54 protein-coding genes and 4 pseudogenes (1 of these 58 running past the window's edge) are annotated in these 56,768 nt (G+C 61.2%); 35 read left to right on the top strand and 23 right to left on the bottom strand.

Annotated elements, in window-relative coordinates:
* The coding region (gene istA / locus SxD43FB_RS06885) for an IS21 family transposase (protein ID WP_176482691.1) at positions 1–1,066 on the bottom strand (1,066 nt) is incomplete at its 3' end.
* A gap of 236 nt (positions 1,067–1,302) precedes the next feature.
* On the opposite strand from istA, the pseudogene SxD43FB_RS06890 reads away from it, so the two are divergent.
* Positions 1,303–2,262: pseudogene (locus SxD43FB_RS06890) on the top strand (strawberry notch C-terminal domain-containing protein); the annotation flags it as partial.
* Between the two features lie 18 nt (positions 2,263–2,280).
* On the opposite strand, the gene SxD43FB_RS06895 reads toward SxD43FB_RS06890, so the two are convergent.
* Both SxD43FB_RS06895 and SxD43FB_RS06900 read right to left on the bottom strand, forming a co-directional pair.
* The gene (locus SxD43FB_RS06895; protein WP_096061549.1) at positions 2,281–2,577 is read right to left on the bottom strand and encodes a HigA family addiction module antitoxin; all 297 of its coding nucleotides are present in this window, start codon (positions 2,575–2,577) and stop codon (positions 2,281–2,283) included.
* On the bottom strand, positions 2,577–2,864 hold the full coding sequence (locus SxD43FB_RS06900; protein ID WP_096061550.1) for a type II toxin-antitoxin system RelE/ParE family toxin: 288 nt from the start codon (positions 2,862–2,864) through the stop codon (positions 2,577–2,579). The genes SxD43FB_RS06895 and SxD43FB_RS06900 overlap by 1 nt, the downstream gene beginning before the upstream one ends.
* 316 nt (positions 2,865–3,180) lie before the next feature.
* On the opposite strand from SxD43FB_RS06900, the gene SxD43FB_RS06905 reads away from it, so the two are divergent.
* On the top strand, positions 3,181–5,181 hold the full coding sequence (locus SxD43FB_RS06905) for a ParB/RepB/Spo0J family partition protein (protein WP_096061551.1): 2,001 nt from the start codon (positions 3,181–3,183) through the stop codon (positions 5,179–5,181).
* A 357-nt stretch (positions 5,182–5,538) separates the two neighbouring features.
* Here the strand turns inward: SxD43FB_RS06905 and SxD43FB_RS06910 are convergent.
* From SxD43FB_RS06910 to SxD43FB_RS06930, 5 genes are all read right to left on the bottom strand, one after another.
* Positions 5,539–6,293, bottom strand: a protein-coding gene (locus SxD43FB_RS06910) for an IS5 family transposase (RefSeq protein ID WP_096061552.1) whose coding sequence is annotated in 2 segments (ribosomal slippage) — positions 5,539–5,975 and positions 5,975–6,293 — 756 coding nt in all. Because the reading frame shifts where the segments join, the coding sequence is not laid out codon by codon here.
* 73 nt (positions 6,294–6,366) lie between these two features.
* Positions 6,367–6,921 (bottom strand): toll/interleukin-1 receptor domain-containing protein, encoded by a 555-nt coding sequence (locus SxD43FB_RS06915; RefSeq protein ID WP_255245620.1) that lies wholly within the window; start codon positions 6,919–6,921, stop codon positions 6,367–6,369.
* Between the two features lie 240 nt (positions 6,922–7,161).
* Positions 7,162–7,431, bottom strand: coding sequence for a DUF3892 domain-containing protein (locus SxD43FB_RS06920; protein WP_096061554.1), 270 nt, complete (start codon positions 7,429–7,431; stop codon positions 7,162–7,164).
* A gap of 21 nt (positions 7,432–7,452) precedes the next feature.
* A complete protein-coding gene (locus SxD43FB_RS06925) occupies positions 7,453–7,641 on the bottom strand; it encodes a hypothetical protein (protein ID WP_096061555.1) in 189 nt (62 codons plus the stop codon).
* A 16-nt stretch (positions 7,642–7,657) separates the two neighbouring features.
* Positions 7,658–8,023: a hypothetical protein gene (locus SxD43FB_RS06930; RefSeq protein ID WP_255245621.1), complete on the bottom strand. Its 366-nt coding sequence runs from the start codon at positions 8,021–8,023 to the stop codon at positions 7,658–7,660.
* A 56-nt stretch (positions 8,024–8,079) separates the two neighbouring features.
* On the opposite strand from SxD43FB_RS06930, the gene SxD43FB_RS06935 reads away from it, so the two are divergent.
* The 3 genes from SxD43FB_RS06935 to SxD43FB_RS06945 are packed head-to-tail and all read left to right on the top strand — an operon-like array spanning position 8,080 to position 9,305.
* Positions 8,080–8,436, top strand: coding sequence for a helix-turn-helix domain-containing protein (locus SxD43FB_RS06935; RefSeq protein ID WP_096061556.1), 357 nt, complete (start codon positions 8,080–8,082; stop codon positions 8,434–8,436).
* Entirely contained in the window at positions 8,436–8,954 is a 519-nt protein-coding gene (locus SxD43FB_RS06940; RefSeq protein ID WP_096061557.1) for an ImmA/IrrE family metallo-endopeptidase, read from the top strand. The genes SxD43FB_RS06935 and SxD43FB_RS06940 overlap by 1 nt, the downstream gene beginning before the upstream one ends.
* 18 nt (positions 8,955–8,972) lie before the next feature.
* Positions 8,973–9,305 (top strand): exonuclease domain-containing protein, encoded by a 333-nt coding sequence (locus SxD43FB_RS06945; protein WP_217988779.1) that lies wholly within the window; start codon positions 8,973–8,975, stop codon positions 9,303–9,305.
* A gap of 135 nt (positions 9,306–9,440) precedes the next feature.
* On the opposite strand, the gene SxD43FB_RS06950 is transcribed toward SxD43FB_RS06945, so the two are convergent.
* Positions 9,441–10,609 (bottom strand): IS3 family transposase gene (locus SxD43FB_RS06950; protein ID WP_096061558.1). Its coding sequence is split into 2 segments (ribosomal slippage): positions 9,441–10,348 and positions 10,348–10,609, totalling 1,170 coding nucleotides; the frame shifts between segments, so codons are not numbered across the junction.
* Here SxD43FB_RS06950 and SxD43FB_RS06955 point away from each other — a divergent pair.
* The 7 genes and pseudogenes from SxD43FB_RS06955 to SxD43FB_RS06985 all read left to right on the top strand — a co-directional run bounded on the left by SxD43FB_RS06955 (position 10,603) and on the right by SxD43FB_RS06985 (position 16,337).
* The gene (locus SxD43FB_RS06955; protein ID WP_141249471.1) at positions 10,603–11,637 is read left to right on the top strand and encodes a hypothetical protein; all 1,035 of its coding nucleotides are present in this window, start codon (positions 10,603–10,605) and stop codon (positions 11,635–11,637) included. The genes SxD43FB_RS06950 and SxD43FB_RS06955 overlap by 7 nt on opposite strands.
* A gap of 363 nt (positions 11,638–12,000) precedes the next feature.
* A pseudogene (locus SxD43FB_RS06960) lies at positions 12,001–12,936 on the top strand (zincin-like metallopeptidase domain-containing protein).
* 11 nt (positions 12,937–12,947) lie between these two features.
* Positions 12,948–13,370, top strand: coding sequence for a hypothetical protein (locus tag SxD43FB_RS06965; RefSeq protein ID WP_096061560.1), 423 nt, complete (start codon positions 12,948–12,950; stop codon positions 13,368–13,370).
* 297 nt (positions 13,371–13,667) lie between these two features.
* On the top strand, positions 13,668–14,621 hold the full coding sequence (locus tag SxD43FB_RS06970; RefSeq protein ID WP_096061561.1) for a DUF2493 domain-containing protein: 954 nt from the start codon (positions 13,668–13,670) through the stop codon (positions 14,619–14,621).
* A 127-nt stretch (positions 14,622–14,748) separates the two neighbouring features.
* Positions 14,749–15,210, top strand: a pseudogene (locus SxD43FB_RS06975) (DUF6878 family protein).
* A gap of 11 nt (positions 15,211–15,221) precedes the next feature.
* Positions 15,222–15,653 (top strand): hypothetical protein, encoded by a 432-nt coding sequence (locus tag SxD43FB_RS06980; RefSeq protein WP_096061680.1) that lies wholly within the window; start codon positions 15,222–15,224, stop codon positions 15,651–15,653.
* 294 nt (positions 15,654–15,947) lie between these two features.
* Positions 15,948–16,337: a single-stranded DNA-binding protein gene (locus SxD43FB_RS06985; protein WP_096061562.1), complete on the top strand. Its 390-nt coding sequence runs from the start codon at positions 15,948–15,950 to the stop codon at positions 16,335–16,337.
* 114 nt (positions 16,338–16,451) lie between these two features.
* Here SxD43FB_RS06985 and SxD43FB_RS06990 read toward each other — a convergent pair whose 3' ends face one another.
* Positions 16,452–16,685 carry a DUF6437 family protein gene (locus SxD43FB_RS06990; protein WP_096061563.1) on the bottom strand — a complete coding sequence of 78 codons (234 nt, stop codon included), beginning with the start codon at positions 16,683–16,685 and terminating at the stop codon, positions 16,452–16,454.
* Positions 16,686–17,010: 325 nt separating this feature from the next.
* Between SxD43FB_RS06990 and SxD43FB_RS06995 the strand changes: the two genes are divergently transcribed.
* The gene (locus tag SxD43FB_RS06995; RefSeq protein WP_096061564.1) at positions 17,011–17,247 is read left to right on the top strand and encodes a hypothetical protein; all 237 of its coding nucleotides are present in this window, start codon (positions 17,011–17,013) and stop codon (positions 17,245–17,247) included.
* Between the two features lie 105 nt (positions 17,248–17,352).
* Here the strand turns inward: SxD43FB_RS06995 and SxD43FB_RS07000 are convergent, their stop codons facing one another.
* Positions 17,353–17,547: a hypothetical protein gene (locus SxD43FB_RS07000; RefSeq protein WP_096061565.1), complete on the bottom strand. Its 195-nt coding sequence runs from the start codon at positions 17,545–17,547 to the stop codon at positions 17,353–17,355.
* 439 nt (positions 17,548–17,986) lie between these two features.
* Between SxD43FB_RS07000 and SxD43FB_RS07005 the strand changes: the two genes are divergently transcribed.
* From SxD43FB_RS07005 to mobF, 3 genes are read left to right on the top strand one after another with little or no spacing between them, the layout of a single operon-like run.
* Positions 17,987–18,319 (top strand): hypothetical protein, encoded by a 333-nt coding sequence (locus SxD43FB_RS07005; protein ID WP_096061566.1) that lies wholly within the window; start codon positions 17,987–17,989, stop codon positions 18,317–18,319.
* Positions 18,309–20,684, top strand: coding sequence for a type IV secretion system DNA-binding domain-containing protein (locus SxD43FB_RS07010; protein ID WP_096061567.1), 2,376 nt, complete (start codon positions 18,309–18,311; stop codon positions 20,682–20,684). Before SxD43FB_RS07005 ends, SxD43FB_RS07010 begins: the two co-directional genes overlap by 11 nt.
* A gap of 35 nt (positions 20,685–20,719) precedes the next feature.
* Positions 20,720–23,656, top strand: coding sequence for a MobF family relaxase (mobF, locus tag SxD43FB_RS07015; RefSeq protein ID WP_096061568.1), 2,937 nt, complete (start codon positions 20,720–20,722; stop codon positions 23,654–23,656).
* Between the two features lie 52 nt (positions 23,657–23,708).
* On the opposite strand, the gene SxD43FB_RS25150 is transcribed toward mobF, so the two are convergent.
* The 3 genes from SxD43FB_RS25150 to SxD43FB_RS07035 form a co-directional block, all read right to left on the bottom strand.
* A complete protein-coding gene (locus tag SxD43FB_RS25150; RefSeq protein WP_176482689.1) occupies positions 23,709–24,146 on the bottom strand; it encodes a hypothetical protein in 438 nt (145 codons plus the stop codon).
* A gap of 68 nt (positions 24,147–24,214) precedes the next feature.
* Positions 24,215–24,640: a hypothetical protein gene (locus SxD43FB_RS07030; RefSeq protein ID WP_096061569.1), complete on the bottom strand. Its 426-nt coding sequence runs from the start codon at positions 24,638–24,640 to the stop codon at positions 24,215–24,217.
* A gap of 9 nt (positions 24,641–24,649) precedes the next feature.
* Entirely contained in the window at positions 24,650–25,297 is a 648-nt protein-coding gene (locus SxD43FB_RS07035; protein ID WP_096061570.1) for a S24 family peptidase, read from the bottom strand.
* Between the two features lie 354 nt (positions 25,298–25,651).
* Here SxD43FB_RS07035 and SxD43FB_RS07045 point away from each other — a divergent pair, with 354 nt between their 5' ends.
* From SxD43FB_RS07045 to SxD43FB_RS25155, 3 genes are all read left to right on the top strand, one after another.
* The gene (locus SxD43FB_RS07045) at positions 25,652–27,376 is read left to right on the top strand and encodes a methyltransferase domain-containing protein (RefSeq protein WP_176482692.1); all 1,725 of its coding nucleotides are present in this window, start codon (positions 25,652–25,654) and stop codon (positions 27,374–27,376) included.
* A 173-nt stretch (positions 27,377–27,549) separates the two neighbouring features.
* Positions 27,550–27,876 carry an excalibur calcium-binding domain-containing protein gene (locus tag SxD43FB_RS07050; RefSeq protein WP_096061573.1) on the top strand — a complete coding sequence of 109 codons (327 nt, stop codon included), beginning with the start codon at positions 27,550–27,552 and terminating at the stop codon, positions 27,874–27,876.
* Positions 27,815–27,970: a hypothetical protein gene (locus SxD43FB_RS25155; protein ID WP_176482690.1), complete on the top strand. Its 156-nt coding sequence runs from the start codon at positions 27,815–27,817 to the stop codon at positions 27,968–27,970. The genes SxD43FB_RS07050 and SxD43FB_RS25155 overlap by 62 nt, the downstream gene beginning before the upstream one ends.
* Positions 27,971–28,181: 211 nt before the next feature.
* Here SxD43FB_RS25155 and SxD43FB_RS25835 read toward each other — a convergent pair.
* A pseudogene (locus SxD43FB_RS25835) lies at positions 28,182–28,354 on the bottom strand (arsenical resistance protein ArsH); the annotation flags it as partial.
* 14 nt (positions 28,355–28,368) lie between these two features.
* On the opposite strand from SxD43FB_RS25835, the gene SxD43FB_RS07060 reads away from it, so the two are divergent.
* The 15 genes from SxD43FB_RS07060 to SxD43FB_RS07130 all read left to right on the top strand — a co-directional run bounded on the left by SxD43FB_RS07060 (position 28,369) and on the right by SxD43FB_RS07130 (position 46,252).
* Complete coding sequence (locus tag SxD43FB_RS07060; RefSeq protein WP_255245623.1) at positions 28,369–28,776, top strand: hypothetical protein; 408 nt, start codon at positions 28,369–28,371, stop codon at positions 28,774–28,776.
* A 57-nt stretch (positions 28,777–28,833) separates the two neighbouring features.
* Positions 28,834–30,123, top strand: a complete 1,290-nt coding sequence (locus SxD43FB_RS07065; protein WP_096061575.1) for a TolC family protein — start codon at positions 28,834–28,836, stop codon at positions 30,121–30,123.
* Entirely contained in the window at positions 30,120–31,298 is a 1,179-nt protein-coding gene (locus SxD43FB_RS07070) for an efflux RND transporter periplasmic adaptor subunit (protein ID WP_096061576.1), read from the top strand. The genes SxD43FB_RS07065 and SxD43FB_RS07070 overlap by 4 nt, the downstream gene beginning before the upstream one ends.
* A gap of 4 nt (positions 31,299–31,302) precedes the next feature.
* Positions 31,303–34,521: a CusA/CzcA family heavy metal efflux RND transporter gene (locus tag SxD43FB_RS07075; RefSeq protein ID WP_096061577.1), complete on the top strand. Its 3,219-nt coding sequence runs from the start codon at positions 31,303–31,305 to the stop codon at positions 34,519–34,521.
* Positions 34,522–34,579: 58 nt separating this feature from the next.
* A complete protein-coding gene (locus SxD43FB_RS07080; protein ID WP_176482693.1) occupies positions 34,580–35,077 on the top strand; it encodes an SRPBCC family protein in 498 nt (165 codons plus the stop codon).
* Positions 35,074–35,451 carry a hypothetical protein gene (locus tag SxD43FB_RS07085; RefSeq protein ID WP_096061579.1) on the top strand — a complete coding sequence of 126 codons (378 nt, stop codon included), beginning with the start codon at positions 35,074–35,076 and terminating at the stop codon, positions 35,449–35,451. Before SxD43FB_RS07080 ends, SxD43FB_RS07085 begins: the two co-directional genes overlap by 4 nt.
* A gap of 31 nt (positions 35,452–35,482) precedes the next feature.
* Entirely contained in the window at positions 35,483–36,166 is a 684-nt protein-coding gene (locus SxD43FB_RS07090; protein ID WP_096061580.1) for a transporter, read from the top strand.
* Entirely contained in the window at positions 36,163–36,768 is a 606-nt protein-coding gene (locus tag SxD43FB_RS07095) for a cation diffusion facilitator family transporter (protein WP_096061581.1), read from the top strand. Before SxD43FB_RS07090 ends, SxD43FB_RS07095 begins: the two co-directional genes overlap by 4 nt.
* Positions 36,765–39,293: a heavy metal translocating P-type ATPase gene (locus SxD43FB_RS07100; RefSeq protein ID WP_096061582.1), complete on the top strand. Its 2,529-nt coding sequence runs from the start codon at positions 36,765–36,767 to the stop codon at positions 39,291–39,293. The genes SxD43FB_RS07095 and SxD43FB_RS07100 overlap by 4 nt, the downstream gene beginning before the upstream one ends.
* A 233-nt stretch (positions 39,294–39,526) precedes the next feature.
* Positions 39,527–40,435 (top strand): tyrosine-type recombinase/integrase, encoded by a 909-nt coding sequence (locus tag SxD43FB_RS07105; RefSeq protein WP_096061583.1) that lies wholly within the window; start codon positions 39,527–39,529, stop codon positions 40,433–40,435.
* A gap of 4 nt (positions 40,436–40,439) precedes the next feature.
* Positions 40,440–41,633 carry an IS91 family transposase gene (locus SxD43FB_RS07110; RefSeq protein WP_096061584.1) on the top strand — a complete coding sequence of 398 codons (1,194 nt, stop codon included), beginning with the start codon at positions 40,440–40,442 and terminating at the stop codon, positions 41,631–41,633.
* A gap of 444 nt (positions 41,634–42,077) precedes the next feature.
* Positions 42,078–43,142, top strand: coding sequence for a DUF4917 family protein (locus tag SxD43FB_RS07115; RefSeq protein ID WP_255245624.1), 1,065 nt, complete (start codon positions 42,078–42,080; stop codon positions 43,140–43,142).
* Between the two features lie 199 nt (positions 43,143–43,341).
* Complete coding sequence (locus tag SxD43FB_RS07120; RefSeq protein ID WP_096061586.1) at positions 43,342–44,079, top strand: phage Gp37/Gp68 family protein; 738 nt, start codon at positions 43,342–43,344, stop codon at positions 44,077–44,079.
* Positions 44,079–44,993 (top strand): three-Cys-motif partner protein TcmP, encoded by a 915-nt coding sequence (locus tag SxD43FB_RS07125; RefSeq protein WP_217988780.1) that lies wholly within the window; start codon positions 44,079–44,081, stop codon positions 44,991–44,993. The genes SxD43FB_RS07120 and SxD43FB_RS07125 overlap by 1 nt, the downstream gene beginning before the upstream one ends.
* Positions 44,990–46,252, top strand: coding sequence for a three-Cys-motif partner protein TcmP (locus tag SxD43FB_RS07130; RefSeq protein ID WP_096061588.1), 1,263 nt, complete (start codon positions 44,990–44,992; stop codon positions 46,250–46,252). The genes SxD43FB_RS07125 and SxD43FB_RS07130 overlap by 4 nt, the downstream gene beginning before the upstream one ends.
* A gap of 23 nt (positions 46,253–46,275) precedes the next feature.
* On the opposite strand, the gene SxD43FB_RS07135 is transcribed toward SxD43FB_RS07130, so the two are convergent.
* On the bottom strand, positions 46,276–46,959 hold the full coding sequence (locus SxD43FB_RS07135; RefSeq protein ID WP_096061589.1) for a hypothetical protein: 684 nt from the start codon (positions 46,957–46,959) through the stop codon (positions 46,276–46,278).
* A 501-nt stretch (positions 46,960–47,460) separates the two neighbouring features.
* Between SxD43FB_RS07135 and SxD43FB_RS07140 the strand changes: the two genes are divergently transcribed.
* Complete coding sequence (locus tag SxD43FB_RS07140; protein ID WP_096061590.1) at positions 47,461–48,291, top strand: integrase; 831 nt, start codon at positions 47,461–47,463, stop codon at positions 48,289–48,291.
* Between the two features lie 41 nt (positions 48,292–48,332).
* Here SxD43FB_RS07140 and SxD43FB_RS07145 read toward each other — a convergent pair whose 3' ends face one another.
* The 7 genes from SxD43FB_RS07145 to SxD43FB_RS07175 form a co-directional block, all read right to left on the bottom strand.
* Positions 48,333–49,466 carry a hypothetical protein gene (locus SxD43FB_RS07145; RefSeq protein ID WP_096061591.1) on the bottom strand — a complete coding sequence of 378 codons (1,134 nt, stop codon included), beginning with the start codon at positions 49,464–49,466 and terminating at the stop codon, positions 48,333–48,335.
* A 512-nt stretch (positions 49,467–49,978) separates the two neighbouring features.
* Positions 49,979–50,995 carry an IS110 family transposase gene (locus SxD43FB_RS07150; RefSeq protein WP_096061592.1) on the bottom strand — a complete coding sequence of 339 codons (1,017 nt, stop codon included), beginning with the start codon at positions 50,993–50,995 and terminating at the stop codon, positions 49,979–49,981.
* Between the two features lie 3 nt (positions 50,996–50,998).
* Complete coding sequence (locus SxD43FB_RS26320) at positions 50,999–51,433, bottom strand: hypothetical protein (protein WP_176482694.1); 435 nt, start codon at positions 51,431–51,433, stop codon at positions 50,999–51,001.
* Complete coding sequence (locus SxD43FB_RS07160; RefSeq protein ID WP_096061594.1) at positions 51,434–54,136, bottom strand: conjugal transfer protein TraG N-terminal domain-containing protein; 2,703 nt, start codon at positions 54,134–54,136, stop codon at positions 51,434–51,436. It lies immediately after the preceding gene.
* A gap of 39 nt (positions 54,137–54,175) precedes the next feature.
* Positions 54,176–55,612: a conjugal transfer protein TraH gene (locus SxD43FB_RS07165; protein ID WP_096061595.1), complete on the bottom strand. Its 1,437-nt coding sequence runs from the start codon at positions 55,610–55,612 to the stop codon at positions 54,176–54,178.
* 1 nt (position 55,613) lies between these two features.
* The gene (locus SxD43FB_RS07170) at positions 55,614–56,450 is read right to left on the bottom strand and encodes a conjugal transfer protein TraF (RefSeq protein WP_096061596.1); all 837 of its coding nucleotides are present in this window, start codon (positions 56,448–56,450) and stop codon (positions 55,614–55,616) included.
* Positions 56,431–56,768 carry the final stretch of a conjugal transfer protein TraN gene (locus SxD43FB_RS07175; protein ID WP_255245633.1) on the bottom strand. The gene runs 1,348 nt beyond the window's last position, so only the last 338 of its 1,686 coding nucleotides appear in the window; its start codon lies off the right edge, out of view; its stop codon occupies positions 56,431–56,433. Before SxD43FB_RS07175 ends, SxD43FB_RS07170 begins: the two co-directional genes overlap by 20 nt.

A 56,768-nucleotide genomic window follows, 5' to 3' on the forward strand; every position in this document is an offset into this window, starting at 1 on the left:
GGGTCATGAGATAACTGCCGCCCAGGAACAGATCGAGCCGATCATCGTAGAGGCGCACACGCAGTCGATGCCCGATCAACCGTGACGGCACCGTGTAGAACACCTTGCGCAGAACGAAGGTGCTGGACGAGGTGACGGGAAGGATATGTTCCTCGTAGTCGCTGGTGCGACGATCAGGTAGCGGTTTGAGCGTTGCCCTTTCGGTGTCGATGCGGGCGGCACTGCGCCGGTTCTTTCGGGCAACGATCTCGTCGATGAACCTGCGATAGGCCGCGAGGTCCTCGAAGTCGGTCGATCCACGCATCGCCAGCGCATCCTCCACCGCCGCCTTGAGATGGCCGTGGGAGCTTTCGACGCTGCCATTCTCATGCGCGATGCCGCGGTTGTTGCGGGTCGGCGTCATGCCATAATGTTCGCACAAGGCGTCGTAGCGTGTGGTCAAGTCCGCACGGGCATCGGCATCAAGGTTGCGAAACGCGGCCGACAGACTGTCGCTGCGGTGTTCGCCCGGCGCGCCGCCCAGCATCCAAAGCGCGTTCTGCAGCCCCTCAGCCAATGCGACATAGCTCTCGCCGCCCAGGATGACATGGGCATGTTCGAAGCCTGACCACACCAGGCGGAAGTGGTAAAGCAGGTGATCGAGGGGCGCACCCGCGATCGTGACTTTGAGGCTCCTCATGTCGGTGAAGTCCGAAAGGCCCATTCGCCCCGGCTCATGGGTCTGGCGGAAGATCACTTCCTGTTCCGGGCCATGAACGGCCCGCCAGGCACGGATACGACGCTCCATCGTGCGGCGAACCCCAAAATCGAGATCGGGATGGCGACGGCGCATCTCCTCGAAGATCGCCACCGCCCGCAAGCCAGGTGCCGCCTTCAGCATTGGTACGATCTCGCTCTCGAAGATCGATTCCAACGGATCAGGTCGCCGTCGGCCGCGGGGCGCTTTACGGTTTGAAGGAAGCACCGGATCGCTCGCGATCCGGTAGCCCGTCGCGGTGCTGAACCCGGCCTTCGCCGCAGCCACCGGGACCGGGTTGGTCTGTCGCAATTTCATGAAAAGCCTCATTTGATGATCGTTGACTTGGCAACCCGGCACTCACGGCATCTCCCTCCAATCTGGATATGCCAATGAATATTGGGTCGGCCCCGACGATCTGCGGCTCCTCCATTAAAGGGCCATCGGTTGTTGGGGTCTCGGCTACGGGCTTCGGGCTACGCCCTCCGCCCTTCACCGACACCCCAACAACCGATTCTCATCTTGATTGTCGCTACGCTCGCATCCTGTCAGTCGCCGCGCAGTCGATCCAGCGCTGGCTCAATCGCATCCTGGCGCTGCCGATTGCGCTGCAAAACGCGATCTTCGACGAGTTCATCTCCCTGGTTGAGGCACGGGTCGATGCCGCACGGCAAGCTGGAACCCTCGATCTTGGCGTTGAGACGATCGCGGTCGAAAGCTTCGAAGTCATCTCCGATACGCTGCTGCGAACCGATGCTACGTCCGGAGCGACCACGCATCTGCTGGAGCTGGAGATTGCCCGGGCTCTGAAGCCGCTGACGCTCAAACGGCTCGGCGAACACTTTGGTCTCGACACCGCGCGGCATCGCCTGATGCATAACGCCCGGTCCGGCCGTGTCGCTCTGCTGGTCCCGGCGCGCAGCATGCTCTCTGACGAGGGCACACGCATCGCTCGTTTTGAGATGATCCGCCCGCTCAAGCGCACGCATATTCCCGCAGAGCAACTCGCCGAGAGCAGCTGGGAGGTGATCGAACAGCCGGAGTTCGAACGCCTGTGGCAGGCCGAGGTCGATGAAGCGACGTCAAGCTGCAAGCGTGAACGGCTTCACTTGGCTACCGGACTGCTCCTGCCTGTCTGGGACAAGCTGCCTTCGGACTACGTCCGGGTCAGCCGGATCGCGGCAAAGGATGGGAGTTCGCTCCTTGGCCGCGAAGTGCCGGTCCATAGTGTGCCCGACTTGTGCCGTTCGCTAGGCCTTGAGGAGGCCAGCGTGTTGTCCGCCGAAGATATCGTGCAGGCTGTCATGCGATCGGGTCGCCCGATGGAAGTGCGGGGCAGGGAGGCGCTGACCCTCAAGCGAAGCCTCGTCAACGGCGCGCAGCGACTTGAGCTTGCTGGTTGGTCGGCCGCTCGGCTCGACTGGTACAAGGCTCAGGGCTGCTTCACGGAAATCATCCGGTATCAGACGCGCCTGTTTGTGCCCACTGACCAGGCGAACGCGATCTTGGCCCGTCTGACCCGGTAGCTTCGCTGTGATGACGGATCAGGCGGCGATCTTTTCGACCTTGATGTCCTTTTCGTGGCGGCGCGCCTCGGCAAGGTCGTGCGCCGCCTGCATCCGCAGCAGACTGTCTGCCCTGAGGCCGAAAGCCTTTTCAAACCGGATCGCCATCTCGGCCGAGATGCCGGCCCGGCCATTGAGCAGGCTGCTCATCGCTTGGCGCGAGACACCGAGCTTCTCGGCTGCGGCCGAAACCGTCAGGCCATGCGGCTCGACGATCTCAGTGCGCAACCAGACACCGGCATGAACCGCAAAGCTGGGGTGAAGCTTGATAGCCATCAGTGATAATCCTCCAGTTCCAGATCCTCGATGGCGTTCGCCGCGTTGATCCGGAATGTCATTCGCCAGTTGCGCGTCACGGTCAGGGACCAGGTGCCAGCCCTGTCCCCGCTCAGCAGATGCGCGCCAAAATTTGGCGGCACCAGAAGTTCGTCAGCCACCTCGATTACGGACAGCCAGGCGAGCATATTGCGAAGGCGTGCCACCAGATTTCCCGGCAGTCCTTTGGCCTTGCCGGTTTCGGCAAAGCTTCGCAGCGCCTTGTGCGAGATACTCTCTATTTCCACGCCGCTTGATACGCAAATTTCTGCCAAGCGTCAAGTGTCGCTTGTCAGATTGAATTTCCCTGAAACTTCGCGATTCGGAGCGAATTGACCCCATCGTGCGTGGCCGAATCGGGATTTCGGAACGTTCGGCTTGTCCAATTACAATTCTGTAATCGCCTCCCTCAAGCGGCATTGGATCCGAAACAGGCAGCGGCCCTGGGCCGGTCATTGGCAGGTGATCCCGATACGCAAGAAGAGAGGGGAGGGGGCTTTGCCTTGATGAGCCGATTGGGCGCCGATGGTCGGTCTGCCGGGCTCGCAATCAGGAGTATGTGCCATGATCAGAACGATCCCGTTGAACAAGCTCGTCCAGTCACCCCGCAATGTTCGCAAGCATTCCGATGCCGCAGCCGATGCCGAACTCGCAGCGAGCATCGCCGCGCTCGGCCTCTTGCAGAACCTCATTGTCCGGCCCGGCGCCAAGGGCAAGTTCGAGGTCGAAGCCGGTGAACGGCGCCGCCGGGCGATGCTTGCGCTCGCCGACGACAAGGTGCTGCCGCGCGATCATCAGGTGACCTGCCTGGTCCTTGAAGACACGGCGGAAGCTGCGGTCGAGACCAGCCTTGCCGAAAACTTCCACCGCCTTGCGATGAACCCGGCCGACGAAGCCGTTGCCTTTGCCTCGCTGATCGAGGGCGGCGCTTCCATCGAAGACGTCGCTCGCCGCTTCGGGCTCACCGTGCGCTTCGTCGAGGGACGCCTGCGGCTTGCCAAACTCGCGTCGGTTGTGTTCGAGGCGCTCGCCGCTGGCGAGATCACACTCGACCTGGCCAAGGCCTATGGTGCGACCTCGGATCAGGCGATCCAGGCGCAGGTCTTCGAGCAGGTATCGTCGGCCTACTACGCCCCCAATCCGGACAGCATCCGGCGCATGGTGCTCGCGGGCACGGTCCGCGGCAACGATCCCAGGGCCCGGCTGGTCGGGCGCGACGCCTATATCGCGGCCGGTGGACGTATCGAGCGGGAGCTTTTCGACGACGATGACAGCGAGGCCTGGGCCGACGTTGCTTTGCTTGAAAATCTCGCTTCGGCGAAGATGGATGAACAGGCCAAGGCGCTCGCTGCTGAACAGGGGCTCGCCTGGGTCAAGCCGACGCTGGATCCCTATGCCAGCCACGATCTGGTCGATGGTCTGGTTCGTCTTCCGGCCGAGCCCGCGCCACTGACCGAAGCCGAACTCGCGCGGCTCGATGAACTCGACGCATCCTATGACGAGCACGCGGCGATCCTCGAAGATGAGGACAGCGCCGAAGAAGCCGTTGCTGCCGCCGAGGCCGTGATCGAAGCAATCGAGCGCGAATGCCAGGATATCCGCAGCCGCCCGCCCGTACTGTCGCCGGAACTCAAGGGCGATGCGGGCATGATCCTGACCTTGTCACGCGACGGCACGCCAGTGCTCCAGCCTGTGTTCTATGGCGAGCGCCAGTCCGAACGGCCGGGCGACGATGATGGTCTCGAGGTCATCGCCGGTAGCGGCGACAACAGTCCGCGCCGCGCAGCCCTGTCCAAGCGCCTAGTCGACGAACTTGCGATGCAACGCCGCGATGTCCTTGCCCTCCATGTCGCGTCCGATCCCGGCCTTGCGCTGGACCTGCTTGTCTTCACGCTGGCCGATGGCGATACGCTCGACTGGCGTTCGCGCTCGGCGACAACAATCCGCGGCAGCGTGCCAGCGGGACCAATTGTCGGGTTCGAAGCGAAGGATGCGCCTGCGAGTGCGGCGCTGGCTGACCTGAAGAGCGGCCTCGATGAAAGCTGGCGTTCCGGGGAAGACGTAGCCGCTCGTTTCGATCATTTCCGCAACCTTGGCGACGACGTTCGTGCCGCCTGGCTCGGGTTCGTTGTCGGTCGGACATTCGAGGCAAGTCTCAACATGGCGGGTGACCGGCACATCGCTCTGCAGGATCGCCTGGGGTGCCAGATCGGCATCGACATGGCCCAATGGTGGCGCCCGACAGCGGCCAACTACTTCGACCGCGTCTCGAAGCAGGTCATTCTCGATGCGCTTGCTGACGTCGGGGGACCGGAACTCTCTGCAAGGTTCGCATCGGTCAAGAAAACTGATCTGGCGATGAGCGCCGAGCGAGTGTTCGCCGGGACCTACATTACCGAAGCCGAGGTGCGGGACCGTGCGATAGCCTGGGTTCCGGAGGTGATGCGCTTCGCCGATCCTGCGCAGCCCTCGTCGACAGTAGAAGACGAACTCGGAGGCGAAGCCGTGACGCAAATTAGCAGTGCCAACGACGATTCCCCGGCCCCCCGCGAGATGGCTGCCTGACCTCCTCCTGACAGGTCAGTCGTCTCGACCCCTGAAGCGGTCCCTCCCATCTCGGGAGGGGCCGCTTCCTTTTTTTGAATGGGGCCGTTGGCATACAGTTCTGTCGTGGGTGCATGAACAACAGAAGCAGACATTCCGGTAATCTTGAGGAGGTGTCAGCTTCCACGTTCATCTCTGCTGTTCGTTCACCGAAAGCTGGGCACTGAAAGCCGCTGATTGTTCATCGTCTGGGTGTCCAGAAAACGACCGGGTATATACACTGGTACGCGGCCTCGTGGGTGGCTCCGCGTCGGTGCCTGGTGCGCCGCGTAACGTAGGCCAGCCGCCCCGGCAGAAGCTAGGCTCAGGACTCATTGATTATAGCCAGTAGCAGCAAGTTGCGGCGATGGAGATGGCGGACATGAAGGTGTGGGCGCAGCGATCGTAGCGGGTTGCGACCCTGCGCCAGTCCTTGATCCTGCCAAAGACGTTCTCGATTTTATGGCGCTGGCGGTAGAGTGTCTTGTCGTAGTGGTACTGGACCTTGCGATTGGAGCGCGGCGGGATGCAGGCAGTGATGCCGCGTTCGGCCAGCGCGTTACGGAACCAGTTGCTGTCGTAGCCTTTGTCCGCCAACAGTTCTTTGGCGTTGGGAAGCGCGGAAAGCAGCAGGAATGCGCCCTTGTGGTCGCTCATCTGGCCCTCGGAGAGCAACATCATGATCGGTCGACCCTGGCCATCGCAGACGGCATGAAGTTTCGAGTTCAGACCGCCTTTGGTGCGCCCGATACATCGGGAAAGAGCCCCCCTTTTAAGAGGCTGGCCGCCGTCCGATGCGCCTTCAAATGCGTGGCGTCGATCATGATCCGGTCGGGCTCGCCTGCCTTGCCTGCCAACTCGGCAAAGATGCGATTGAACACGCCCAGGCGGCTCCAACGGATGAAGCGGTTGTAGATCGTCTTGTGCGGGCCATAATCCTTGGGGGCATCGCGCCACATCAAGCCATGCTTGATGACGTAGATGATCGCCGAAACAATCCGACGGTCATCGACCCTCGGCACTCCATGTGACAGCGGGAAAAATGGCTCGATCCGGCGCATCTGCGCCTCGCTCAGCAAAAATAGATCGCTCATGGCTACACCTCCTCGGCGCTACCATTGAATCAATCCAATCCTCATCATGCAAGCAATTTAACAGGTCCTGAGCCTAGATTGTGACCAGTTCAGCGAGCTTGGCCGCAACGTCTTTCATCGGCTCTTCTGCCGTGCTCAGGCCGCTTCGCGAGCCAAGCAGGGGGCTGACGTTGCGGAGAGCCTCGTAGGTCGTGTTGTGGACGATAGGAACGAGCAAGTCACGCGCCAGGAGTGCAGAAAGCTCCTTGTCGGCGATGCCCTCTCCTTGGACGCGGCGCAGCAGGGCAGGCGTCACTAGCACGATCCCGACGCGTGACTTCGCTAGACCCTTGTCGATTTCGCGAAGCAACGACGTACCAAGGGCGACGTCCTTCTCGCTGAACCAAACCGAGACACCGCGTGACACGAGCAGATCGTGGAGTTCCTTGGCGGCCCCTCCCCGGTCGTCCCACGCATGGCAGAGAAAGACGTCCCGAGGGTCGGGCAGGGGCGCTCGCTTCTCGACGCTGTCGCGGTAGGGTGTGAGCGCGCGCACCTCGGCAGGCGTATAAACTACGGGCGAACCGACTGGCGACCATTTCGGCCTTGCGCTGCCACCGGACCCGCCGCCGCTGCTCCGGCCGCCCACGCTGCTGCCCGACGAAGTATAGTAGGACGACGGCGAAGAGTACGACCCGCTGCTGTAGCCACTGGAGCGCCCGTAGCGGTAACGGCACACAGGGCAGTTTGCCGCTGCTCTCGCCGAGCGGTGTCCCTCTCTTGGCGCTGTGCATCCAGCCATTTGAACGTCTCCTATTTTCTTTCTTAAACAAGCTCTAGCTTGGGATATCTGCTCGTGGAGCGCATTATTGCTTGGTCGACGTCGCCTTCAGCCGGAGCATTCAGGCAAAGACAGCAAGTTGTCATTCCATTTGCCGTCCGCGTAGGTGCGCAGATATTTGCCGTTTGGGCCATTGACCACGCCAATGTTGCCGCGATTGCCCGCAACGTAGGTGTAAAAGGTATTGGTCTTGGCCTCGATGGAGTCGATCACTTGCTGACGAGTCCAGCGCCAGCCGGAGCCGCCGAGGTGAGTTATCCCTTCGTGGGTGTTATCACGCGGTTGCTTGTTGATGCAGGTAACTTGAACGTCAGCCATGGGAGAGGGTTCTTTCTTGGATTAGGAATTGGGGCCGTCGCGGCCATCGGGTTCTTTGGCGACGCCCTTAAACGGCGATCCGCCATTCTTGACGCTCATAAACTCACCAGTGCGCTCGTTGCGCTTCTGATAGTTGCCATCATTGCGCTGGAACTGGGTGCGGGCGGTGACTGCGCCGCGACGAAAGTTGCTTCCGGTATTCTTGGCCATAAATGCTCCTGTGACCTTAGTTGAACGTGTAGCGCTCCCACGGGATGGCGCTGGTCGGCACCCCTGAGAGAAAATTGGCGATGTCGCGGCGACCGAAATATGTCGGAACCCCGCGAGAATCCTGAGACATCAAGACAATCGGCATTCCCGGAAAACACCGGCTAAAGCTCTGAATTGCCGACGACGCTTCATGTCGATTGTCAGTGACATGACGCTTGACCACCACGACCGCGAAGGTCTGGCCTTGTTCCTTAATGACAGCACCTTCGAGCTGCATGGCAGTTCCTTTCTGCTTGAACTCGGGCGGGACGCCCTTGCCGCGATTCGTTATATGCCGCGCATTCAAAATGCCGTCAATACAAACATACAGCATGTCAATCACACAAACATATGTTTGTGTGATTGACATTAGGACTATGTCGGTTCAAAGGCGCAGCCATGAACGAGTGGTCAATCTATTCGGCGTTGGGGGAAGCTGTGGCGATAAGGCGTAAAGCCATTGGCCTCACACAAGCACAAGTTGCTGTGAAGGTTGGCATTTCCCGCGCCTCAATTGCAAATATTGAATCCGGTCGGCAGAAGGTGTTGCTGCATCAGGTGTATCTGCTTGCGGAAGCCCTGAAGCTGCCATCGATTATGCAGCTTTTGCCCAAGTCGCTTTTGCGTGGCGAAAACGATATTGTTGTCCCCATTTCCCGCAGTGACATTTCAGAGCGTCAAAAGGCGCAAGTGAATGATGCACTGATGGGCATGTTCAGCAACGGAACGACGCTTGCCGCTTCGGACGATTCCTAGTGCTCAGCCCGGCTCAAATTGCTCGTGACCAGGCGCAGCGTATCCTTACAGAATACGCGGTGACGACGCTCCCTGTGCCAGTCGAGAAAATTGCAAAAAGCCTCGGTATTGCCGTGCGCTTCTCGCCGCTCGATCAAGAGCTTTCGGGCATGGCACTCATCAAAGATGGCGTGTCTGTGATCGGAGTGAATGCGCTCCACCATCCCAATCGCCAACGGTTCACCATCGCGCATGAACTGGGGCATCACATCATGCATCGCGAACTGATTGATGGCACAGTGCATGTAGATAAGGGCTTTACGCTCTGGCGCGGTGAGTTGGCTACACAAGGGACTGACCGGGTTGAGGTGCAGGCTAATGCGTTTGCCTCTGAACTCCTGATGCCCAAACAATTTATCAGTCAAATCGAAGGTATTGAAAGCCTAGATATTGACGATGAGGTTGGTATGAAGGCGCTCGCCAAGCGTTTTCGTGTGAGCGTGACAGCATTGCAAAATAGGCTCTCCTCATACATCTAGCTGATTGCGGAGGGGTGCATGGGGTTTGTCTTTTACGATACCGAGACGACTGGCATCGACACCTCGTTCGATCAGATTTTGCAATTCGCGGCAATCAGGACCGACGAAGACCTGAACATCCTTGAACGCTTTGAGATACGTTCTCGGCTCCTGCCGTTCATTGTGCCAGCTCCGGGCGCACTTCGTGTCACCAAAATGACCATTGACCGGCTGCACGATCCGGCCACGCCATCGCACTACGAGATGGTCAGAGCCATTCGCAGTAAGCTGGCAGAGTGGTCGCCGGCCATTTTTCTCGGCTACAACAGTCTGCGGTTTGACGAAGAACTCATTCGCCAAGCCTTCTACTAAACTCTGCACAATCCATATCTGACCAATCGCGACGGCAATTGCCGGGGTGACGTGTTGCCCCTCGTTCAAGCCTGCACGGAATTTGAACCGGATTGTGTGACTGACCGGCCCCCACTGAGTGGTCCGCGTTGATTGTTAGTGTAAAACTGCCCCCGGCGCCATGGCTGGCCGCAGGTGGAGCGTAGCGGAACCGGAGGGCGGCCATGGCGGCGTTGCTGCTTCCGGGGCTGGTGGGCGATAGCCGAGCGAGCTGTGCGGCCTGACGGTGTTGTAGTGTCTGCGCCAGATTTCGATCAGGATTTTCGCCTCGGCCAGGGTGTAGAAGATCTCCCCATTCAAGAGCTCGTCACGCATCGAGCCGTTGAAGCTCTCGCAGTAGCCATTCTCCCATGGGCTGCCTGGCCTGATGTAGAGCGTCTTCACACCGACCTTTGCCAGCCATTCCTGCACTGCATTGGCGATAAATTCGGGGCCATTATCTGACCGTATGTGCGCCGGTGGGCCTCGGGTGACGAACAGCTCGGCCAGTGCCGCAAGCACATCTTCGCTGCGCAAGCGTCGCGCTACCGGCAATGCCAGGCACTCCCGGCTGGCTTCATCGATGATCGACAGGATACGGAACTTGCGACCATCGTGGGTTCGACCTTCAACAAAGTCATAGGACCAGACGTGACCGGGATACTCGGGTCGCAGCCGGATACACGATCCGTCATTGAGCCAGAGCCGGGAGCGTTTGGGCTGCTTTTGCGGCACTTTGAGACCCTCGCGTCGCCAGATCCGTTCCACCCGCTTGCGGTTCACTTGCCAACCGGCATTGCGCAGCAAAGCGGTCACCCGGCGATAGCCATAGCGACCATACTGCCGGGCCAGGGCGACGATGTCTTCGGTGAGTGCAGCTTCGTCATCTGCCCCGCGCGGCGTCTTGCGCTGTGTCGATCGATGTTGCCCGAGCACCCGGCAGACCCGCCGCTCGGACACCGGCATCATGGCCCTGATATGATCGATACAGCGCCTGCGACGCGCAGGGCTCAGAAGTTTCCCCGGGAGGCCTCCTGCAGGATCAGCTTATCCAGCGTCAGATCCGACACCGCCCGACGCAACCGGGCATTTTCCTTCTCCAGCTCTTTCATCCGTCGGGCCTGGTCCATCTTCAGACCGCCATATTCCTTGCGCCACCGGTAGTAGCTCTGCTCGGTGACGCCGATCCGGCGACACGCATCCGCCACCGTTCCGCCCTGCGCCAGCACGATCTCGGCCTCACGCAGCTTGCCGATGATCTCCTCCGGCTTGTGCTTCCGTGCCATTCCATTCCTCCTTCGTGACCCATTCTAAAATAGAAATTGGGCCACTCAGAAGGGGGCAGATCACGACCGTTCCGTATGGTGGCAACGGCAAGCCGGTTTTTAAGCTCGACCAACTCGCACCCGCTAACGGTTTCTCTCATGACAATGCCCATGATGCATTGTCGGATGTCGAGGCTACGATTCATATGTGCCGCCTTGTTCGGGACGGCGCTGGCGATCTGTGGAATCGCTTTTTGCGGTTCACGCAAAAAGCTGCGGCGGCCGAATTTTTGGATGAAGGCGAGCCGTTTCTCCTTACCGAATTCTACTTTAACCGCCCCAAGCATATGCTGGTATTGCGGATTGGTCAGGACAGCGAACAATCCAATGTCTCGGTCTGTTTCGACTTGGCACATGATCTCGATAGGTTTCGCAATCTGACCGACGCGCAGTTGCAAAGTCTAGTGGTCAGTTCACCAAAGCCGCTCCGAAAAATCAAAGCCAACGCCGCACCGACCATGACGCCCCTTGATGATGTGCCCGACCAACTACTCGGTGATCTGACGCAAGTTGACATTGTGGCTCGGGCTGGTGAACTTCACAGCGACGACGCACTCAAAGCCCGTTTGCTAGCTGCATATGAGGCCACCAAAACGGTGTATGAGCCGAACGAACACGTTGAAAAGAATATCTATGAGGGGTTTGCAGCAAACGCCGATGAGCATCTGATGACGCAATTCCATGCGATGCCGTGGGAAAACCGGCACACGCTGGCCAGCCAATTTCAGAACCCCAAGTTTGGCTTTTTGGCCAAGCGCCTCATTTTTGCCCATGATCCAAACTGTTTGCCACTCGCCTGTCAGCAGGAAATGTCGGCGCATATCCATTCGCGGATAGCCGCTCCGGATGACAGTGGGGTCAAGTGGACGACGTTGACGAAAGCCCGATCAGAATGTGAAACGCTCATGGCGAGTGCAGCGGCCGAAGAGCTTTCGTTGCTTCAAGGTTACCACGAATATCTTACGGCCAAATTGGCTGCTTTGGGATAGTTTTTCTTGAGTAAGCGCGGCCAAGTATACTGTCCAAAAATTGTGTCATTCCTCATGAACGAACGGCGGTATCAATTCGAGCAGCGCTCGGACCAGACTAACCGGTCAGTCCAATATATTCGTGATAGCGCCAACAGAGAAAGGGTGTCCGCTTTCATGCCGATAAGTTGGCATGCCGTATGATCAATGAGAGGGCACCAAACCGTCGACTGTGTTGCCGGGCGACATAATCAGAACAAATAACCTCACCAACACTTTATCGCGAATTTCGCCCGCTTTCGAAAAGAGCGGAGAGAAGAGGCTGCGCCCTGTTCGTGGACTGATGGAGCATCGCTGCCCGTCGGCCAGATCAGGAGATCCCATATGACCAGGCACAGATTTCGTGGTGATGCCCAATCGCCCGCAACCCGTATCACGCAGGAGATCATCGCGCGCCTTGAGGCAGGTACGAAGCCATGGATAAAGCCATGGCGAGGTGTGCCCATATCGCGCCCCCTGCGCGCCTGCGGCACGCCTTATCGCGGCATGAACGTGTTCTGGCTGTGGATGGTCGCCGACATGTGCGGCTATGCGTCTTCTTACTGGATGACCTACAACCAGGCCCAGAAGCTCGGTGCGCAGGTCCGCAAGGGCGAGAAGTCGACCATCGCCATCTTCTACAAGAGCTATACCAAGGAGATCGAAGCCCCCGATACGGGAGAAACCAGCGAGGAAGCCCGCCGCGTCCTGAAGGCCTATCCGGTCTTCAACGCTGACCAGGTCGAGAATCTTCCGGAGCGCTTCCACCCTGCCGCCACGCTTGACCTGGTAGAGCCCGAAGGCCGCGAGCTGGAGCTCGACGCCTTCTTTGGAGTGCTCCCGGCAGTGCTCCGTCATCAAGGGGATGAGGCCTACTAAGAGCCGACCGCCGACCGCATTACGATGCCGCCTGCGCACCTGTTTTCCGGCTTCGATCATTACTATGCGACGCTTGCGCACGAGCTCTCGCACTGGACCGGCCATGCCAGCCGATTGGACCGGGATCTCAAGAACCGTTTCGGCACCGCTGCCTATGCGGCCGAGGAACTGATCGCAGAGCTTTCCAGCGCGATGCTGGGTGCTGAACTTGGTCTTCCGGTTGCGCATCTCGACAGCCACGCCAGCTATATTGGCCATTGGCTCAAGCTGCTGAAGGAGGACGACCGCGCCATCCTCACGGCTGCCGCCAAGGCCGAGGAGGCCTCAAGTCTGCTGCTCAAGCTTGGCGGTCGCGGCATCGCCGACATCGACGAGGCCAGCGCCGCCGCGCTGGCTGCCTGAGGGAGGGCGCTATGGGCCGCTCGGTCAGCTACCCTTCGGGCAGCATAGTCGCGTTCACCGTGCTTGAGGTCGAGGATTCCGATGACTGGGAATTCGAGTATGAGTGGTTGCGGGACGATCTCAGGGAACGCGCTGCCCGTGCCTTTCCGTCGCTGGTGGCGCACGATGGATGGCGCGGACGAGAGGATCGCATCCTCATGCGCAACGCCTATGCCGATTTCGGTGTCTCGATTTACGGGAGCCTTGTCGCCGTCTGGATCGCCGAACGTGACGATGGATCCTATTGGGATGCCGAATGGCGCACCACCCGTTCGCCCCGGGCGCAGCGCTGGCTCCAGCAGATTGCACCCCGCTTCGATACGCTATTCGGCGTCTATGACTGCCTCGGGCACATGTCGAATGGTGAAGGGGTCTATCGCAAACGGGCTGCATGATCTGCTCAAACTGTCGGCATGGCATGATCAGCAGCCGTTCCTGACGCGGGTGATCCGAATGGTGCCGCTCAATGGCCTGCTCCATGCGAGAGAGGCCCTGGGCCAGCCGGCGGTTCCCGCAACCCGGCTTTGGCAGGCCCGTGTTGGCTAGGCTTTAGGCCAAGCCTGCCCGCGCCAGCCTGCCAAAGCGGGTTCCCCTGCGGTGCGGGGCGCCGCCTGAACGCTGGCCCTGACGGGCTCTCGCTGGCGCAGCCATGGATGGCGGCGTCGGCGTCACACCAGTCAGGAGCAAACCCCATGCACACGTCATTTGTCGACCAACTCGCAGGTCTTGATCTAGCCGGTTTTTCAATCGGTCCAGCCCCCGTCACCAGTACCGATTTTCCGGTCCACGAAGCCGTCGTTCAGACGCTCGAAGGCGTCTGGTCCGATCTGTTCGCGCTGTTCTCTGGCACGGCGCTTGAAGTCGATGCCGAGGATCTCGGTTGGGCCTTCGTCAATCTGTTCCACCGTTCCGCGCAGCGCAAGTCGACGTCCCTTGATCGCGCCACCGACGAGGTCCGTGCACTCGTCGCCACCGCAGACGGATCGGAAATTCACACGCATGAACTCGAAACCCAGGTCGAACGCGCCCAGTGCGCCGAGAGCGCCATGCTGGCACTGGAAGAGATGCGCGAGGTCGCCGCCGCCCTCTACCTCAACGAGTTCGGTTCGTCCTGGAAGCCGGTTTCCAGCTCGCGGTTCAACCATGGCGCCATGCTCACTTCCGCGCTGGTCGAAGGGCGTGATTTCATGCGCGCCCGGGCCGAGGCCAAGCGCCGTGCGGCCATGCCCGAGGGCATGCCGGTCGTCTTCGCTGGTGGCCGTATCCGCCACGCGACCGAGGACGAGGCACTGACCTTCGCCAACAACGTCTGGGCAACCCTCGACAAGGTTCGCGAGCGCGTCGCGGACATGGTGCTGGTCCATGGCGGCGACACCAAGGGCGTCGACCGCCTGGCATCGTCGTGGGCTGAGCGCCGACAGGTCCCTCAGGTCACGTTCTCGCTCGATATGCGGCTTGGTGCCCGTGCGGGCTTCAAGCGCAACGAGCGCATGCTTTCGCTCGACCCGCGTTACGTCATCGCATTCCCGGGCAATGGTGTCCTTGAACGACTGGTAATCGAGGCCAAGACGCGCCGGATCACTGTCGTCGACCGCCGCGGTCCGCTGGGCACCAGCCCCAAGGCTGTTCCTCCAAGCAGCGAATGAGGGCGCAAGTCCATCCGCGCCAGCGCCTCATCGGCGCTGGCGTTGCTGCTGAAGAGGGGAGGCAAGCGCCTGTGTCAGTGGGTCATGCGGATTGATCGCATGGCCGCACAGCACAGGAGGAATATCCATGACCGACTTCAAAGTCGCCTTGGCTGAATTTTCAGCGCGCCAGGCCGAGCGCGAAGCGAAGGCTCAGATCGAGTTACAGCACCTCAAGCTGGCGGTCATTCCAGCCTTACGACAGGCTGGGATCGCGAAAGTCGAGATCCGGTTCGACGGGTCCGGAGACAGCGGCGCTGTCGAGGAGATCGTCTGCCTTGATGCCGCCGATAGCGCGCTGGCTTGTCCCGAAAAGGTGCTCGATCCGATCCCGAATGACCGACCGGATGAAGCGGATCTCGCCGATCCCGTGCTGCTGCCAGCGGCTCTGGAATCGCTCGCCTATCTTGCCCTCGAACGCCATCATCCATGATGGGAAAACAACGATGGCGCGGGCGGACATCTCGAAATCGATGTTGAGGAAGCGAGCTTCGTGCTCGAATGCAACGTGCGCTTCACCGACTACAACCAACACTACACTGAACTGTGAGGGAGGGCGTCATGGCACATTGCTACTATCACGCCCTGTCCTCGGTCCGGAAATGGGGCGGCAAGCCCGACGACTATCTGCCGCTGCACCAGTGGTTCGACCAGTCCAAGGCCATCCTCGCAGACCCCCGGCACCGCGCGCTCCGGCACCATGCCGAGGGCATCTTCATGCTGGAAGCCCTGTTCGGGGCGACGATCGTCAATGCCGACGGCCGGACTGTTCCGGTCCGCCTCATCGGCGAGCAGCACGTTCGTGAGGATCTTGGCTCTATCCCCTCCTTTGCCGATTGGGCGCGCCTCATTGCACCGCAGGCCTGGATGCTGAGGGGTCACCACTTGGACGATCCCTTGGCAGAGCTGGTGGACCAGTCTGACCTCGGCAGTGTGTCGCCGGTTGCCAGGTCTTACCCTGCTGCGGGAAGGTCGGTCAGGGTCGAAATCTGATCGTCGGTTTGCCGGGGCGGTAAGGGACAGCGAAGCAGGGCCGAAGCCACAGACTTGAGCATGGTGTCTGCCCATTCATCCAGGCGCCATACCGGCTCTTCGCGAACCTTCCTTGAATCACCCCCCTGTCGTTCGCAACCCGGATCAGGTCCGGCCGTGTTGCCGGGCTTTGCCCGGCTGCCCGCACCACCCGAACCGGATCCGGGTTCCCCTTCGGTGCGATCGCCCGGTGGCCGCTTCTTCTGTCAGTTCGCAGCCGGGATGGACCCGGATTGCTCGATCAGGAGAAAACCCATGACCAATCTTGTTATTCTCGTCGGCCGTATCGCCCGCGATCCCGAAGCCCGCACCACCACTGGCGGAACCACCATCACCTCGATCTCGGTCGTGACCGACCGGCCCGCCCGCAAGGACGGCAAGACCTACAAGGACGAGAACGGCTACACCGCCAAGGACAGCGAATTCCACCGCGTCACCTGCTTCAACGGCCTCGGCCAGAACGTCGCCAAGTATTGCGGCAAAGGCCAGATGGTGACGGTCGAGGGGCGCATCCACTACACCCAGTGGGAGGACAAGGACGGCGCCAAGCGCTACGGCTGCGAGATTATCGCCGACAAGGTCGACTTCCTCTCGAAGCCGCGCTCAGGCAACAACGAAGATGCGCCGCCGATCGACGAAGACTGAACCCGGCACCCCCCCTGCAAGATGGCCCCGATGGCGCGAGCCACCGGGGCCATTTTTGTGTTGGCTGGCGAAAGCGGCGGCACGCGGCATCGAGCCCCGTGCCGCCGCTGGTTGTCATTTGCCTGCTGTCACTCGTTCAAGCGCGGCATCGATCCCGATCGCCATCGTCGCCCGCACGAGCTGGCGCAACTTGCCCGGATCGAGCGTTTCCGCGCTGCATTCAATCAGCAGCTTGCCGAGTTCGCCTGCGGCATCCTCGCGCAGCTTGATTTCACGCTGGGCAAGTTCCTCGCGCTGTTCGCGCAGTCGTTTGAGTGCATCGAGCGCACTCGGTTTGGACCTGGCCATAGGGGTTCCTTTTCGTGGCCGTTCGTCCCCTCCGAGGTGACATTTGCCAGCCCGAAGCCCTGTAGGAAAACGGTTTGTGGGGCAGGCCCTGGAAGCACCCGCAAGCGTTGGGAGAGGTCTCTCTCGCAGATGTCCAATGGTGATGCGGGCTTTGGGGCCGCGTCAAGGACGACGGGGCCCCACCATTTTTGCCGGGCAAGCCCGGAAAAAATCGTTGCCCCCATCGCCGCTTCGCGGCCGCGTGTGCCACGCGGTCCCTGACCCGGCCCGTCGCCCACATCCTCACACTTCCTGATGCGAAGCATCAACCATCAGGAGGTTTGACATGAACGCTAACGCTGCCCTTTCGTATTCCGGTTTTCGCGCTGACCAGTCGGCCTATGTTGCCGCACTGGATCAGGCCCATGCCCGGGCCTTTCACAGTTACTTCACGCAGTACATCCTGACCGATGACGAGGCGGGTTATGTCGCTATCGACGAGGGAGATTACGGGGCATTGCCGCAGGGTATGATGGACCGGGTGATCGACACGGTTCCGGGTAAACTCAACGATGAATTCTGACGCTACCAGGAGGAGGAAGTCCAGGCATGGGCTTCCTCCTTTCTTTTTGCTCGGCTCCCTTGGCTAACCCGTAGCCAGCGTTCAGGTGAGCACGTGATGGCAGCATCAAATGTCCGCGTCGGCAGCATCGAACGCTTCGAGACGCTCGGGCATGTCGAGCAGTTTCATGGCCGCCGCCGAAATGGCTTCGGCTTTCGTTGGGTAGGACTCGGCCGAACTGATCCCGACACCATTCGCGTAGGTGATGGTTGCCTGGAAGCCATTGCCTTTGGGCGTTGCGGACAGTGTTACGTTGGACATTCGCTGCACCCCCATGCGGGTTAAAATGCTGGTCTGTCATACCATCGGATGCGAGCGCGGACCAGCGCGGCAGCCGCTGTGAATTCGCGGCCGAATGCGGCCAGGCCATCCCGCCGGAACGGCACATCTTGTCCTCCATCCATTATCTGGAACCGCACCTGGATCAGCTATCTGGAAGGGGGGAATTCAAGCACACCGTACGCGACATGTCGCCGGTCATTTAGTCCCTGATACCAATGAATTATACCTAGAAAATAGGTTCGGTCACTTCTCAATCACATTGATATAATGTCATTTATGCAATTTGAAGTGATTGGCGGGGAGGCGGAAAGGGGCGGAATTGCTGAGTCCATTCGTTCTTGACATGTTCTTCATTGTGATTTAACCGGGAAAGCACTTTCGCAGTGCGGCCAGGCTCCTCGTTTGAAGGAGTCGGTCAATGTCACGACCAATATCTCTGCAAGTCTACGTCACCTCCGAACTCGCCGGGCGGGTTCGGATTGCTGCTGCCGCCGACGGTCTGGCGGTCAGCGAATGGCTGCGTTCGATCATCTTTCGGGCCTGCGAAGATGAAATCTCCGTAGCGAGCGATCGCGGTCTCCTGCGCCGGCTCTATCGCCAGTCCCTGTTCTCCATGGTGGGGGTCGATGCCCTGCTTGCCGGGCACAAGGATCACGCTTTGCGCGAACGGGTCCACCAGGCCTTTGCCGCCAAGTGCAAGCAGGCCGGCCTCACTGCCAGCACCGACGAGGGAGGCTCCCATGAAGCGTAACCTCGTCAACTTCACGCGCGGCAGCCAGCTGCTCGGCCACTTCGGTTTCATGTTCGCTGCCGGGCTGAAGGGGCCCCTGCTCATCGCCCTTGCCGTCCTCTCCTCGATGTCGTGGTGGATGCTTTCGGGCGGGCTTACCGACCACGAAACCTACCTCGTGTGGATGAGGCTTTATGCCTCTGCCTACTGCTTCATGGAATTCGATCCCGCCAAGCAGGTGGCGCTCGAAACAGGCTTTGGCGGGACCGTCCAGTTCCCCATCGCGATGGTCGAAAATTTCCCGCCGGTGGTACGTGCATGGGGCCACATGGTGGACATTCTCCAAGGCGTCTTGTGGCGCTCGGCGCTCGCCCTCCTGCCAGCCTTCGCCCTGTTCTACTGGTTCGCTGCGCGCTTTGGTCGCAAGTCCAAGGAGCGCAAGCACGAGCGCGGCGCCATGCTGGTGACCCTGGCCGAACTGGTCGAGGAAATCCGTGTCTACAACCTTGCCGAACGGGCGAAGGAACTGGCCCAGGCGATGGGATGGCGCTGGCGGCTCTGTACGCCGGGCGAACTCGCCAAGGTCTTTCCCTACCGCCCGTCGAAGCTGGCCAAGGTCAGCTATCCCTGGCGGCTCGAGCAGAGCCACGCGATGCTCATCGGCACGACCGGCATGGGCAAGACCGTCGCCCTGTCGGATATGATCGAGGAAGCGCGCAGCCGCAGCCAGCGCGCCGTGATCTTCGACCTGACCGGCGCATTCATAGAGCATTTCTACGACAGCAGCCGGGACGTCATCCTCAACCCGCTTGATGCGCGCTGTCCGCGATGGAGCGTGTTCGACGAGTGCCGTGACGAGGCCGAGTTTACCGCGGCCGCCGAAGCACTCGTGCCGCACGATGGCGGTGGGTCGGAGCAGTTCTGGGTACTCGCCGCGCGGCTGTTGTTTGTCGAAATGTGCCTGAAGTTGCGCGCGCGCGGACAAGGGACGAACGAGGCGCTGGCGTCAGAACTGATGACGGCGGACCTGGCATCGGTGCACCGGCTGATGCGCGGTACGATCGCCGACCCGCTCACTGCCCCCGAGGCTGCACGCATGGCGGAATCGATCCGCGCCGTGTTCAATGCCAACGCCAAGGCGCTGAAGCTTTTGCCGCAAAGTGGGCGCCGCTTCTCGCTCCGGCAATGGGTTGAGCAGGACGATGGTTCGGGCTCGATGGTGTTCATCTCGGCCAGATATGTTGACATGAGCGTGTGTTCGCAGCTGCTCACTGTCTGGCTTGATCTGGCAATGAACACGCTGATGACGCTCGATCGGACCAGGGACTTGCGCGTCTGGTTCTTCGTCGATGAGCTCGGAGCATTGCACCGCCTGCCGGCCCTCGAGAAGGGCCTTCAGACCGCGCGCAATTTCGGCGGCGCGATCGTCACCGGCATCCATGCCTATGCCAAGCTCAAGGAAGTCTACGGTGAGAACATGGCGATGACGCTTTCATCGCTTGCCAGGACCAAGCTGATCCTCGGCACCGCCGACCGCGAGACCGCCACATGGTGTTCCGATTTCATCGGCCACACCCAGGTGCGCGACATGGAGGAGGGTTACACCTACGGCTACAACAACGCGCGCGATGCGGTCAGTCTGACTTCGCGCAAGCACATCGAGCCGCTGCTGCTGCCCGACCAGTTGATGAACCTCGCGCGTCTTTCGGGCTACATCAAGTTCCCCGACGGATTCCCGGCGGCACCGGTAAAGCTGACGCCCGTCACACGTCGCAGACGGGCCGAGCCGTTCATTCGCAGAGCCGGCGATGATGGCGGACCGGAAGGGGGCGGGACACCCGTGATCCCTCTGAAGCCATGGCTCCCCGACGACGGAAATTCCGCCTCCGAGCACCCATCGTCGAACGACGACGGGGCGGGCAAGCGGGTCATCCCCAAGCAGGGCGAACTGGCGCTCGAACGCTCTGCCAGGGCAAAGCCCGGCCAGGACGAGGTAGCGGCATTGCCGGCACAAGCGACCGCACCAGGCAGCGTTGCCGATCGCGACATACGGACCGCAACCGGTGTGCCCTATGCAGCCGGAGGGCCAGCGCAGGTGGAGCAGCCAGACACGGCAAAAGTCCAGGAAACCGCCCCTGCCATTCCCAAGGACAGCGTGCTCAAGGCCGGGTCGGCCGATGGTCAGGAACCGGCAAAGACCGATGGCGTGCGCAGCGATGCGCCTCGCCTTATGGCGAGGCAGTCCGGGCAGGCTCCTGAGGAGCGCCAGCGTGCACCCAATGCGGCGGCGGAAGCGCGCAAACTGATGCTTGAAGATGGCCTCACCGAGCCCGATCCATCTGCCAGAGATGATCGCGGCTTCGGCGATGTCGACATGGATATCTGACCACTGACGGCGGCGCTGCAGGAGGAGCCCACACCATGCTTTCCGCAGCCAACGTGCGCACGGCCGGCGGCGCCGCCAATTATTTTGCCTCGGACAACTACTATACCCGGGCCGATGCCGACCGGTCCGGCGAATGGTTCGGCAAGGGCGCGGAGCGTCAGGGCCTCGAGGGCCGGGTCGATGCGCGCCTATTCGAAGCTGTGCTCAAAGGAATGCTGCCCGATGGCAGCCGGGTTGGCAGCGACGGGCGCGAGCATCGTGCGGGGACAGATCTCACGTTTTCCATGCCCAAGAGCTGGTCGCTCCTCGCGCTTGTCGGCGGCGACAAGCGGATCATCGATGCCTACGCCGCAGCCGTGAAGGAGACGCTTGCCTGGGCGGAAAAGAACCTTGCTGAAACCCGCATCGAGGTGCGCGGACGTGAGAAGATCGCCCAGACCGGCAACTTGCTCGTGGCGCTATTCCAGCACGATACCAACCGCAACCAGGAGCCCAATGCCCACATCCATGCCGTCGTCGCCAACGTGACCCAGGGGTCTGATGGCAAGTGGCGAGCGCTTCGCAATGACAAGCTCTGGGAGCACAATACGCTCCTCAATGCGATGACGATGGCGCGCTTCCGGCTCTCGGTTGAAAAGCTCGGCTACGAAATCGGCGAGACCGGCAAGCATGGCAATTTTGAAGCGGCGGGGGTGCCCCGGCACGTCCGCGATGCCTTCAGTTCCCGCCGCGCCGAAATCGTTGCAGCGCTTGAAGGGATGAACGGCAAGGGGCTGGCCGCGCGCAATGCCGCCAACCTCATGACGCGCGCGGCAAAGCAGACGATCGAGGATCGCGGCGCGCTTGGCCAGCAATGGCGCGACCAGGCGGCACGGATCGGTTTCGACCCCGCCGAGGTTATCGCTAGGGCCAATGGCAGGGCTGCCATGGACATCGGCGGGGTGCCAACGCTCGGCGGGTTTGTTCGCGACGTGGTCGAGCACGGTCGCGGCATTGCCCAGGCCCTTGCCGAGCGATTGGGGCTGCGCGCCGGCGATCCGCTCGTCCCGCGCGATCTTGCCAGAAAATCGCCGCAGGAGATTGCCGCTGTCCATGCTGTTGCTTCGGCTGTGCGCCACCTTTCCGAACGCGAAGCGGCCTTTGCCCGCACCGACATTTACAAGGCCGCCCTGGGGTTCGGATTGCCGGTGGCCTTGCCGGAGATCGAGCGCAGGGTGGAGCAACTGCTGCGACAGGGCGAACTCGCGCGCGGCAAAGGGGCGGACCGGGGACTTGTCACAACGGTGGGGGCCATTGCGACCGAGCAGCGGATTGTCGCGGCCGTTGAAGCAGGGCGCGGGATGGCACCGCCCATCGTCGATCCAGCCGAGGCAGGCGCACGCCTACAGGCGCTTTCCCAGCTCAAATATGGGATGACCCTCAACCAGGGGCAGGAGGCCGCAGGAAGGCTTCTCCTTGGCTCCAGCAACCGCATTGTGGCCATCCAGGGGGTGGCGGGGGCAGGCAAGAGCACCGTGCTCCAACCCGTCGCCGACATTTTGCGGGAGGAAGGCAAATCCGTACTCGGGCTCGCCGTCCAGAACACGCTCGTGCAGATGCTGGAACGCGACACCGGGATCCCATCAATGACCGTGGCGCGGTTCCTGAAGCGCCATGCCGCGCTGCTCGAAGGCGGAGACAAAGCGGTCCTTGCGTCGGCGCGCAGCGAACTGCGCGGCACCGTAGTCCTCCTCGACGAAGCCTCGATGGTCGGCAATACCGACAAGGAAAAGCTGGTTGGCCTCGCGAACCTCCTCGAGCTTTCGCGCTTCGCCAGTATCGGCGACAGGAAGCAATTGGGTGCGGTCGATGCCGGCAAACCCTTTGAGGTCATGCAGAAGGCTGGCGTCGAGACAGCGACCATGAACATCAACTTGCGCGGTCGTGACCGGGCACTGCGGGCTGCCCAGCATGCCGCACAAGGCGGGCAGATCGAAGAAGCCTTGCGCCACCTGGGATCCAATGTCGTCGAGGTCGGGGAAGGGGCGGCTATCGAGGCCGCCGCAGCATGGCTGGCGCTTGCACCCGCCGAGCGTGAGCGGACTGCCATCTATGCGTCGGGCCGCACACTGCGCAGCGAGGTGAACCAGGCTGTTCAGACAGGTCTGAAGGCCAATGGCGAACTGGGGCAGCCTGCGCTCAAGCTCGACGTGCTTGCGCGCGTCAATACGACGCGCGAGGAGCTGCGGTATGCGGGCACCTATGTTCGCGGCATGGTTGTTGAAGTCGACCGCGACAAGCGCGCCCAGGGCCTCATGCGCGGAACCTATCGAGTGGTTGAAACCGACACCAAACGTGAGCGCGTCACCCTCGAAAACGGGCGCGGCAAGCACTTCGAATTCAGACCAGGGAAGCTCCGGCCGCAAGGCGAGCATGACCCCTTGCGGCTCTACGAGCTGAAGCCTCTTGAACTCCATGCCGGCGACCGCATCCGCTGGACGGACACGGACCACAAGCGTGGCCTGATCAATGCCGATCAAGCCCGGATTACCGGGATCGGCAGCAAGTCCGTTAAACTGACTACATCGATGGGCATCGCGCATGAGCTGGCAAGGGAGGATCCGATGTTGCGGAGGCTCGACCTCGCCTATGCACTCAATGCTCACATGGCGCAGGGATTGACTTCGGACCGGGGGATCGCGGTCATGGACAGCCGGGAGCGCAATCTGTCGAACCAGCAGACGTTCCTGGTGACAATCACCCGTTTGCGTGACGGACTCACGCTCTTCGTTGACAATGCGTCGCGGCTCGAGGCGGCGGTCGGGCGCAACACCGGCATGAAGCGCTCGGCGCTCGAAACCGTCGATCTGCTCCGCGATGCGGCGGCCCAGGGGCAAGCAAAGGGCGATCAGATGGATAAGGTACAAGCGCCCGGTCGCGAGCCACCCGAGCGTGACCGCTCGATCGTCAAACCCTTCGAAATCGGCATCTGACAGCAGTCGCAAGAGGGCTCGTCGCCTGAGTTCAATGGCATGCAGATTGACTTTAAGTTCCTAATTTGTTCTCAATGCGGCCATGCCCCGAATCGCTGACGATATTCTGCTCACCCATCTGGAAGTGGCGCTTGCGGTAGCCCCCGAGCCAGTTCTCTGCGGACTCAACGCCGATGACCCGCGCCAGCAGCGGAACGCCCGGGTAGATCTCGCGCGGCATCTGGTCGAGCGCATGCGCGGGTTCGTAATCGAAGGCGAAGGGGGCAAGCGCGGTGAAGGGCAGTCCTGTCTCTTCCCGGGCGATCTTTCGCCGATCGGTTGACCAGTACGTCAGAGCGCTGTCGATCGCATGAAGGCGTATCGGTCGGTGCCGGGACGTCGGCTTATCATTGAGGTCTGCCAGATCGGCAATTCGCCTTGCGATCGCCTGCCAGGTGCGGACACCTTCCTGATCACCGGCAAGGGCAAGGGCGCCAATCTGCTCGGTCACATGGCGCGGGGCATCATGCCCATGGACCGTGAGCACCTGGTTGGCGCAGGCCCAAAGTTCCCAGTTGCTTAGCGGCAACGGTGGTTCTTCCAGTAGCGGTCCCACCGTAGCACCGTTCCGGTGCGCACCATCGCGCAGGACAGATCGGCACCCGAGGCAAGGGTGCACCAGGCCGCGGTCCGCGAGCCGCCGGCCGAACCTTCAGAGCGGCAGTGCATAGCTGGGGCCGAAACGATCACATGCCCTGTCGGTATTGTCCCGCGTGGGCCGCCGAGGAGCGAAACGAGGCGGTCGCGCGCTTGGAGTGCGGTGGCGGGCGGGCAGGGCTGGTTGGTCCGGCAGGTGCCGTCCATCTCGCGCGCTGCAATACCCGAAATCCGGATATGCGGGCCCTCCGCGCACCAGATCGGTCCATCGCCGTCCCAGACATGGGTCGGAGTACAGGTGAAGCTTTGTCCTGCCGCGACGACGGCGGCTGCAAGTGTCAGGAACATTTTGAAACTCTACTGAAGTTTGCGGCCGAACCAGAGCACCCGGCCGACGATGTTGATGGCGCGGCGTTCGAGCCCGCGCCAGCTTGGATAAGCAGCGTTGTCGCTCACCACCGAAATCCGCCGACCTTGCGGCTCGATTGCGATCCGCTTGACGCTAAGCGCGTCATCCATGCGCAGGACATAGATCCCGTCGCGCAGCCGTGCTTGGCCATCACCTAGATCGACCATCACTTCGTCCCCATCGTTGAGCGTCGGCTCCATGGAGTCCCCGATAACGTGGATGATCGACAAGCTTGAGGCCTTGCTAGGGGTGAGCTTGCGGAGCCAACCTTCGTCGAAACCGAATTGTCCGCTTTTGCGTTCCATTTCGGCGAGCGCGCCGTGACCGGCAGATGCTTCGACATCCAGAACCGGTATCTGCACCAGTTCGACCACGGGGGAGCTGCGATGGGGCGGTGCGCCCAAAATGCGCTCATCCACGCCGAAGAATCGCGCGAGAATGTTGCGATCGCTCTCGTCGAGATACCGCGGGCTACCCTTGCGAATGTACTGCTGGATATAGGACACATTGCGGCCGAGCAGCCGCGAAATCCCTGAGTACGTGCAGCCTTTTCTTGCCAGGATGAGCTCGTCCAGAGCCCTTCGTGCTTCGTCCATCACTCGCTGTCCTGTCACGATCGCTAGGAAAAACCATCCTAGACTCTAGGACGCCTTCCTAATATGAACAAAACAAGAACGCAAGGATAAAGCGAGTCGGACGGCAATGGAGCTACTGGAGCAGATCGAGACCTATCTGGTGCGGACGAAAACACCGCCGAGCAAGTTCGGGCGCATGGCCGTCGGAGATCCGCGGTTCGTAGAGGATTTGCGGTCAGGTCGACGGCCGCGCCGTCTGACGCAAGAGCGGGTGAAACTCTACATCACTGCAAGTGATGCCAATTGGTGAAACCGTTTGAACTGGCAACACAGTTGGCCCCATCTATGGGGTCGATAGTAGGTGGGGTCGGTTTGGTGAGCGACGAAGTCATTGCAACTTATGATGCGCAAGCCGCCGAATTGGCTGAACGCTACGATCAGCCTGCCTTACTGGCATCGTATTCGCCGATCGAAGATTTGATTGCATCGACATCGGCAGATTCCTTGGCTCTCGACATCGGAGCTGGTTCTGGCCGTGATGCGGCCTGGCTCGCCTCCAAGGGGTATGAAGTGGTTGCCGTGGAGCCTTCGAGCGGAATGCGCGATGAAGCCCAGCGCAGGCATGAAGATACCCGAATCCGCTGGCTTGATGATCGGCTTCCCGGTCTCACCCGCATCCACGAACTAGCGTTGTCGTTTGATCTTATCCTTCTGTCAGCGGTCTGGCAGCACATTGCTCCTCAGGATCGGCAGCGGGCTTTCCGCAAGATGTCGTCCTTGTTGAAGCCTGGAGGCCTTCTGATCATGACTCTTCGGCAGGGACCGCCCCCTGCCGATCGCCCCATGCATGCAGTTTCACTCGGCGAAGTCGAAGCGCTGGCCCGGACGTTCGGACTTGAAGTGCTGAAAGTCGTTGATCAGGCCGACGAACTCGCACGTGCCGAGGTTTACTGGACGACGGTGATCCTACGCATGCCTGACGAAGGAGCGGGTGCCTTGCCGCTCATTCGCGGCATCATTCTGGCAGATGACAAGTCTTCCACTTACAAGCTCGCGCTATTGAGGGCGATATCTCGAATTGCCGAACACGCTCCCGCTACCGTCCGAATTGCGGCCGATGAGCCCGATGCCGTGGATGTGCCACTTGGCCTCGTGGGACTGTTCTGGATCAGAATGTATATACCTCTCGTCCGCGCAGGCTTGCCCCAGGCTCCGCGCAATTCAGGACCCGACGGCCTTGGTTTTACGCGCTCAGGCTTTCGTGCGGCGATGCAGCTTCAATGCGCGGCTGCTGATTTCCGAGTGGGTGCAGGCTTTTCTGGCGAACGCGCGGTGGCCGTGCATTCTGCGATAGGCGAGGCGGTCCGTACGATCACGACCATGCCTTCTAATTTCATCAGGTATCCAGGGTCCGATCAGCAGGTTTTCCGGGCGATTAAGCGGAGAGTTGGGAGATCGGATGGCACTATTGCGCTGGATGTAGAGACGCTCTGGTCGTGGGGAGCGATGCGGGTTCCCGGGCATGTCTGGCGAACTATGTCCCGTCTGGGCGCATGGATTGAGCCCGTTCTGGTGGCAGAGTGGTCGCGGCTGATCCGGACATATTCCGAAAGAATGGGGAAAGTCGTTCCAATTGGTCAGTCCGAAGCTGCGTTGGCCTGGGAGGAGCCAATCCGCGACACGACCGTTGGTCGTGCAGCTGTCAGAAGCATAATCGACACTGGCGGGGACATCTCGTGCTGTTGGACTGGTAAACTCTTGAAGCCTGGAGCTTTGGATATTGACCACTGCTTGCCATGGGCGGCATGGCCATGCGGCGACCTTTGGAATTTGCTTCCCAGCGACAGACAGGTTAACCAGCACCTGAAGCGTGACCGACTCCCATCCGCTGAAAGGCTGCAACAAGCCCAGACACGGATTACCAGTTGGTGGCAATCGGCGTGGCTTTCTGATGAGGCGCTGCAGGTGCGCTTTCAGCAAGAAGTCGTCGCAGCATTGCCAGTCCAAGATCCGTCGAACCTTGATGATGTATTTGACGGCTTGGCTTGGCGCCGATTGAGATTGCGGCAGGATCAGCAGGTGCCTGAATGGGTGGGCTAAATACTCTCAATGCGCGCGACTATGCTGATATGCCACAATCTTTCAGTGCTTCTGATTCGACGCTTAGCATAGCCGAATGTTTATGAATTATTTGGATAATCGAGGGTATAAGCTGCCCGTTGCATGAGGCCCATGTCGATCCCGGTGCCGTCCCGATAACAGGGGAATATGACATGCGAAGCATAGCCATACTGTCGCTGCTGTTGCTGCCGCTCGGTATCTCGGAAGTCTCTGCACATCCGGGCGGACTTAATTCCGAGGGGTGCCACAACAACCGTAAGACAGGGGAATACCACTGCCACGGTGGGGGCGCCGCTTCGGGGCAGGCAACCTCGCCTCGTCGCTTATTTCTCGCTGCTCCAAGTGTCGGTGCGTTCCGTAACTGCGCAGAAGCAAGAGCTGCGGGAGCAGCCCCTGTAAGGCGTGGTGATCCGGGCTATGGACCGCATCTGGATCGGGATAGCGACGGTATTGGTTGCGAGCCGTATCGAGACCGATAATCCTGAGCGCCAATCGCTCGGCATGAGCGACGGTAGTCGCCTTGAAGTTGGCCATTCCTGGATCAAAATCAGCTTAACGGAAGCGGTCGTATAATCACTTTCGATCCGGCAACCTGGAATGACTGGGATTGGGACAAAACCGCCGTTCACCAGTACAACCGTGAACGACAGGTTTGGGGTGTATCGGCCATTCGCAAGGTGACGGTGCTTTCATCCTCGAAGGCTTTCGCTTCGTCAGGTCGGCCCCACGGATCCAATTGCGGCCGCGGCATTGTCGTCGCCGCTCGCCCCCTCCCATCAAGCTCCTTGCGCTCGGAATAACGGTCGACAAGCCGGGCGGCGTGAGGCCGCATCAGCACGGTCGCATCCGTTCGTTGTCGTCGAACTCCTTGTAGGCCATGGCGACCGAAGACTGGTTCGGGATAGTAACCCTGCGCATCCAGCGATCCAGCAAACGCCGAGTGTTGACGCGGTTGCTGAGGCAATCTCGGCATGGCGCGACGCGCGCCCAGCGCCTCCCCAAGTTACGCGATGACACTGGCCGGGATATCGTTTAGGTCACGACACATGCTGCGCAGGCTCTGCTCCCTCTTGCTGGTCATGATCGCGTCGTCGCTTGTGCTGACGGCGACGATCCATGCACGCGAGGTTTCAGGACAGATCCTGATGGATTGCGCCGGAGTCGTGCATGAAGATGGCGATGCCGACCAGTCCCAGGGCGACGCCGACAAGGCGATGCCCCATCACCACAGCACCTGCCATGGTCCAACATTGGATATACCCGATACAAGCGATCTTTATTCGCTTGGCGAGGCAAGCGGCTTGCATCCGTTCCCTGCGCCGCAAAGCGCCCTGGCGTCTTATCGGACCGGCCCTGCACTAAGGCCTCCCGCCGCCTGACATCGCCCGCCGGTCGGCATCCGCCGATCAGACGTGTTTTGTCAGGATCACCAGATAATGAAAAAGATGTTCGTGGCCATGATGGCCGCGGCGTCCTGTGCCTCGATGGCGCAGGCGCAGCAAACGCCGATGACTGCGGCAACGCAGCCGCTTGGCGTCTATACCCTCGATCAGGCCGTATTGGCCGCAGGCGGCGCGGCGCCTGCCGCTGACGCGGCATCGGCCGCAATCGAAGCGGCGCAGGCAGAACGGACGGTCGCGGGGCTACGACCCAATCCCGTCTTTCAGGGGCAGGTCGAAAACGTCGCCGGATCTGGCCCATACAAGGGTCTGCAAAGTGCGGAGACGACCGTAGGCGTTGCGATCCCGATCGAGCTAGGCGGTAAGCGCGGTGCCCGCGTCGCCGTCGCTAGCGCACAGCTATCGCGTGCCGAACTGCAGGCGGCGATCACCGCGAGCGACATTCGTCTGCAGGTGACGCAGCTCTATATCGATGCGGTTGCGGCCGAACGCCGGCTCGCAACAGCGCGCGATCAAGCGCGCATTGCCGCCGAAGTGCTGCGCGGCGCGGGTGTGCGGGTTCAGGCGGGACGGGCCTCGCCGCTCGAACAGCAGCGCGCCGATGTCACGAGGATCAACGCCGATGCCAATGTGGAACGGCTGACACGGCTCGCCGAAGCAGCGCGCACGAACCTGGCACGGCGGATTGGACGACCTATCGACGGGATGCTCGATGCCGCGCTTCTCGATCAGCTCCCGGCGCCGACCTTTGGTCCCGTCGAGACGCCGCCGGCGGCAAACACTTTGGCACTCGCCGCCGCCGACGCCGATCTAGCCGTCGCCGATGCCGGCGTGACGCTGGCGCGGGCGAACCGGGTGCCGGACCTCAACATCGGCCCGGCTCTAAGGCGGCTCGAAGCGACCAACGACACCGCTGCGGTATTTTCGATCTCGATTCCGATCCCGCTGTTCAACAATGGCCGCGCGGCCATCGCGCAGGCGAGCGCACAGCGAAGCCAGGCGGAAGCCTTACGGCGTGTTACCGCCCTCGATGTCGAGCAAGCGATCACGAACGCGCAGGCGGAGGCCGCGAACGCGGCCACAACCGCCCGTGCTGCAGCCGGACCGGCGCTGGAAGCGGCACAGGAAGCCGCCAGGATCGCCCGGATCGGCTACCGTGAAGGCAAGTTCGGCCAGCTCGATCTGCTCGACGCCGAACGCACTCTTGCCGAGACGCGCGTCGCCGCGATCGACGCACTCGCCAATTATCAAAATGCCCGCGCGCAACTGGAGCGGCTGACCGCTCCCGCGACGGCGACCACGATTTCGGGGGATACCGACCGATGAAGACCATCCTTATGGGCGGCGCGATGCCGCTTGGCCTCGCCTTGCTGCTCTCCGCTTGCGGCGGTAGCTCCGAAGGCGGCGATACTACTGCAACCAATGAAGCATCTGCCAATGCCGACGAGGGCGGCGGTAAAGAAGCGCATGCCGACGAAGGGGCCGTGACGCTCACGCCCGACCAGATCACGGCCGCCGGGGTCCAGATCGCGCGCCCGATGACAGGCGGAGCCGGTACGATCGAACTGCCCGCAACTATCGAGGGTGATCCGCAAGGGACGCAGGTCGTTTCGGCCGCGATCGGAGGCCGCGTCGTTTCATTGACCCGCAATCTGGGCCAGTCGGTCGGCAGGGGGGAAACCATCGCGGTCATCGAAAGCAGGGAAGCGGCACAGCTCAAGGGAGAGGTGGAAGCGTCGCGCGCCAGGCTTGCACTCGCCAATTCCAACCTCGCACGCGAACAGCGCCTGTTCGCGCAGCGCGTGTCGCCCGAACAAGACCTGATCGCGGCGCGAACGGCTGCGACCGAAGCAAGGATTGCCTACCGCCAGGCCCAAAGCCAGGTCTCGGCCGCCGGCGGCGGCGGGGGCGGCGGCGGCCTCAACCGCCTCGGCATTACCGCCCCCATCGCCGGCCAGATCATCTCGCGTCCGGTCGTGCTGGGCCAGACCGTCACAGCCGACGCGGAACTGTACCGTATCGCCAATCTTAGCCGGGTATCGCTGGCGCTGAACCTCAAGCCCGAAGACGCCGGCAGGGTCAGGCCCGGGAACGTCGTAACGGTAACGGCGCCGGGCAGGCAGACCAGCGCGCGTATAACCTTCGTCTCGCCCGCGCTTGATCCCCAAACGCGGCAGGTGCCGGTTATCGCGACGCTCGACAATCGCGGCGCTCAGTGGCGTGTCGGCGAGCCCGTCACTGCTGCGGTGCAGCTGAGCGGCAATGCTGGAAGCTCTGCGGTACGCGTGCCGACGACGGCCATTCAGACCGTCGAAGGCAAATCGGTGGTCTTTGTCCGCACCGCCAAGGGGTTCCAGGCTACCCCGGTCACGCTGGGCGATGCCGCCGGCGATACCGTCATCGTCCGCTCTGGCCTCAGCGGCCGCGAACAGATCGCCACTACCGGCAGCTTCACGCTCAAGGCCGAACTCGGCAAGGGCGAAGCGGCGCACGAGGATTGATGCCATGATCGCCCGTATCGTCACATGGGCGGTCGAGAAGCGCTGGCTCGTCCTGCTTCTCACCGCCGTCGCCACCGCCATCGGTGCCTATTCCCTTTACCGGCTCCCGATCGACGCGGTGCCGGACATCACCAACAACCAGGTCCAGATCAACGTCCGCGCCTCGGCGCTGTCGCCCGAGCTGGTCGAGAAGCAGGTTTCGTTTCCGATCGAAACCGCGCTTGCGGGCATTCCCGGCCTTGAAAACACGCGCTCGCTCAGCCGCAATGGGTTCGCACAGATAACCGCGGTCTTCGGCGAGTCCACCGACATCTATTTCGCTCGCCAACAGGTCGGCGAGCGTCTTGCCGGGGTCGCGGAGAACCTGCCTGACGGCGTGAACCCCGAAATGGGACCGATCGCGACGGGGCTGGGCGAGGTCTATATGTGGACCGTCCGGCTTGATCATCGACAGGATGACAAGCACCGCCCCGGTGAGCCTGGTCAGCAGCCCGACGGTAGCTACATCACGCCGGAAGGCGAACGGCTGACGAGTGAAGAAGACAAGGCAACCTATCTGCGCACCGCGCAGGACTGGATCGTCACGCCGCTGCTGAAGAACACGCCGGGTCTTGCCGGCGTCGATTCCATCGGCGGCTATGCCAAGCAGTATCTGGTCGTCCCCGACGTCCAGAAGCTCGCTTCCCTGAACATCACGCTCACCGAGCTTGGCACCGCGCTCGAGAAGAACAATACCAGCGTGGGCGGCGGCTTCGTCAACCGCAACGGCGAGGGTCTAGCGGTCCGCTCCGACGCGCTGGTGCGCAACGCGGCCGAACTGTCGCGCACCGTTATCGCGACCCGCGAAGGGGTGCCGATCACCCTTGACCAGGTTGCCACCGTTCGCACCGGCCAGGCGATCCGCATGGGCTCGGCCTCGGAGAACGGCACCGAAGTGGTCGTGGGCACCGCGATCATGCGGATTGGCGAGAACAGCCGCAACGTCGCCACGGCGGTCGCTGATCGGCTGAAGGAGATCAACGCCTCGCTGCCGCCTGATGTCGTGGTGCAACCCGTTCTGGACCGGACCGCGCTGGTCAATTCGACGATCAAGACGGTCGCCAAGAACCTCTCCGAAGGCGCGTTGCTCGTCATCGTCGTGCTGTTCCTTCTGCTCGGCAATTTCCGCGCCGCGCTGATTGCGGCGGCGGTGATCCCGGTGACAATGATGCTCACCGGGTTCGGCATGCTGCGTCTGGGTGTCTCGGCAAATCTGATGAGCCTGGGCGCGCTCGACTTTGGTCTCATCGTCGATGGCGCTGTCATCATCGTCGAGAACGCGCTGCGCCGCCTCGCGGAGCAACAGCACCATGAAGGCCGGCTGCTCAGCATGAAGGAGCGCCTCGAAGCCGTTGCCACGGCGGCGCGCGAGATGATCCGGCCCTCGGTCTACGGGCAGGCGATCATCATCCTTGTCTATGTCCCGCTGCTCACGCTTACGGGCGTGGAGGGCAAGACGTTCGTGCCGATGGCGCTGACGGTCATCATCGCCCTGCTTTTCGCCTTTGCCTTGTCGCTGACATTCGTGCCTGCGGCGATTGCCATCTGGCTGTCCAAGCGGGTCGAGGAGAAGGATGGGCGCATCATCTCATGGCTGAAAGCCCGGTACGAACCGGGTCTCGAGAAGGCCATGAAGCGCCCGTCGTTTACGATCGGCGCAAGTGTTGTCAGCCTCGTCGCGGCGGCGCTGGCCTTCACTACGCTGGGGCAAGTCTTCCTGCCCCAGCTCGATGAGGGCGATCTGCTCATCCAGGCGCTGCGTATCCCGGCGACATCGGTCCAACAGAGCCAGGCCATGCAGGTGCCGATCGAGCGTATTGTCGCCAAGCAGCCCGAGGTGCGCTTCGTCTTTTCCAAGACAGGCACGGCCGAGCTGGCATCGGACCCGATGCCGCCCAACGCGACCGATATGTTCGTCATCCTCAAGCCCCGCGATGAATGGCCTGATCCCAAGCTAGCCAAGGAGGAACTGGTCGAGCGACTGGAAGGCCTGCTCGGCAAGATTCCTGGCAACGCCTACGAGATCACGCAGCCGATCCAGATGCGCTTCAACGAGCTGATCGCCGGCGTGCGCGGCGACATCGCGGTCAAGGTGTTTGGCGACGACTTCGTTGCCATGAACCGCACCGCCGAACAGATCGCCGGCGTTCTGCGCAAGACGCAAGGGGCGGCGGACGTGAAGGTCGAGCAGACCACAGGTCTGCCGATGCTCGATATTCGCGTCAATCGCGACGCGATGGCGCGGGTCGGCGTCACCGCGCAGGACGTACAGGACACAATCACCGCCACCATCGGCGGCCGCGAGTCCGGCATGATCTTCGAGGGTGATCGCCGGTTCCCGGTGGTCATCCGCTTGTCGGACGCGCAGCGCGCCGATCTGCGCCAGCTCGAACAGGTGCAGGTGCCGATTGCCGGGGGCGGCTATGTGCCGCTGTCCAGCGTCGCCAGTATCGGCGTCGTCGATGGGCCGAACCAGATTAGTCGCGAGAACGGCAAGCGCCGCGTCGTCGTGCAGGCGAACGTGCGTGGACGTGACGTCGGCAGCGTGGTGGCGGACGCACAGGCGGCCGTCGGGCAGAACGTGCGCTTGCCCGCTGGCAGCTATCTTGAATGGGGCGGGCAATTCGAAAATCTGGAGTCCGCCAGTCAGCGGCTTCAGCTTGTGATCCCGGCCTGCTTCATCTTGATCCTGCTGCTGCTCTACGGGGCATTGGGATCGGCGCGGGATGCCGCGATCGTGTTCACCGGCGTGCCCTTCGCCTTGGTCGGCGGCGTGCTGCTGCTGTTTGCCCGGGGCATGGACTTCTCGATCTCTGCCGCGGTCGGGTTCATCGCGCTGTCCGGCATCGCGGTCCTCAACGGCCTCGTCATGGTCAGTTCGGTGCAAGACCTGATCCGGTCCGGCATGGACCGGGCAGAAGCTGCCCGGACAGGAGCGATCCAGCGGCTCCGTCCCGTCGTGATGACGGCCTTGGTCGCCAGCCTCGGCTTCGTGCCGATGGCGTTCGCGAGCGGTGCCGGCGCGGAAGTGCAAAAGCCGCTCGCGACCGTCGTCATCGGCGGTCTCATCTCTGCGACCTTGCTGACGCTGTTCGTGCTGCCGACGCTCTACGCGCGTTTCGGGCAGCAAGCGGCGAAGGATGACGAGCGAGACGAGGCAGCGCCGCTGCCGCAGCACACATGATCGGACAGGGGAGGGCAAGAATTCGCCCTCCCCACCACGCCCAGAAAGGAGGCATGAGGTGTCAGTGATCGAGAATGTGACGAGCCTCAAGGCATCGCCGCTGCGCGTCTGGTCGGTTCTTACCGACTTTGCCGGGCATGCGCGGTGGAAGCCCTTCATTCAGCTTTCCGGCGCTGCAGTCCAAGGCGGCGAGGCCGCCTACATTTTCCGCATCGGCAAGCTCGACAAGGAAATAACCGCCAAGGCGGACATCATCTGCATCGACAAACCCCGCATGTTTGCCTGGACCGCCGGTGTTCCCAAGCTCCTCCTGTTCGAAGAGAACTACACTCTGGAGACGGAGGCAACGGGGACACGCATGCGGCACAGCCTGCACCTTTCGGGGCTCTTCGGTACTCCTATGGCAGCGATAATGCGCCACAAGTTCCACGCCAGTCTCGTCCGCTCGGATGCAAGCCTGGAACGGCACCTGCGGCGCCGGGCGGCTCACCCAAGCGCGAAGGGACGGACCTTGCCGCCTCGAAACGGCTTCAGAAGCAACCGGAGGCCATCATGACATCGCTTCGTTCGAGGACGGTCGGCATCATCGCGGGCGCAATCGCATTGGCTGCATGTTCGGAGCAGCCGGCGACAAAGGCGCCCACGGAACAGGAAATCCACGCGAATGACAGCGCGGACGCAAGCGGCACTCCTGGCCGCCATCCGTATCGGTGCGACGACAAGCGCCCGCTTCTCATCGACTTCAAGGATGAGGGATTGACCCTGGAAATTCGGCGGGCTGCGGATGCGGCGCCCCTTGTTCTGACCGCCCCGGCGCAGGGCCTCCAATATGTCGGCGATACGGCGAGCGCGACCTTCTCGGGTAACGAGATCAGGATCGAGGAGGCCGAACAGCCAACCATCGTGTGCACGAAGGCGACGAGCCTGTGACCAGTCCAGACATCATCGTGGAGCGCTGACGATGGCCGCACTCAAATTTTCCCTCATCCCGATGGTCGCGATCATGTTCGGGGCGATCATGGCCGGGTGGCGGTCCCCCGGCGAGAAACTGGTCGCTGCCATGCAGCATCTGGCAGCCGGTGTCGTGTTCGCAGCCGCTGCCACAGAAATCTTGCCCCTGGTAAAGCACGGTGGTTCTCCGAGCGCGACGCTGATCGGCGGCGCACTCGGCGTCGCCGTCATGCTGAGCCTCAAGGCGGCAGAGAGCCGGTTCAAGGGACCTGTCGCGCTACTCGCGGCGATCGGACTCGACCTTGCCATAGACGGCATGGTTCTGGGGCTCGCCTTCATCGCGGGCGAGAAGGCAGGGGCACTGCTCGCCGTCGCCCTGACACTAGAGGTGCTGTTCCTTGCACTGACCCTCACCAACGAGCTTGCCGGCAAATATCGCAAGGCCAAGGCGATTGGCCTGACCTGCGCGCTGGCGTTGCTTTTGCCCCTCGGCGCTCTCGTCGCGCAGCCAGTGGCGTTGCTGACGCCGGTATGGATCACCGGGTTCCTGAGTTTCGGGCTCATGGCACTGCTTTACCTCGTTACCGAGGAACTGCTGGTCGAGGCCCACGAAAAGCCGGACTCGCCGCTGATAAGCGCCATGTTCTTCGTCGGCTTTCTCGCGCTGCTGCTGATCGAGGAGATCATGGCATGAGGTCGTCGGCTCGAAAGGCGCCTGATGAGCGCCGGACGTTATGGATAGTGCTCCTGCTAAACGCAGCGATCGCCGTCGGATTCTTCGCCACCGGGCTGATCGGTGATTCCAGCGCGCTGATCGCCAATGGCGTCGACAATCTTTCCGATACGGCCGTTTACGCCTTGAGCCTCATCGCGTTGAGCCGCGGACAGACTTGGAAAACACGAGCGGCGAGCGCATCGGGCGTGATGCTGCTGATCTTCGCAGGCGGCATTCTCCTCGATGTCGGACGCCGGTATATCCAGGGCAGCGAACCGATCGGACCCACGATGATGGTCATGTCAGCGGTTGCGGCGGTCGTGAACTATGTCTGCCTGCGGATGCTCCAGCGGCTAGGCCAGAAGGACGTGAACCTTCGCGCCGCCACGACCTTCAGCTTCAATGACTTCATCTCCAACGGCGGCATCCTGATCGCAGGGGCATTGGTGTTGTGGCTGGGAACGAATTGGCCCGATCTACTCGTCGGCCTGGCGACCGCGCTCATCGCGGTCAAGGGCGGCATAGAAATCCTGCGCGATGCTCGTGCAGAAGCAAAAAACAGCGCGGAGAAGATGCGATGACCGACAAGCTCAAACTCGATATCCCCGTCCTGCTGCCGCAGATTCCTGACGCGGCCGATGCTTGCGTTGGCCGGCTTGTCGCGACACTCAAGGCGAAACCCGGCGTCGAACAGGCGCATGTCCTTCCCGCCGATGGCGAGACCCCCGCAAAGCTGTGCATCCATTTCGACAGCGCGGCATTGCCGATGTCGCGTGTGCGCGAAATGGTGCGCGCAGCCGGCGCCGAGATTAGCGGACGATACGGTCATGCCAGGTGGCAGGTCGAGGGTATCGGCCACGAGCGCCGCGCGCGCACCATTAGCGAAACCCTGTGCCGGGTGCCCGGCGTGCTGCAGGCCGACGCCAGCGCCTCGGGCAGTATCCGTCTCGAATATGACAAGGAGCGGGTCGACGAGGCGTTCATCCTCGCGGCGCTCGGCAAGCTCAAGGTCAGACCGGTACAGCGGACTGGCTCGGAGCACGTCGGACACGATCACAGCGCCAGTGACCATACAGACCACGACCACGGCGACGCCAGTCATGGTGAGGGCACTGAGAAACATGGGCCGGGTGACGGCCACGATCACGCGCACGCCAATTTTCTCGGCCCCAATACCGAACTGATCTTTGCGCTCGCGTGTGGCGCACTGCTGGCGATCGGCTTCGCGGTCGAAAAACTCGTGGCGGGCATGCCCGAATGGCTACCGACCGCCTTCTATGTGGGTGCCTATGGTTTTGGCGGATTTTTCACGCTGCGCGAGGCGATCGACAATCTGAAACTCAGGAAATTCGAGATCGACACGCTGATGCTCGTGGCAGCCGCTGGCGCCGCGGCGCTGGGTGCCTGGGCGGAAGGCGCGCTCCTGCTGTTCCTGTTCAGCCTCGGCCATGCGCTCGAGCATTATGCGATGGGGCGCGCCAAGCGGGCCATCGAAGCGCTCGCCGAACTCGCACCCGACAGGGCGACGGTGCGCCGCGACGGGCAGACCACGGAGCTTGCCGTCGAGGAGCTGGTAATCGGTGATGTGGTGATCGTGCGCCCCAACGAGCGCCTGCCTGCCGACGGCTTCGTCATCAAGGGTTCGAGCGCGATCAACCAGGCCCCCGTCACCGGCGAGAGCATCCCGGTGGACAAGGAGCCTGTGGCCGACGTCGAGGCGGCGCGCGCGAAGCCCGATGGTGTCGAAGCGACGTCCCGGGTGTTCGCCGGTACGATCAACGGCGGCGGCGCGATCGAGATCGAGGTGACGCGGCGTTCCAACGAGAGCGCGCTCGCCAAGGTTGTGAAGATGGTGAGCGAAGCGGAGACGCAAAAGTCTCCCACGCAGCGCTTCACTGATCGGTTTGAACGTGTCTTCGTGCCGGCGGTGCTGGCTCTATCGTTCATCCTCCTGTTCGCGTGGGTCGTGATCGACGAGCCATTCCGCGACAGCTTCTATCGGGCGATGGCGGTGCTGGTCGCCGCCAGCCCCTGTGCGCTCGCCATCGCCACCCCCAGTGCCGTGCTTTCAGGCGTTGCACGCGCGGCACGCGGCGGCGTGCTGGTGAAGGGCGGTGCTCCGCTCGAAAACCTCGGTTCGTTGAAGGCGATCGCGTTCGACAAGACGGGCACCCTGACGGAAGGCCGCCCCCGCATCACCGATGTCGTGCCGGTGGACGGCGCGAGCGAAGAAGATCTGTTGACGCTCGCGGTCGCTGTCGAGGGTTTGAGCGATCACCCCTTGGCGCAGGCGATCGTCAAGGATGGGCGCGAACGCCTGGGCGGGCGCGACATTCCGACCGCAACCGACCTCAAGAGCCTGACCGGACGCGGCGTCACTGCGACCGTTGGTGGCGAGACGGTGTGGATCGGGAAGGCCGAGATGTTCGGCGTGGAGGACATCCCTGCGCTGAATGCGGCCGCTACTGACGCCATCGCGGCCCTGCGCGAAGGGGGGCGCACCACTATGGTGGTGCGCAAGGCCGATCGGGACATCGGTGCGATCGGGCTGATGGACACGCCGCGCGAGGCGGCCAAGATCGCGCTCAAACGCCTGCGGGACATGGGTATCACCCGGATGATCATGATCTCGGGCGATCACCAGAAGGTAGCCGACGCCGTCGCCAGGGATGTCGGGCTCGACGAGGCATGGGGCGACCTGATGCCGGAGGACAAGGTCGCCGCGATCAAGAAGCTCGCGGGTGAGGACAAGGTCGCGATGGTCGGCGACGGGGTCAATGATGCGCCGGCAATGGCATCGGCGACCGTTGGCATTGCGATGGGCGCTGCCGGCTCGGATGTGGCGCTGGAGACGGCCGACGTGGCGTTGATGGCCGACGATCTGGCCCATCTGCCGTTCGCGGTCGGCCTAAGCCGCCACACACGCGGCATCATCCGGCAGAATGTGTTCGTCAGCCTGGGTGTCGTCGCATTGCTTGTGCCAGCAACGATCCTTGGCCTTGGCATCGGTCCGGCAGTTGCAATGCACGAAGGCTCCACGCTGCTTGTCGTGTTCAATGCGCTGCGGCTGCTCGCCTACCGCGATCCCGCAAAGCAAACCGTGTGACAGCAGAGTGCTTCGGTCAACACAACCGTCGGCTTCCGTCAGAACCAGACGCCCACCGAACGAGACGGAACGACTTGCTCTGGTCGACTGCTGCCGCCAACTTGTACGAACCCGCTGGCGCGGGATGGGTGCCTGGATTTGAAGTACCGCTGACCCACTGATATCGGCGCTTTGGTTGAGCCTGCTGCGGCATAGGCAGATTATCGCGACTCCTTTCAACCAAGGAGCGTACGATGATCACCAGTGTCTCTGATACCCCAGTTAGCTCATTGCGCCAGCGCATGATTGAAGACATGAACCTGCGACGGTTCGCTCGCAAAACCCAGTTCGACTACGTGCGTCACGTCGCGCGTTTTGCCACCTATCTTGGGCGCCCTCCCGACACCGCGACAGCAGAGGACCTGAGGCTATTCCAGGTCGAACAGCGCGACGCCGGCCTTGGCGTGCCGACCATGAACAGTATCGTTTCAGCGCTGCGCTTCTTCTTCACGCACACGATTGATCGACCGGATCTTTCCCGCAAGCTCCATACGGTCAAGAACCCGCGTTCCTTGCCCATCGTTCTGAGCCCCAACGAGGTCGCGCAGCTGCTGGGGGCGACCACATGCCTCAAGCATAAAGCAGCGCTGTCCGTCGCCTATGGCGCGGGCTTGCGTGCCGCCGAGGTGACGATGCTCAAGGTCCGCGATGTCGATAGCAAGCGCATGCTCCTGCGGGTGGAGCGCGGCAAAGGCGGGCGATATCGCAATGCGCTCCTGCCCGCTGACCTGCTTACCCTGTTGCGCGAGTGGTGGTCCGTTGGCCGGCAACAGGGCGTCATGCATGCCGATGGCTGGCTGTTCCCGGGGATGCACTACCTCAAGCCGCTCAGTACGCGACAACTCCATCGCATCGTTGTCGACGCCGCGGAGTCCGCGGGCATCACCAAGCGGGTCGGCCCGCACACCCTGCGGCATAGCTTCGCCACGCATTTGTTGGAGGACGGGGTCGATATTCGCATCATCCAGGCGCTGCTGGGGCATGCGAACCTCGAGACCACCGCCTTTTACACCACGGTCGCCACCCGAACGGTGCGCGCGGTCATTAGCCCGCTCGACAGGTTGGTAACGCTGCCCGATCCACAAGTGGCGCCAGACGGCTGAGCCGTTGCGCACCTCACTCGAGGTCGCCGACATCTTTCGCACCGCCGGACCGGCCTATCGGGCCGCCCATGCCGGGCATCTGAGCCTTACCCAGCTCAAGGTGATGACGGCGATCGAGAACTGCCGCACCGCAGCCCTTGGCGGTCATGTCGAGGCCTGCGAGGACTGCGGGCATTGGCGGATCGCCTATAACAGCTGTCGTAACCGGCACTGCCCAAAGTGCCAGGGCGCGGCCGCGCGCACCTGGCTGGCAGAGCGCGAAGCCGACCTTTTGCCGGTCGGATACTTCCACGTCGTCTTCACGCTACCGGCGGAGATCGCCAGCGTCGCTTTCCAGAACAAGGCGGTGGTCTATGATCTGCTGTTCAAGGCAGCGTCGGAGACTATGCTGACGATCGCGGCCGATCCCAGGCATCTAGGCGCCAGGATCGGGATCACCGCCGTGCTCCACACATGGGGCTCGGCCCTTACGCACCATCCCCACGTCCATATGGTGGTGCCGGGTGGCGGCATCGCACTCGACGGGACGCGATGGATATCGACGCGCCCTGCCTTCCTTTTGCCGGTGCGTGTCCTAGGCAAGCTGTTTCGCCGTCTGTTCCTGACCCGGCTGATCCAGCTTTATGACGCCGGCAAGCTCGCCTTCTTCGGATCGCTCGCATCACTTACCGAACGGCGCGCCTTCCTGCGTCATCTGGCGCCGGTCCGGAAGACGCGATGGGTGGTCTATGCAAAGGCGCCCTTTGCGGGCCCTGAAGCGGTGCTCGCCTATCTGTCCCGCTATACCCACCGGATCGCCATCTCGAACCGCCGGTTGATCAGCTTCGACGAGAAGGGCGTCACGCTGCGCTACAAAGATTACCGTCGCGATGGACCCGAACGCCAAAGCGTTATGACACTCGCGACCGACGAGTTTATCCGGCGGTTCATGTCGCACGTCCTGCCTCGTGGCTTCCATCGTATCCGGCATTACGGTCTGCTGGCCAGCTCATCGCGCAAAGCCAACCTCGCGCGTGCTCGCGCGTTGCTCGAGGTAGCTGCGCCGCCTGACGAGGCGATCCTCGAAGAGCCCGTCGATCTGCGACCACCATGCCCTTGCTGCGGCGGGCATATGATCATCATCGAGACCTTCGAACGCTGGCGACAGCCGCGGGCACCGCCGGACATCCTGATGCCGATCCCGGAGATTACGTCATGAACCGGCATGAACTGCTCCATATCCATCCTGTCAAAGCGTCGTGGCAGGAAATCACGGCGCTTGCGCTGGAAGCGATCCATGCCGCCGCTCACAACCAGAATGATGGCAGCACGCACCGATTATGCTGCCCGCCCCGGACAAAATGCCGACCGCCTGGTTCCCGTCCATCGCACCCTACCGGCGATTGTGCCAGTCCGCGAAACGGCGCCGACCTGAAATCCCCATAGCCTATCGCCTGAGGCCCCGCGGGTCGTACATGTGAGACTTTCGTACGCCTGCCGGCGCCCGAAACCCTTCGACATATCGGACGTTGGCATCGTCGGCCATGCCGCCAAAGAGCCGACATTCATTCACGCTATTGCGATGGCTTGCCCTAGAATTTGGGTCGCTGCTCAGGTACTTCTGTTTACACGTAGCAGCGGTCCTTGTATCGGGGAGAATATCTTGTCTTTATTGACGTTCGAGCAGGCTATCGCGGATTCCGAACAGTTCTCGAAGCGACACCTGTTGCTGGGTAATGGCTTCAGTATCGCCTGCCGGGCCGATATATTCCACTACGGCTCTCTCTACGATCAGGCTGATTTCTCCCATGCGCCTGAAGTGGAGGCGGTTTTCAACGCGCTCGGCACCAAAGACTTCGAGGCGGTCATCCGCACGCTGGAAAGCGCCGCAACCATCTTGCCAGCTTATGTCGCCGATGGCGGCGCGGCACCGACCAAGATGCTCCAGCACGCCGCGATGCTGAAAGAGATTCTCGTTCAGACCATCGCAGGCAACCACCCACATTTGCCGTCCGACATACCCGATGCGAAGTTTTGGGCTTGCCGCCGGTTCCTTACGCACTTCCTATCTGGTCCCAAGGCTGGCTGTGTCTTCACGCTTAACTACGACCTGCTGCTATACTGGGCGCTGATGCATGAGGATTTGCCGTTCGAGAATCCGGTCGATCTCGCCAAAAACGACAGCTTCGGCAACGACGAGGATGAGCCAGACGCGGAATATGTGGTGTGGCAGGGAGAGACGAACGCACACAGTGCCAACGTCATGTTCCTGCACGGTGCGCTGCACCTGTTCGATTCCGGCAAGGATCTGCTGAAATACACTTGGGTGCGCAAGGGTGTTCCGCTGATCGAGCAGGCGCGCGCCGCATTAGCCGATGACAAGTTCCCGCTGTTTGTGGCGGAGGGAACGAGCGCACAAAAAAAGGCCCGAATCCGACACAATGCCTATCTGTACCAGGGACTGAAGCAGTTCACCGCTAACGTGACGCAAGGCCAGCACTGCTGGTTTATTTTCGGGCATTCTCTGGCGGCAAACGACGACCACATTCTCACCCGCATCGGTCGCGGCCGGTTCAAAAAACTATACGTCGGCCTCTACGGAGATCCACTCGAGGCTTGGAACGAGGAGATAATCGGTCGCGCCAAGTGGCTGACGAGCCTCCGTCACGAAAAGTGGCCTTTGGAAGTCGAATTCTACCAGGCGGAGAGCGCGCAAGTTTGGAATTGACGGCCGGTGGCGCCGATAATGCGGTCGTTCCTAAGGCTGAGGAGAGTTCCCATAACCCGCCGTTCGTTCATGATCCCGAAATTGAAAGCGACGCGTCCACTGATTGCCGGTCGACGAGGAAAGAATCCCCGCCGGGACATCTTGGTTCACAATATGTTCCCTGACTGCTAGAATGATCGCAATTGAATAGGGTTTCGCTATGTCTGACGGAAGCGCAATTGAATGGACCGACGCGACGTGGAATCCGGTCACCGGATGCACGAAGATAACGCGTGGCTGCGACAATTGCTATGCTGAACGGTTTGCCGAGCGCTGGCGCGGCATTGCTGGCCATCCCTTTGAAAACGGCTTCGACCTCACTCTCCGCCCAGAGCGCGTGCAGCAACCGCTCCGGTGGAAGCGGCCACGGATGATATTCGTCAATTCAATGAGCGATCTCTTCCACAAGAAGGTGCCGCGAAGCTTCATCAACAGCGTTTTTGACACTATGGAAGCGGCGCATTGGCATACCTTTCAGGTCTTGACCAAGCGTAGCTCGCTTATGCGCAATTACCTGCGGGCTCGCTATGGTGACGGGCGCGGACCTGCCCACATTTGGTGTGGTGTTTCCGTCGAAGATGCCAAGGCCAGGCCTCGCGTCGCACATCTACGGGAAAGTCCAGCCGGCGTGCGGTTCCTGTCGATCGAACCGCTCATCGGCGCCATAGGCACGGTGGATCTCGCCGGGATCGACTGGGTGATTGTTGGCGGTGAATCGGGTCCAGGCGCACGACCTATCCATCTGGAGTGGGTGCGTGAGGTGCGGGACCAGTGTCTGGCGCAGGATGTCGCTTTCTTCTTCAAGCAATGGGGCGGCCCGCGGCCCAAGTCGGGAGGCCGAGAACTCGACGGCCAGGAATGGAATCAGTTTCCCGAAGCGAAAGTGGGGGCTCTATAGTGCCGGATATCGCGGTCGTCGGTCCTTGGGCAAAAGAGAAGCTGGAGGCGCTTGAACGCTATCTGGATTTCTACGCCAAGGTGCTGAAGAATCAGCGTTGGCGCACCATATATGTTGACGCCTTCGCGGGCGGCGGACGCGCACTGGTTCGCGCTAATTCTGCTCAGGAAGACGAGTCGATACCGCTGTTTGAACCAGAGCCCGCCAGCGATGTTGATCGCACCGAACTGATCGACGGCTCGCCGCGTGTGGCATTGAATGTTGCGAACCCGTTTTCGCGCTATGTTTTTGTCGAAAATGACCCAGCGCGATGCGAAGAACTCGAGGCGGTCAAAGTCGAATTCGACGGCACGCGTCAGATCGACATTTTGCGCACCAGTGCCGCAGATGGCATAAGCTGGGTTACTGCTAGGCAGATTTCCAAGGCCACCCATCGCGGCATCGCATTCCTTGATCCATTCGGTGCGAATCTGGAGTGGGCCAGTGTTGAAAAACTGGCCGCCACTGGAATTTTCGAGGTCGTGGTCAATTTCGCGCTGAGCATGGCAATCCAGCGAATGCTCCCCAACTCCGGCGAGATTCCGGCCGCATGGGCCAAAACGCTTGATGCCTATTTCGGATCGAGGGCCTGGTTCGAGGAGGTCTATCGCGAGCGCAGCGGCGGGTTGTTCAACACCCCTGGCTTTGAAAAGCGCGAAGAATACGCCGATCGCCTTCTGCAATTGTATCGTGCTCGCTTGAAGGCGGCCTTTGGCCATGTGTCGACCCCCCGGTTGATCCGTAACTCAAAAGGCGCGCCGCTCTATTATTTGCTCTGGGCTGGTCCGCATACCAAAGGATTGCAGGGGGCCGACCATATTTTGAGCATGGGTGAGAGCCTGAGCAAGAAGCGCGGGGCTGCCGTTGCTGCATGAGCAAGAAGCACTATGACTGGCGCATCGGCAAACCTCTCCCGCTGCTTGGCGACCACAGCGTTGCCAAGCATGATATCTCCGAACAGTATCTCGGCATTTATATTGATCGACTGACGCGAACTTTCAGCCAAACGATGCTGAACCTTACGATCGTCGACGGCTTTTGCGGCGGCGGTCTGTACCGGCACGGCGGCAGCGAAGCGGATGGTTCGCCATTGCGACTGCTTCGCGCGGTGGAAGAGGCCGACCAGGCTTTGAAAGCTGCGCGCATCAAGGGGTTTCAGGTTCGTGCAGACTTCATCTTTGTCGATGAGAACGCAGATCATATCGCGTTTCTACGCGATTTGCTCATCAAGCGCGGGTATGATTCGCGGCTTGGAAACGACATATTCCTCCACTGCTCGACTTTCGAAGACGCTTGCCCCGGAATCATCTCACGCATTCAGAGCAAGGGAACGGCGCAGCGGTCGCTCTTCTTTCTGGATCAATATGGCTGGAGCGACGTCCGCTTCCAGACTATCCGCGCGATCCTCGCGCAGATCAAAAATCCCGAAATCCTGCTTACGTTCGCCGTCGATGCCCTGATCGACTTTCTCTCCGACAAGCGCGCAGAAACCGAAGCCATGCTCGGCCTTGAGCTCAATCGCGAAGATGTGAAAGCATTGCTCGACCTCAAGAACGGAGACGGCTGGCGCTACCTGATCCAGAACGGGCTGTACCGTCACGTCCAGAACCGAACCGGAGCCCAATTTTACACGCCGTTCTTCATCCATTCTGTCGATAGCCATCGCTCCTATTGGCTGCTCCATCTGTCCAATCATCGGCAAGCGCGTGACGAAATGGGCAAACTACACTGGCGGCTCAACAACCATTTTCAGCATCATGGCGGCGCGGGTTTTCACGCGCTGGGTTTCGATCCTTCGCGCGACCTACGCCAAGACCTGATGAATTTCATGTTCGATGACGATGCACTGACCCGGTCAGAGGCTGCCGTCCTCGATCAGCTTCCCCGCATGATTCATGCTGCGAACCAGGGGGAGGGCGGTGGCTTGGTGGTTGAAAGCCTCTTCGCCGGAAACTGCAATGACACACCGGTAACATCCGAGATTTTGACCAGCCAGCTGCTTTTGCTACGCGATGAAGGCGAACTGTCGATCATTTCAGGGGAGGGGAAGCAAAAGCCGCGAGCAAAGACCATAGATTGGGATGACCGGCTGATATTGCCGCGCCAGCGGACCATGTTCAGCCGGCTGGGATGAAGGCAAAACGCTATTCGCATCGATCATGATGCTGCGGAGGAATCGGACATCCAAACTGGTTGCACCCGATATTTTTCGCCTTCTGTTTCAATGGTGATCAGCGTCTTTCTCAGACGAGTGTTCGATGCCCAAAACCAGTCAGCAATGATTTCGGCCTTGTCTGGAAGATTCGAATTCAGAGCCCGCTTATAGTCACTTATCCGGACCGAATCCTTGGTTAGGCGCATGGTGACGTCAGCCATCATCCCGGCAGCCAAATCTGGGATCGCGCAAAGATCTTCGTAGTCTCGTGAATCCTCATCCTGATCGGTCGTGTTCAAGCGGAAAACGCCCATTGGATGGGTATTATACAATGAGGTCATGCGCGCGACTGCCGTCAACGCATCGTCATGTCGCTTGCCGTTCGCAACAAATGCATCTTGATCGGTGATCCAAGTGACATTCGTTCCCGGTTTTGACCAAAGGGAAATCAAAATTGCGGCTATCTGAACCTTTCGAATCATATCTTCGAAAGCCATAGGATTCCAAACACACTTCAACCCTAACATTGCGCGAATTTTCTCCGACGAGTTAGGCTGAGTTGAAAGCCATTTCTTCTTCTTGTCGACCGCGATTGCAACCAAGTGGCCGTCTAGTTGAGACGCTGCCGAGAGGAACGCGTCCAATGCAAACTGGCGTTTTGGGTCGCCCAACCGCTTATATGACATAGTCCTTCCGTCTGGCAGCAAATCGTCGCGAGCAGGTCTCATCCGGGCAAGCCAGTTGCGCCCCCCACCCCCAACGACGAGAAAGCAATATACAATGTGTGTCGAATTTTTGTGCGCTCCGCCGTAGTCGGAAGCGATGAGAATGTTGTCGTATCCTCTGGGGCGCGGTTCTGACGTGTGTATGAATTTTTGAATCGAATGCCCCCACGGCCATAGTTGCCGCGTTCTAATGTTAAGTGGCGTTAGTAGCTGCCATGGCTCAGGCATTAGCAGGGGAAGTGGAGGTCGGTTTGAGCGGTTCATTCTATTGGTCAGTTATCCAAGCTCTCAAACAATGAAATTGTCCCAGCGATGCGGCAGCTCTTTCACGATTGGGTACCCTGCATATGATCGAGGAAGCCGCGGGACAACAACAGAAAGCTCAGACAAAGCCCATAGGCTGGGACGACCGACTGATATCGCCGCATCAGCGCACCATATTCAGTCATTCGGGGTGATTTCATGACAGACTTAAACGTTGAAAGCCTGAAGGCGGTTGGGGCCGACGTCGGCATGTATCGGGCCTATCGTGAAGCACGCGCTCACCTGCCGCTTGCGGGGCGCTTCATGCCCTACAACTGGTACACGCTTCCCGAGAAAATGAGTGCCCTCTGGATGGCTTATTCGCTGATGCTGGGCGAGTTTTCGACCGAGTTGGCCAATACAATCAACGACCTCACCAATCACGTACAGCGGTTACAAGCTTGGGCAACGGTCATCGAGCCGATGGATGACAACGAGAAAATGGCGGTGACGCACGAGTTTATCGATGTGCTGGCCACGAACGCTGTGAACCTGCCTTATGTAATCAAATCACGATTTGCCTTCGCGACAGCGCATCTATGTCATCAGGCCAACATGACGCGCGATTTCGCGTCTTGGCAGGATGATCTGCCGCTCGATGTCGAAATAGATTTGAATACCAGCGGGATCTATGGGCGGGGCTGGGGCAAGAAATATAATCGGGTGAAGCTGGCTGTCGAGGCGATCGGCGGCCAAGCCTTCAAGGACGCGACGGGCGATTTCCGCAACGCTTACAATCATCGATTTTCGCCGCGCTTCGTGTTTGGTGTGACGGGCATGGTCACCCGGCACAAGAATACCGGAACAGGTCAGTTCTACTATGGCTTCGGCGGCCGTGACGCGCTGGCTCTCACAGACATAGTTGATCTTCTCGGTGCGGAGTGCACTCGAACTTATACAGCGTTCGAAGCCCTGCAGCGTCTGGTCGATGAGCAGATCAAGGCAATCGTCAATCTCGAAGCCTCAGCGCAAGCCGCCAAACCCGCCTGAAGGAAGCCGCCCGGCGGTCAGAATATATCTCTGCGAACGTCCTAAACAATTGTTCGAGCGATCATCGACGCTATGAGCGTTGACCGCTCCAGCGGCTTGCCATGATAAACCACGGTGTCGAATGTGTCATCGACGATCCGGCTCTGTCCGTTGTGGACATGGACGTGAATACCAAATTCCTGGGGCCTGGCCGCCGTCCAGACGATTGCCGGCGTTGATGCCCAAACGGCAAAGTCGCACCCGGCATAGCTGTCGAGATCGAGAGTTCTGTCGGGCGTTTCATAATTCAGCGTTTTGGCGAATGCATCATGCAATGGCTTCAGCGGTGTAGAGATGATCGGCTCTTTGCTCCAGGTGCTATCCCTCCCGCAATTTCCGCAGAAATGCTTGCGGTGGGGTGTGTCCGCAAAATCAGCGAGGTCCAGATGGGGATAACCGCAGCTGGAACAATTGATGCAGCTCATTTCCCTATTGGTTTCGATTGCTCTCACGAAATCGAAGGCTGCCGGAGGTGTTATGTTGACACGGGTTATCTCGTCGCTGGCAAACAGGCCAAGGCCGCTGCTGTAGAGCGTCGAGATGGCACTGAAATCTTGATCAATCTTTTTCCTGTCGCCAGTTTTTTCCCGCACGTGGACGTGAATTTTCGGCGGACGAGGTTTGATGTCTTGAGTTGATAGGGCTGCCGGCATTGAGCACCAGATTCCGACTTCAGCGTATTCGGTAACGTTGATGGTCAACGGTGCGACCACGTAGTTCATCAACTGCGTATGGTTTGCGCAGCGCATGACGCCGTGCTGCGCCAACGCTTCTATGTCTGCCTTTGTACCCCAATGGGTTTGGTGTGTCCGGCACCAAAGGCGTTCAGCGCCATGGCGAAATTTCCCGGCATGGGCAAAATCGCACGGGAGCAATGCGTCGTTGCCGACCTTTCCAGGAAAATGCCCCAGCAGGGAAGGTGAAACGACAGCAATGTTTCCCAAGGTTCGGCCATAGGCCCAGCAAATTGCAGCCTCTTCCGAGAGCCCGCCTTCGGCGTCTCGATCAACCGGTTGCTCATCACATATTTTTTGAAGGTAGACCTTCTTGGCAGCCTGACTGCCGGAGTTTTCCCACTGGCATTGCCAGAGTTCAACGTTGCCGTTCGAAGGGTTGATACGTCGCTCGATAAACATTCTCGGGTAATAGCCCCTTGGGCCCCTTTTGACGAACGGAAGCTGTCATGGCGCACAATCGCCTCATCCTGCCAAAGGTCGAAACTCGGCTTAGTACACTAGAATTCCCGCTATTTGCGTCGCCGCGCTAGAGACCGCACTGTCGGCAAACGGCCCATTCCCAAATGATGTCCGCTCCTGCTTGCGGCGCACTGAGCAACCGGCTGATGTTGGACGTGAAGCTGTCGAATATCACGCCCGCCTGAAAGAACGGCAGACCTTCCCGTTTGATCGCCAAAAAGCTGTCAGTCAGGACTGTTGTCTAATTGATTTTCTCACGGGTGCTCCATCTTCCCGGTGCCAATGGTTGTCTTCGAGGTCATCGGACAGCGTTTTGTGCGGTGTGTCCGAGCCTTCATGATCGCGGCCGGGCGGAAGTGGGTGGACGTCTCTGGGTCCGACTCGAGGTTGGGGCCTCTACAGTCCGGGCGAGATCGTCCGGGCATGGCTGACCGGGAAGAAGGGCGCTGGCATCATGCCCAGCGGAACTCCGACTCGTTCAGCCACAGCGAGTGGAGCAACACGGCCAGTTTGCGGGCGACTGCTATCCTGGCCCGTTTGTTGCCCTTGGTTTCGGCAATGTGCTTGCCCCACGTTTGTAGAGCGAATGGCCGCTGCACACGGCACAAAACGATGTTTGCAGCCTCGTATAGAGATCGGCGGAGCATCGGGTCGCCGGCTTTTGAGATATACCCGCGCACGTCCCGTTCGCCCGATTGGCTGCGGCGTGGAACCAGGCCGGCGTAGGCTCCGACATCCTCGCTCCTAGCAAAGCGGTGTGGATCTTCGACGCTGGCCGTAAAGGTGAGTGCGGTGATGGGACCAACGCCCGGAACACTCATCAGCCGGGCACAGATCGGATCAGCAGTGGCACGTTCTTCCAGCAGTCGGTTGGACGCGCGTAGCTGATGCTCGATCACTTCCATGGAAGCGACGAGGGGAGCGAACAAAGGCTCCAAGTCGGGACGCTGGCGATACAACGCTGCCAGGCGTTCAGCGCGCTTCCCTGGGGTGCGAGCCGCGCCCAATCGCAGGCCGAACAGCTTCAAGAGGCCACGCAGCTGATTGCCCATGGCGACGCGTGTAGCGATGAGCTGCGTCCGGATGCGCAAGGCTGCCCGGTCGATATGCGTGGCCGACGCCTTCATGTGAACACGTTTGAACCAGCCAGTGCGGGCGAGCTGGGCAAGACCCTCGGCGTCGTGAACATCGCTCTTGTTGACCCGCGTCGACAGCACGCCTTTGGCATGGCGAGCGCAAATGCATTCGACGGGGACCGCGCGTTCTGTCAGGCCATGGTACAGGAACGTCGATAAAGGGCCGGTCTCCAGCACCACTCGAGATAAGTCAGGGCAATGCTTGCCGAGCCATTTGGCCAATGCTTCAGGATCACTGACCACTACATCGCGCTTCAGAACACCACCGTCCGCGTCAACCACGCACACGTGCGTGGTCTTGTCACTCACATCCAGCCCAGCATAGATCGACATCGGTCACCCTCCTGCGTTGAAGCGTTCACGCGACTTCGTACCACTCAGGAGGGTGGCTAAATCAATTCCGCGGTGTCCAACAATGCAGCCATTTTTTGTGCGGGTTGGAATGGAAGGAGAGGGTGCGTGTGATGTTTTGGTCTGCGAACTGAAAATTTGAATTCCCATCGCCTGTGTTTTTGCTATGTTCCGACGAGAAGCGAGATGAACGCTATCATGACAAACTTCGATTTTGAGCAGGCAGAGCAGCACCGATCCCAGAGGTGGGAGGGTCTTTCCGAAATCGATCAGGCGATCCGCGAGAACCGCTTGACCGAATATAGGTTTAGAAAAGCTTGGGCTGACCCGTGGGCGCGAGGTTTGAGCATCTTGGTGTTGACCGTTTTGGTATTTTTCGTTGGGTTCGTGATTTACTGGGACGTTTTGCGGGGCTGACACCTACCACTCCTTTACATCATCGGCGGCCTCTGCGCTCGCCCCCTGCGCTCCCTTGGTGACCGCATCGAGGCGGCTTCTCGATCCCCCGATTCGCTGGCGACCGGCCGCTTGGGCGCGTTGGACCTCATCGTGGAGTTCGTCAGGTGCCACCTGCGGTACGCTCGGCTGCGCGCCACCCCCGATAGAGGCGCGACCGCGAACAGCCGCAGGGCTAGACATTGTGGGACGGGATACCGGCTCGCCCGGTGTTAGGACCAGACGATCGTCGATTCCGTCGCGAAGCTGTTCCGCGTAGCTCTCAATGAACTTGCCCTGCAAAGCCTGCCCTCCGGGACTGAGTTGGAAGGTGACGTCGTCGAACCTTACGCTTCCATAGTAGTCGCGATTGCGCTCGATCTCGGCGAGGCCCCATTCCCGGTATGCCTGAGACAGGTTGAGGCTACCGGCGGCACTGCTGCCCTCGAAGAATGCAGCCTGGCTCTCCAGTCGGTTCGCAAGCTCCTCGGCGCGCCGAGCCTCGCGGCTGTAACTTTGCGATTCGGTCAGAGACGCATTCATACCACTGGCCGTGGTTGATACCGACGAACTGGAGGAAGTGCTGACAGATCGAACGAACCCGTCGCGGGTGCTCAACCAGTTGCGACTGTCCGACATCTGGGCGAGGCTGCCGAAGATGCGCGAGCGATCTTCCGATGCGATGCCGATGTCACTGTCGGTCCAGGCTTGGTTTCGTCCTCCTTTGGCACCGATATTCGCTGAAGCTACTCCATTGGTCACACCGGCGCTCGCACCAGCCTCTCCATTAAGAAACCACGCAACGGTGATGTCGTCGGCAGCGCGGCGAGACAGCCCGAACTGGCGCTGTAGGTTGGTGGAAGCCTGATCGACCTCACTGAAGGCTGTCTGGATGCTGTCGGAGGTTGAGGTGCCGGTTGCGCTCTCGAATGCGTTGCCGCGGCTAAACTGGCTGCGCAGTTCGCGGAATTGAGAGACGGCGCTTGCGGTCGATTCCGTGGCGACGTTCGCATAGGTCTCGCTATTCGAGCGGGCCTGCGATGCCATGGTGGACAGGCGCGATGTGAACTCCTGACCGAGCGACGGCGTGAATGGATAGCTGGAATTCGGGAGCTGATCGTAGCTGGCTTCGGGAAAGCTCGTTGTGGTTGTGCCCGTGTCGCTGAGCGTGCGGGTCTGCGCCGCACCATAGGTGAAGCTTGGCGCGATCGTGCCTTGCGCGAACTGCCGGGTCATTACGCTCGAATTCTCTAGGCTCGTGTTGCCCAGCGCCACATTGCCCGTGCTCGCTTCGCGGGCGGCCTCCTCGGCGGCGTTCTGGCTGGGGTTGAGGTAGCTGGTCGCATGGTGCGAGATCGCCATCGCGCCCTTGGCGACGCCGCCCGCGAGGAACGGCACCGAGGCGATCAGGTAACCAGCGAGCAGGCCGATATCACTGTTGACGTCGGACATGCCGGTGAAACTGGCGAGGCTGAGGCCATTGCTGCCGGCAACGGCGCTCATGTCTGCCGCGCCCTTGAACATCAGCATCATGTGCAGGATCACGAATAGCGGACCCCAGGCAGCGAGGTAGAAGAATCCGGTGACATAGCCTTTGAGCGCCAGCGGGCCGGTCTTGGGCAGCAGGAACAGCGGAAACAGCACCGGGAAGAGGGCGTAGAACAGGACTGTCAGCACGACATTGAGGAGTGGCACCCACTTCATCGCATTGCTGGCGATCGAGCCATAGGTGCGCTCGGTCTGGATGTCGGCGCGCGTCTGGGCATAGACGTCGACATTGCCCGCGCCGCTGGCACCGCTGAGCGAATGCATCGCCTGGCTCATCGCGTTGATCGTCAACGTCTGCTTGAAGATGTCCGTCGCACTGGCCGACACACCGGCGAGGTACTGGTAGGCGACCGGCAGGTCCGAGAACAGCTTGGCCTTGGCCAGCGCCGCTGTCTGATTGGGGTAAAGCTGGCGGCCGAAGACCGTTCCCATGCCATCGATGAGGCCGGTCCACTGCGCGTTCAGGGCATCGTAGGCTTCGCGGCAGGTGATGATCGTCGAGGTAACCTGGCCCGAAGCTGCGTCACGGGTCAGGAAGCGCTGTGCCCGGGCCTGGCTCCCCGGCGCAATCGTCGCCCAGATGTCGTTTGTCTCGGCCAGTTCCTTCATCGAATAGCGGCCAAGCAGCACGTCGTAGAACACGCATTGCCGGAAATGCTCGTCGAGATTGGCGGCGAACTCGGGATCGGAAATGCGCAGCGACCGCGTCGCATCGTACAGCCGCGCGCCGTAGATCATGCCGTTGCGCGAATAGTTGAGATCGCCGGGCAGGCCGAACACGACCTCGGCCGAGCCGGTGAGATAGTCGCCGACCTGGCTGGTGAAGCTCGCCATCAGCGCGAGGCCCAGCGGCACATTGCTGACATTGGCTGGCGCCAGGCTGGGGTTCAGCCGGTCTGTCACATGCACGTCTATGCGCGGCACCATCAGGCAGGAATACATCAGCGTCGCGCCGAGGAACCAGTTGATCCACGCGCGCCAGTCCTGGTTGAAGGCGAGGGTCAGCGCCGAGAGCGCCAGCCCCATTACCATCACCACCTGGAGCAGGCTCTTGTAGCCGCCGTTGCCGGTCCATGCCGCGACTGCCTGGAACACGTTGACCAGGTAGTCGCCGCCGCCAACCGTGAAAATCTCGACCATTGCATTCGCATCCTGCGAAGAGGGGGAAGAAGGGAAGCGTCAGTGGGTGAGGGCGCGGCTCTGGACCCCGCGCGACCAGTCGAGCGCTGCAGCCATGCCCGGCGACATCTGAGTCGCGAGCACGTTCTCGATGAACGCCGTCTTCTCGATGATCTGCATGATCGCGCTGACGCGCAGGTGCGTGTTCGCCTGCCGGTCGGCGAGCGCCTGGCGCACCACGTTCACCTGGCCCTGCCACATCGCGATTTTGGCTTCGTCGGCGCCGATGAAGCTCGACATCGACCGGCCCGCTTCGCTGACGATCCGGTCCAGGACCGCGAACAGCAGATCGACACTGGCGATCTCCGCCAGCGTTTCGCGGTCATCAGTGGGCATACCGCGGCCATAGGCGGCCTGAACGGTCAGGATCTTGTAGAGCGGGATCGAGGCGACCTGGAGCAGTTCCTTCTGCGCATCGGTGATCGGGGTGTCGTCATGGATCGCCTGGACCATGCCGTCGATCAGCGCCGCCACCCGTGGGCGAAGGGCCTTCGACGCCGGCAGGGCGAACGACTTGAAGCCGGGATCGAGGCACTTGTCGGTCTCATCGCAGTTGAAAATGAGGACGCGGTTGGCTCCGGTGCCATCGAGCAGCGAGGTGACGAGCGTCGACGAGGCTTCGCCGGCGATCGGCACGAACTTGCCCGGCTCGTCGTCCTTGGGCGGCACATAGATGATCGTGCCGATGAGCGTCATCGCATATTCGGCCAGTTCGCGGTCGAACGTCCCGCCCGGTGAGAAGAATGCCGACTTCTTGAGGATGGTCCAGGTGTAGTTCCGAGCCACCCCGGGATTGACGTCATCGTACTTGCCCGACCCTTGCGCCGTGGTGCTGGCGCGCTGGCCTTTGGTGCCGCAGCCATGCTTGGCAGCGGCATAGTCGGTGAAGATGCCTTCGGAATTGCCGATCGCCTCGCAGATCGCCTTGTCCGCAAGGTCGCCCTTGGGCCAGATGCCGCCGACCAGGCCTTGGGCCATCTCGCAGCTGTTGATGTTGAGATTGTTCATGAGCTGAGCCTTCTGGCTGAACTCCTGCATAATCTTCGAACATTCCGGGCAGACCGTGTCGATCGCGAGGCTGAAGGCAAAACCGACCGCATTGTTGGCGACCGCTTTCAGCATCGCGACGATCTCGCTGGCATTGATGAAGCTGAATGAGCCGGCGAAGATATCGATACCGCCGCAGCCGGCGCGCGCGCGCGGCAGTTGCAGGTTGGCGATGTTGGTCGTCTTTTGGGGGAAGCGCGTCCAGACGTTGCCGAGGCTGTAATAACCTGCCGACTGGCCCTGGAACGCGGTCGGGCCGTTCACATTGGCCGCGCCGCCCACATCGTTCAGGAACGAGTCCATCGAACTGCCGACGTCAGCCGAGACGCTGCTGAGAGGGAGGGTGGCCGCGAGGAGCGCGGCCAGCAGCACTGTCTTTGGGCGTTTCATCCTAGTAGTCACGTCCGGCTTCCTTCGATGTGAGGAGGTAGATGCGGTCCTGAAGCTCGTCGGCGGACATCACGCCGTAGCCGACCGGGATTGCGCGGCCCTTGGCAGCGTCCCACAGCACAACCGCCGGCGTGACCTTGGGCTCGAGCCCCATGCGGGTGCGCTGGTTGGTCTCGACGGTGTAGCTCGGGAAATGCCGCGACGGACCGCCGTCGGTCGAGATCGCGCGCACGGTGATGTGCCAGGTCGAGGCGACGCCTTGGACGATCGGCGACATGACCTCGCAGGCGCCGCAGCTCTGCGCGAAGAAGTAGAACAGGCCGTAGCGCTGCGAGAGATTGCCCATGACCGTGTCGCGCTCGGAACTCCGCGCGTCCTGCCATTGGCGCTTGCCCAGCGTCGAGACGGGGCGCTGCAGCGTATAGTCGAGGTCGGGGTCCTGCCAGATCGCCCGCTGCCAGACATCGCTGAACAGCGAGGCGCGGTCGAGCTGCTCACGCTGGAACCGGATATAGGCCGTCACATTGGCGGGCGTGGGCTCCAGGATCGCCTTGGCCTTGAGTTCGCGCAAGGTCGCCGTGACGGCGTCGAGCTGGCTGGTCGCGCTGGCACTCGGGGCCGGAATTGCCGTGTCGCGCTCGGGCGGCTTGGGCCTGGTGCAGTAGAACCAGTATCCGAGCCGGCGCTCCGCGCAGTAGAAGCTGTCCTGCTTGTCGCTGGCCGAGATGAGTGGCGGCTCCTCGGCTCCCGCCGGGGTGGCAACGAGCGGGCAGGAGGCGATGAGCGTGAGGCAGGCGGCCAGAAGCCGCCCGCTGGCCTTACTGGCGTGCGCGGGCATAATAATCCTCGATCTTCTGCTGGATTTCGGTGGCAGCCTGCAGTTCGTCAGGCAGGCGGGCGGCATCGGTGAACTCGGCATAGACTTCGCTGAAATCCATCTTCGAGAGGTCGAGCCGGGCGAACTCGTCGATAGTGAAGCCAAGGCACTGCTCGGTCTTGGGCTTGCCCCAGGGCCGGCCCAGCTGCTGGCGGCCCTGCTCCTGGAGGATCCGCGAGAGCTTGGATTCGAAGCAGCAGTAGACCTTCTTCTTGGTCAGGCAGACGCCGAGGAACGAGGACGAGCAGTAGGTCCCGACATAGGCGCACAGGCCTTGCA

It is taken from the genome of Sphingobium sp. D43FB (genome assembly GCF_002312805.1).
Taxonomy (GTDB): Bacteria; Pseudomonadota; Alphaproteobacteria; order Sphingomonadales; family Sphingomonadaceae; genus Sphingobium.

Coding starts and splice junctions, on each gene's coding strand:
- SxD43FB_RS06935 (WP_096061556.1), top strand. CDS start 8,080: ATGAACGAGTGGTCAATCTATTCGGCGTTGGGGGAAGCTGTGGCGATA.
- SxD43FB_RS07030 (WP_096061569.1), bottom strand. CDS start 24,640: ATGTTCCTGACACTTGCAGCCGCCGTCGTCGCGGCAGGACAAAGCTTC.
- SxD43FB_RS07075 (WP_096061577.1), top strand. CDS start 31,303: ATGATCGCCCGTATCGTCACATGGGCGGTCGAGAAGCGCTGGCTCGTC.
- SxD43FB_RS25155 (WP_176482690.1), top strand. CDS start 27,815: ATGGACCGCATCTGGATCGGGATAGCGACGGTATTGGTTGCGAGCCGT.
- SxD43FB_RS07165 (WP_096061595.1), bottom strand. CDS start 55,612: ATGAAACGCCCAAAGACAGTGCTGCTGGCCGCGCTCCTCGCGGCCACC.
- SxD43FB_RS07060 (WP_255245623.1), top strand. CDS start 28,369: ATGGCGCGACGCGCGCCCAGCGCCTCCCCAAGTTACGCGATGACACTG.
- SxD43FB_RS07085 (WP_096061579.1), top strand. CDS start 35,074: ATGACATCGCTTCGTTCGAGGACGGTCGGCATCATCGCGGGCGCAATC.
- SxD43FB_RS07145 (WP_096061591.1), bottom strand. CDS start 49,466: ATGTTTATCGAGCGACGTATCAACCCTTCGAACGGCAACGTTGAACTC.
- SxD43FB_RS06970 (WP_096061561.1), top strand. CDS start 13,668: ATGCACACGTCATTTGTCGACCAACTCGCAGGTCTTGATCTAGCCGGT.
- SxD43FB_RS06895 (WP_096061549.1), bottom strand. CDS start 2,577: ATGGCTATCAAGCTTCACCCCAGCTTTGCGGTTCATGCCGGTGTCTGG.
- SxD43FB_RS07150 (WP_096061592.1), bottom strand. CDS start 50,995: ATGTCGATCTATGCTGGGCTGGATGTGAGTGACAAGACCACGCACGTG.
- SxD43FB_RS07050 (WP_096061573.1), top strand. CDS start 27,550: ATGCGAAGCATAGCCATACTGTCGCTGCTGTTGCTGCCGCTCGGTATC.
- SxD43FB_RS07065 (WP_096061575.1), top strand. CDS start 28,834: ATGAAAAAGATGTTCGTGGCCATGATGGCCGCGGCGTCCTGTGCCTCG.
- SxD43FB_RS07070 (WP_096061576.1), top strand. CDS start 30,120: ATGAAGACCATCCTTATGGGCGGCGCGATGCCGCTTGGCCTCGCCTTG.
- SxD43FB_RS06985 (WP_096061562.1), top strand. CDS start 15,948: ATGACCAATCTTGTTATTCTCGTCGGCCGTATCGCCCGCGATCCCGAA.
- SxD43FB_RS07160 (WP_096061594.1), bottom strand. CDS start 54,136: ATGGTCGAGATTTTCACGGTTGGCGGCGGCGACTACCTGGTCAACGTG.
- SxD43FB_RS06945 (WP_217988779.1), top strand. CDS start 8,973: ATGGGGTTTGTCTTTTACGATACCGAGACGACTGGCATCGACACCTCG.
- SxD43FB_RS06920 (WP_096061554.1), bottom strand. CDS start 7,431: ATGGCTGACGTTCAAGTTACCTGCATCAACAAGCAACCGCGTGATAAC.
- SxD43FB_RS07005 (WP_096061566.1), top strand. CDS start 17,987: ATGTCACGACCAATATCTCTGCAAGTCTACGTCACCTCCGAACTCGCC.
- SxD43FB_RS06925 (WP_096061555.1), bottom strand. CDS start 7,641: ATGGCCAAGAATACCGGAAGCAACTTTCGTCGCGGCGCAGTCACCGCC.
- SxD43FB_RS06995 (WP_096061564.1), top strand. CDS start 17,011: ATGAACGCTAACGCTGCCCTTTCGTATTCCGGTTTTCGCGCTGACCAG.
- SxD43FB_RS07135 (WP_096061589.1), bottom strand. CDS start 46,959: ATGTCATATAAGCGGTTGGGCGACCCAAAACGCCAGTTTGCATTGGAC.
- SxD43FB_RS06990 (WP_096061563.1), bottom strand. CDS start 16,685: ATGGCCAGGTCCAAACCGAGTGCGCTCGATGCACTCAAACGACTGCGC.
- SxD43FB_RS07130 (WP_096061588.1), top strand. CDS start 44,990: ATGAGCAAGAAGCACTATGACTGGCGCATCGGCAAACCTCTCCCGCTG.
- SxD43FB_RS07090 (WP_096061580.1), top strand. CDS start 35,483: ATGGCCGCACTCAAATTTTCCCTCATCCCGATGGTCGCGATCATGTTC.
- SxD43FB_RS07095 (WP_096061581.1), top strand. CDS start 36,163: ATGAGGTCGTCGGCTCGAAAGGCGCCTGATGAGCGCCGGACGTTATGG.
- SxD43FB_RS07170 (WP_096061596.1), bottom strand. CDS start 56,450: ATGCCCGCGCACGCCAGTAAGGCCAGCGGGCGGCTTCTGGCCGCCTGC.
- SxD43FB_RS06980 (WP_096061680.1), top strand. CDS start 15,222: ATGGCACATTGCTACTATCACGCCCTGTCCTCGGTCCGGAAATGGGGC.
- SxD43FB_RS06905 (WP_096061551.1), top strand. CDS start 3,181: ATGATCAGAACGATCCCGTTGAACAAGCTCGTCCAGTCACCCCGCAAT.
- SxD43FB_RS07105 (WP_096061583.1), top strand. CDS start 39,527: ATGATCACCAGTGTCTCTGATACCCCAGTTAGCTCATTGCGCCAGCGC.
- SxD43FB_RS06965 (WP_096061560.1), top strand. CDS start 12,948: ATGGGCCGCTCGGTCAGCTACCCTTCGGGCAGCATAGTCGCGTTCACC.
- mobF (WP_096061568.1), top strand. CDS start 20,720: ATGCTTTCCGCAGCCAACGTGCGCACGGCCGGCGGCGCCGCCAATTAT.
- SxD43FB_RS07100 (WP_096061582.1), top strand. CDS start 36,765: ATGACCGACAAGCTCAAACTCGATATCCCCGTCCTGCTGCCGCAGATT.
- SxD43FB_RS07140 (WP_096061590.1), top strand. CDS start 47,461: ATGACAGACTTAAACGTTGAAAGCCTGAAGGCGGTTGGGGCCGACGTC.
- SxD43FB_RS07035 (WP_096061570.1), bottom strand. CDS start 25,297: ATGGACGAAGCACGAAGGGCTCTGGACGAGCTCATCCTGGCAAGAAAA.
- SxD43FB_RS07120 (WP_096061586.1), top strand. CDS start 43,342: ATGTCTGACGGAAGCGCAATTGAATGGACCGACGCGACGTGGAATCCG.
- SxD43FB_RS07010 (WP_096061567.1), top strand. CDS start 18,309: ATGAAGCGTAACCTCGTCAACTTCACGCGCGGCAGCCAGCTGCTCGGC.
- SxD43FB_RS07000 (WP_096061565.1), bottom strand. CDS start 17,547: ATGTCCAACGTAACACTGTCCGCAACGCCCAAAGGCAATGGCTTCCAG.